Origin of the sequence: Streptomyces sp. Z423-1 (assembly GCF_013009255.1) — a bacterium.
In the GTDB taxonomy this organism is placed as follows: domain Bacteria; phylum Actinomycetota; class Actinomycetes; order Streptomycetales; family Streptomycetaceae; genus Streptomyces; species Streptomyces gossypiisoli.
The window spans coordinates 7,435,001-7,492,671 of sequence record NZ_CP053109.1 but is presented as its reverse complement, the minus strand read 5'-3'; the positions used below and the strand labels follow the sequence as shown (position 1 = coordinate 7,492,671).

Annotated in this window: 49 protein-coding genes and 2 rRNA genes (2 of these 51 running past the window's edge); 15 read left to right on the top strand and 36 right to left on the bottom strand. The window is 71.2% G+C overall.

The window, feature by feature from the left end; genetic code table 11:
* Together HJD23_RS33740 and HJD23_RS33735 are read left to right on the top strand one after the other, a co-directional pair.
* A protein-coding gene (locus HJD23_RS33740) for a mannosyltransferase family protein (protein WP_171115761.1) crosses the window boundary here: on the top strand, positions 1–733 show its 3' portion. It extends 524 nt beyond the left edge of the window; 733 of the gene's 1,257 nt are visible here — the last part of the coding sequence; its start codon lies beyond the left edge, outside the window; it ends in the stop codon at positions 731–733.
* Positions 734–952: 219 nt separating this feature from the next.
* The gene (locus HJD23_RS33735; RefSeq protein WP_171115763.1) at positions 953–1,993 is read left to right on the top strand and encodes a phosphatase PAP2 family protein; all 1,041 of its coding nucleotides are present in this window, start codon (positions 953–955) and stop codon (positions 1,991–1,993) included.
* A 70-nt stretch (positions 1,994–2,063) separates the two neighbouring features.
* On the opposite strand, the gene HJD23_RS33730 is transcribed toward HJD23_RS33735, so the two are convergent.
* Entirely contained in the window at positions 2,064–2,273 is a 210-nt protein-coding gene (locus HJD23_RS33730; protein ID WP_171115765.1) for an I78 family peptidase inhibitor, read from the bottom strand.
* Between the two features lie 428 nt (positions 2,274–2,701).
* Here HJD23_RS33730 and ctaD point away from each other — a divergent pair, with 428 nt between their 5' ends.
* From ctaD to HJD23_RS33715, 3 genes are all read left to right on the top strand, one after another.
* Entirely contained in the window at positions 2,702–4,402 is a 1,701-nt protein-coding gene (ctaD, locus tag HJD23_RS33725; protein ID WP_171134101.1) for a cytochrome c oxidase subunit I, read from the top strand.
* 223 nt (positions 4,403–4,625) lie between these two features.
* On the top strand, positions 4,626–5,435 hold the full coding sequence (locus HJD23_RS33720) for an alpha/beta hydrolase (protein WP_171111997.1): 810 nt from the start codon (positions 4,626–4,628) through the stop codon (positions 5,433–5,435).
* Between the two features lie 272 nt (positions 5,436–5,707).
* Positions 5,708–7,093, top strand: coding sequence for an FAD-binding oxidoreductase (locus HJD23_RS33715; RefSeq protein ID WP_171111995.1), 1,386 nt, complete (start codon positions 5,708–5,710; stop codon positions 7,091–7,093).
* 37 nt (positions 7,094–7,130) lie between these two features.
* On the opposite strand, the gene HJD23_RS33710 is transcribed toward HJD23_RS33715, so the two are convergent.
* From HJD23_RS33710 to HJD23_RS33700, 3 genes are all read right to left on the bottom strand, one after another.
* On the bottom strand, positions 7,131–9,329 hold the full coding sequence (locus HJD23_RS33710; protein WP_232107638.1) for an acyltransferase family protein: 2,199 nt from the start codon (positions 9,327–9,329) through the stop codon (positions 7,131–7,133).
* 126 nt (positions 9,330–9,455) lie between these two features.
* Positions 9,456–10,745, bottom strand: a complete 1,290-nt coding sequence (locus HJD23_RS33705) for an ABC transporter substrate-binding protein (RefSeq protein WP_171111993.1) — start codon at positions 10,743–10,745, stop codon at positions 9,456–9,458.
* Positions 10,720–11,268, bottom strand: a complete 549-nt coding sequence (locus HJD23_RS33700) for a hypothetical protein (protein ID WP_171118512.1) — start codon at positions 11,266–11,268, stop codon at positions 10,720–10,722. Before HJD23_RS33700 ends, HJD23_RS33705 begins: the two co-directional genes overlap by 26 nt.
* Positions 11,269–11,391: 123 nt before the next feature.
* Here HJD23_RS33700 and HJD23_RS33695 point away from each other — a divergent pair, with 123 nt between their 5' ends.
* Genes HJD23_RS33695 through HJD23_RS33685 form a run of 3 tightly spaced genes read left to right on the top strand, consistent with a single transcriptional unit; the run spans position 11,392 to position 15,295 of the window.
* Positions 11,392–11,868, top strand: coding sequence for a hypothetical protein (locus HJD23_RS33695; RefSeq protein WP_171111990.1), 477 nt, complete (start codon positions 11,392–11,394; stop codon positions 11,866–11,868).
* Positions 11,868–14,600 (top strand): ATP-binding cassette domain-containing protein, encoded by a 2,733-nt coding sequence (locus tag HJD23_RS33690; RefSeq protein WP_171111988.1) that lies wholly within the window; start codon positions 11,868–11,870, stop codon positions 14,598–14,600. The genes HJD23_RS33695 and HJD23_RS33690 overlap by 1 nt, the downstream gene beginning before the upstream one ends.
* Positions 14,597–15,295 (top strand): ATP-binding cassette domain-containing protein, encoded by a 699-nt coding sequence (locus tag HJD23_RS33685; RefSeq protein ID WP_171111986.1) that lies wholly within the window; start codon positions 14,597–14,599, stop codon positions 15,293–15,295. The genes HJD23_RS33690 and HJD23_RS33685 overlap by 4 nt, the downstream gene beginning before the upstream one ends.
* Here HJD23_RS33685 and HJD23_RS33680 read toward each other — a convergent pair.
* Together HJD23_RS33680 and HJD23_RS33675 are read right to left on the bottom strand one after the other, a co-directional pair.
* Positions 15,228–15,713: a transglycosylase family protein gene (locus HJD23_RS33680; protein ID WP_171111984.1), complete on the bottom strand. Its 486-nt coding sequence runs from the start codon at positions 15,711–15,713 to the stop codon at positions 15,228–15,230. The two genes, HJD23_RS33685 and HJD23_RS33680, sit on opposite strands and share 68 nt — an antisense overlap.
* 118 nt (positions 15,714–15,831) lie before the next feature.
* Positions 15,832–16,518, bottom strand: a complete 687-nt coding sequence (locus HJD23_RS33675; RefSeq protein WP_171111982.1) for a transglycosylase family protein — start codon at positions 16,516–16,518, stop codon at positions 15,832–15,834.
* Between the two features lie 535 nt (positions 16,519–17,053).
* Between HJD23_RS33675 and HJD23_RS33670 the strand changes: the two genes are divergently transcribed.
* On the top strand, positions 17,054–17,836 hold the full coding sequence (locus HJD23_RS33670; RefSeq protein WP_141311287.1) for a hypothetical protein: 783 nt from the start codon (positions 17,054–17,056) through the stop codon (positions 17,834–17,836).
* Between the two features lie 85 nt (positions 17,837–17,921).
* Positions 17,922–18,296, top strand: a complete 375-nt coding sequence (locus HJD23_RS33665; RefSeq protein WP_171111980.1) for a hypothetical protein — start codon at positions 17,922–17,924, stop codon at positions 18,294–18,296.
* A gap of 32 nt (positions 18,297–18,328) precedes the next feature.
* On the opposite strand, the gene der is transcribed toward HJD23_RS33665, so the two are convergent.
* The 16 genes from der to HJD23_RS33585 all read right to left on the bottom strand — a co-directional run bounded on the left by der (position 18,329) and on the right by HJD23_RS33585 (position 35,583).
* Entirely contained in the window at positions 18,329–19,813 is a 1,485-nt protein-coding gene (gene der / locus HJD23_RS33660) for a ribosome biogenesis GTPase Der (RefSeq protein WP_171111978.1), read from the bottom strand.
* Positions 19,814–19,889: 76 nt separating this feature from the next.
* Positions 19,890–20,537 (bottom strand): lysophospholipid acyltransferase family protein, encoded by a 648-nt coding sequence (locus HJD23_RS33655; RefSeq protein ID WP_171111976.1) that lies wholly within the window; start codon positions 20,535–20,537, stop codon positions 19,890–19,892.
* Positions 20,534–21,214 (bottom strand): (d)CMP kinase, encoded by a 681-nt coding sequence (gene cmk, locus HJD23_RS33650; protein ID WP_171111974.1) that lies wholly within the window; start codon positions 21,212–21,214, stop codon positions 20,534–20,536. The genes HJD23_RS33655 and cmk overlap by 4 nt, the downstream gene beginning before the upstream one ends.
* A 103-nt stretch (positions 21,215–21,317) precedes the next feature.
* Positions 21,318–22,403 (bottom strand): prephenate dehydrogenase, encoded by a 1,086-nt coding sequence (locus HJD23_RS33645; RefSeq protein ID WP_141311282.1) that lies wholly within the window; start codon positions 22,401–22,403, stop codon positions 21,318–21,320.
* The gene (aroH, locus tag HJD23_RS33640; RefSeq protein WP_171111972.1) at positions 22,400–22,762 is read right to left on the bottom strand and encodes a chorismate mutase; all 363 of its coding nucleotides are present in this window, start codon (positions 22,760–22,762) and stop codon (positions 22,400–22,402) included. The genes HJD23_RS33645 and aroH overlap by 4 nt, the downstream gene beginning before the upstream one ends.
* Before the next feature lie 110 nt (positions 22,763–22,872).
* Positions 22,873–23,895 (bottom strand): ADP-ribosylglycohydrolase family protein, encoded by a 1,023-nt coding sequence (locus HJD23_RS33635; RefSeq protein WP_171111970.1) that lies wholly within the window; start codon positions 23,893–23,895, stop codon positions 22,873–22,875.
* Positions 23,892–24,611, bottom strand: coding sequence for an NUDIX domain-containing protein (locus tag HJD23_RS33630; RefSeq protein ID WP_171111968.1), 720 nt, complete (start codon positions 24,609–24,611; stop codon positions 23,892–23,894). The genes HJD23_RS33635 and HJD23_RS33630 overlap by 4 nt, the downstream gene beginning before the upstream one ends.
* Positions 24,612–24,702: 91 nt before the next feature.
* Positions 24,703–25,779: a pseudouridine synthase gene (locus HJD23_RS33625; RefSeq protein WP_171111967.1), complete on the bottom strand. Its 1,077-nt coding sequence runs from the start codon at positions 25,777–25,779 to the stop codon at positions 24,703–24,705.
* A complete protein-coding gene (gene scpB / locus HJD23_RS33620) occupies positions 25,779–26,435 on the bottom strand; it encodes an SMC-Scp complex subunit ScpB (RefSeq protein ID WP_171111965.1) in 657 nt (218 codons plus the stop codon). The genes HJD23_RS33625 and scpB overlap by 1 nt, the downstream gene beginning before the upstream one ends.
* Entirely contained in the window at positions 26,432–27,514 is a 1,083-nt protein-coding gene (locus tag HJD23_RS33615; protein WP_171134100.1) for a segregation/condensation protein A, read from the bottom strand. The genes scpB and HJD23_RS33615 overlap by 4 nt, the downstream gene beginning before the upstream one ends.
* 18 nt (positions 27,515–27,532) lie before the next feature.
* Positions 27,533–28,102 carry a hypothetical protein gene (locus tag HJD23_RS33610; protein ID WP_171111961.1) on the bottom strand — a complete coding sequence of 190 codons (570 nt, stop codon included), beginning with the start codon at positions 28,100–28,102 and terminating at the stop codon, positions 27,533–27,535.
* Positions 28,087–29,265, bottom strand: coding sequence for a ParA family protein (locus HJD23_RS33605; protein ID WP_171111959.1), 1,179 nt, complete (start codon positions 29,263–29,265; stop codon positions 28,087–28,089). The genes HJD23_RS33610 and HJD23_RS33605 overlap by 16 nt, the downstream gene beginning before the upstream one ends.
* A 371-nt stretch (positions 29,266–29,636) precedes the next feature.
* Entirely contained in the window at positions 29,637–30,761 is a 1,125-nt protein-coding gene (gene ald, locus HJD23_RS33600; RefSeq protein ID WP_171111956.1) for an alanine dehydrogenase, read from the bottom strand.
* Positions 30,762–30,893: 132 nt separating this feature from the next.
* Complete coding sequence (locus HJD23_RS33595) at positions 30,894–32,957, bottom strand: tetratricopeptide repeat protein (protein WP_171111954.1); 2,064 nt, start codon at positions 32,955–32,957, stop codon at positions 30,894–30,896.
* A 254-nt stretch (positions 32,958–33,211) separates the two neighbouring features.
* Positions 33,212–33,838: an NUDIX hydrolase gene (locus tag HJD23_RS33590; RefSeq protein WP_171111952.1), complete on the bottom strand. Its 627-nt coding sequence runs from the start codon at positions 33,836–33,838 to the stop codon at positions 33,212–33,214.
* Positions 33,839–33,933: 95 nt separating this feature from the next.
* Positions 33,934–35,583 (bottom strand): CTP synthase, encoded by a 1,650-nt coding sequence (locus tag HJD23_RS33585; protein ID WP_171111950.1) that lies wholly within the window; start codon positions 35,581–35,583, stop codon positions 33,934–33,936.
* Positions 35,584–36,088: 505 nt separating this feature from the next.
* Between HJD23_RS33585 and HJD23_RS33580 the strand changes: the two genes are divergently transcribed.
* The 3 genes from HJD23_RS33580 (at position 36,089) to HJD23_RS33570 (ending at position 41,158) form a co-directional block, all read left to right on the top strand.
* Positions 36,089–37,891, top strand: coding sequence for a glycoside hydrolase family 15 protein (locus HJD23_RS33580; protein WP_171111948.1), 1,803 nt, complete (start codon positions 36,089–36,091; stop codon positions 37,889–37,891).
* An 86-nt stretch (positions 37,892–37,977) separates the two neighbouring features.
* Positions 37,978–39,354 (top strand): FAD-binding oxidoreductase, encoded by a 1,377-nt coding sequence (locus HJD23_RS33575; protein ID WP_171111946.1) that lies wholly within the window; start codon positions 37,978–37,980, stop codon positions 39,352–39,354.
* 121 nt (positions 39,355–39,475) lie between these two features.
* Positions 39,476–41,158, top strand: coding sequence for a PucR family transcriptional regulator (locus HJD23_RS33570; RefSeq protein WP_171111945.1), 1,683 nt, complete (start codon positions 39,476–39,478; stop codon positions 41,156–41,158).
* 34 nt (positions 41,159–41,192) lie between these two features.
* Here HJD23_RS33570 and HJD23_RS33565 read toward each other — a convergent pair whose 3' ends face one another.
* The 6 genes from HJD23_RS33565 to HJD23_RS33540 all read right to left on the bottom strand — a co-directional run bounded on the left by HJD23_RS33565 (position 41,193) and on the right by HJD23_RS33540 (position 46,797).
* Positions 41,193–42,338 (bottom strand): glycosyltransferase family 4 protein, encoded by a 1,146-nt coding sequence (locus HJD23_RS33565; RefSeq protein WP_171111943.1) that lies wholly within the window; start codon positions 42,336–42,338, stop codon positions 41,193–41,195.
* A gap of 240 nt (positions 42,339–42,578) precedes the next feature.
* On the bottom strand, positions 42,579–42,812 hold the full coding sequence (locus HJD23_RS33560; protein WP_346770323.1) for a hypothetical protein: 234 nt from the start codon (positions 42,810–42,812) through the stop codon (positions 42,579–42,581).
* Positions 42,813–42,887: 75 nt separating this feature from the next.
* Positions 42,888–44,630, bottom strand: coding sequence for a DNA repair protein RecN (gene recN / locus HJD23_RS33555; RefSeq protein WP_171111941.1), 1,743 nt, complete (start codon positions 44,628–44,630; stop codon positions 42,888–42,890).
* 142 nt (positions 44,631–44,772) lie between these two features.
* Entirely contained in the window at positions 44,773–45,678 is a 906-nt protein-coding gene (locus HJD23_RS33550) for an NAD kinase (protein WP_171111939.1), read from the bottom strand.
* Positions 45,675–46,490 (bottom strand): TlyA family RNA methyltransferase, encoded by an 816-nt coding sequence (locus HJD23_RS33545; protein WP_171111938.1) that lies wholly within the window; start codon positions 46,488–46,490, stop codon positions 45,675–45,677. The genes HJD23_RS33550 and HJD23_RS33545 overlap by 4 nt, the downstream gene beginning before the upstream one ends.
* A gap of 7 nt (positions 46,491–46,497) precedes the next feature.
* A complete protein-coding gene (locus HJD23_RS33540; protein WP_171111936.1) occupies positions 46,498–46,797 on the bottom strand; it encodes a hypothetical protein in 300 nt (99 codons plus the stop codon).
* Positions 46,798–46,839: 42 nt separating this feature from the next.
* On the opposite strand from HJD23_RS33540, the gene HJD23_RS33535 reads away from it, so the two are divergent.
* Positions 46,840–47,187, top strand: coding sequence for a sterol-binding protein (locus tag HJD23_RS33535; protein ID WP_141311264.1), 348 nt, complete (start codon positions 46,840–46,842; stop codon positions 47,185–47,187).
* Here HJD23_RS33535 and HJD23_RS33530 read toward each other — a convergent pair.
* From HJD23_RS33530 to HJD23_RS33515, 4 genes are all read right to left on the bottom strand, one after another.
* Positions 47,171–48,025 carry an ABC transporter ATP-binding protein gene (locus HJD23_RS33530; RefSeq protein WP_171111934.1) on the bottom strand — a complete coding sequence of 285 codons (855 nt, stop codon included), beginning with the start codon at positions 48,023–48,025 and terminating at the stop codon, positions 47,171–47,173. The genes HJD23_RS33535 and HJD23_RS33530 overlap by 17 nt on opposite strands.
* Positions 48,022–49,068: an iron chelate uptake ABC transporter family permease subunit gene (locus tag HJD23_RS33525; protein WP_171111932.1), complete on the bottom strand. Its 1,047-nt coding sequence runs from the start codon at positions 49,066–49,068 to the stop codon at positions 48,022–48,024. Before HJD23_RS33525 ends, HJD23_RS33530 begins: the two co-directional genes overlap by 4 nt.
* Positions 49,065–50,108: an iron chelate uptake ABC transporter family permease subunit gene (locus HJD23_RS33520; RefSeq protein WP_171111930.1), complete on the bottom strand. Its 1,044-nt coding sequence runs from the start codon at positions 50,106–50,108 to the stop codon at positions 49,065–49,067. The genes HJD23_RS33525 and HJD23_RS33520 overlap by 4 nt, the downstream gene beginning before the upstream one ends.
* Positions 50,109–50,189: 81 nt before the next feature.
* On the bottom strand, positions 50,190–51,218 hold the full coding sequence (locus HJD23_RS33515) for an HAD hydrolase-like protein (protein ID WP_171111928.1): 1,029 nt from the start codon (positions 51,216–51,218) through the stop codon (positions 50,190–50,192).
* 82 nt (positions 51,219–51,300) lie between these two features.
* On the opposite strand from HJD23_RS33515, the gene HJD23_RS33510 reads away from it, so the two are divergent.
* A complete protein-coding gene (locus HJD23_RS33510) occupies positions 51,301–52,611 on the top strand; it encodes a DUF1015 domain-containing protein (RefSeq protein ID WP_171111926.1) in 1,311 nt (436 codons plus the stop codon).
* A gap of 82 nt (positions 52,612–52,693) precedes the next feature.
* On the opposite strand, the gene HJD23_RS43125 is transcribed toward HJD23_RS33510, so the two are convergent.
* The 4 genes from HJD23_RS43125 to HJD23_RS33495 all read right to left on the bottom strand — a co-directional run.
* Positions 52,694–53,452 carry a tetratricopeptide repeat protein gene (locus tag HJD23_RS43125; RefSeq protein ID WP_206326339.1) on the bottom strand — a complete coding sequence of 253 codons (759 nt, stop codon included), beginning with the start codon at positions 53,450–53,452 and terminating at the stop codon, positions 52,694–52,696.
* Positions 53,431–54,522 carry a hypothetical protein gene (locus HJD23_RS43120; RefSeq protein WP_206352722.1) on the bottom strand — a complete coding sequence of 364 codons (1,092 nt, stop codon included), beginning with the start codon at positions 54,520–54,522 and terminating at the stop codon, positions 53,431–53,433. The genes HJD23_RS43125 and HJD23_RS43120 overlap by 22 nt, the downstream gene beginning before the upstream one ends.
* 145 nt (positions 54,523–54,667) lie before the next feature.
* Positions 54,668–54,784 (bottom strand): 5S ribosomal RNA (gene rrf / locus HJD23_RS33500).
* Between the two features lie 103 nt (positions 54,785–54,887).
* Positions 54,888–57,671 (bottom strand): 23S ribosomal RNA (locus HJD23_RS33495) (it continues 334 nt past the right edge of the window).

Here is a 57,671-nt window from a genome sequence, read left to right as displayed (position 1 = left end):
GCTCACCGCGGGCACGCTGGCGCTGCTGGCGGGCCTGACCCGGCCCGTGGGGCTCGCGGTGGTCGCGGCGGTGTGGGCGGCCGGCATCACCACCTTCACCGGCATCACCACCTTCATACGGGACCGAAACACTGCTCCATTCGCGCACCACCGCAGCAAGACGCCCACCCCCGGCGCGCGCCCGGCCGAACACGCCCTCTCCCCCACCCGGCCCCTGCCCCATGACGGCGCACCGGTCTGGCGGCGCGCCCTCGGCATGCTCTTCGCGCCCCTCGGCGCCGCCGGCTACGTCCTGTGGGTCGGCCACCACACCGGCCGGGGCCCGCTCGGCTATCTCGACGTCCAGGCGGGCTGGCGCAACGGCTTCGACGGCGGGTACGCCTTCGCCCGCTTCGTCGCCGAAAAGTTCACGTCGTTCCCGTCGGCCCTGGCCGGCCTGGGGCTGGTCGCCGGGGTGGCCCTGGTGATCTGGCTGTACGTCATCTGCGTACGGCAGCGTCAGCCGCTCCCGCTGCTGGTGTACGCGGGGGCCGTCACCGCCCTCGCACTGTGCGCGTCGAGCTACTTCGGCTCGAAACCGCGCCTGCTGCTCCCGGCGTTCCCGCTGCTGCTGCCCCTCGCGATCGCCCTCGCCCGGCTGCGCACCACCACGTCCGCACTGGTCGTCGGCGGGGTCGCGATGGCGTCGGCGGTGTACGGGGCGTTCTGGCTGAACGGCTCCGGTCCGCCGTAAGCCTGCGGGGAATTCCACCGGATGAACGGGTGAACGATTCCTCAAGCGGCCTAAAACACCACCCCTCGAAAGATCAAAGGAATTGAAGGTAAGGGCACCTGCCTATCGCCTGATTCATTGGAAATAAACCCGTTCCTGAGAGCAATCCCACATCACATCGTCATTACAACCCCGGTGATTCGGCGGGTACCTGAGCTCACTCGCTGTAACGTCGATTGCGTGCGTACCGAACCAAAGCTGACCCGGCTCGACCGGATCTTCGCCCGACTGGACCGTGAACCCGAACGGCCGGTCCTCGACGTGCCGCGAATGACGCGGCACCGGGTGGTGCTCTTCGGCGCGACGCTCGCCTTCTACCTCACGATCGTCCTGGCGGTGGTGACCACCTCGTGGCTGGTCCGGTTCGACTGGCAGGCGATGCTCTTCCGGCCGTACCAGCAGTGGCCCGAGATCCACGCCTTCCTGGACTACTGGGTCGTCCTGGGTCAGCGCGGCCCGACCGCCGTGATGGTCGCCGCCTGGCTCGGCTGGCGCTCCTGGCGGCAGCACACCCTGCGGCCGCTGCTGGCCTTCGGCGCGGCACTGCTGTTGCTGAACGTGAGCGTGGGCGCCGTGAAGTACGGCCTGGGCCGCTCGGGCCCGCACTACGCGACCGAGGTCGGCTCCAACGAGATGTGGCACTGGTTCCAAGCCGGCAGTGACATATTTCCTTCGGGACACACCGCGAACGCCGTCGTGACCTGGGGCATCCTCGCCTACCTGGCCACCTCGCCGCGGGCCCGGCGCTGGCTGTCGGCCCTGTCGGCCGTGCTGTCGCTCAGCGTCGGCCTGACCACGGTGTATCTCGGTACGCACTGGCTGAGCGATGTGCTGCTGGGCTGGGCCGCGGGGCTGCTGATCCTGCTGGGGCTGCCGTGGTTCGAGCCGCCGATCGCCCGCGCCGAGGCCTGGCTGCTGGACCTGCGCGACCACTGGCTCGCGGGCGCGAGCCGTACGACGCCGCAGGCCGCGCCGGTACCGGCCGCGACGCCGCTGCCGGTCACGTCGCTGGCGGCCGCCGAGGAGGAGGTGCCGCCGCGCGAGACCGTCTCCCCGTCGGCGGCCCGCGCCCCGCGTGCGCCGGCCTACCTGGCGCCGGGCCCGCACACGACCCGCTCGGAGCGCACGCCGGTCACCCCGGTCGGCAGCCGCCGCCCGCCGTACCCCGAGCGCGCCACCCGCGGCTCGACCCCGGCGGCCCGCCCGCTCACGGGCGGCTGACCAGCACGGACGCACGGCGAAGGCCCCGGTTCCCACATCAGGAACCGGGGCCTTCGCCATGTCTCTTCGGTCAGCCCTTCCAGGCCCGTACCACCGTGCCGTCCTTGACCTCGAAGTTCAGCCGACCCACCCGGTACTCCATCGTGATGATCGTCCCCGGTGCCAGCGAACGCACCGTCGTCCAGCCGTGGCCACGCGCGCGTTCCTCGGCGTCGCCCTGCGGGAGGCCGACGTAGGTCTCGGGATCGTCCTCGGGTTCAGATGTCGAAAACGGTGCCATGCCGCCACGCTAGGCGCTGCGCGGCGGGCGGGGAAGTGGAAGCCGTTCACGGCCGTCACTGATCCCTCTCCGGTCACGCTTCTGTCACAGGATCACGACATGTGTTTCGGCGGAACTCCATCACACGGATGGGCGGTTCCGTACGCCGTACGCATGTATTCGAACGCAATTCCTGTGCGTCGTCGCGGCCCTCCGAATAGCCCACAGGAAACGCCGCGGCGGACTCCCCTTGGAGGCATTTTCTTTCCCCTTCCGAGTGGGCCGGCGCGCTGCCGGAACTGCACAAGAGATACACGCATCCGGCACAGAATCCCCCTACGCCCCCTGTCGTGACCGCGGCCGCGCGAGCATCATGGCGGGAGCTCGCGGGCACCCGTGGCGCGGGCTCGGCGGGCCCGGGACGCGAGAGGCGAAGGGGCGAGCGCGGCATGGGGACGCAGACCGTACCGGCGACAGCACGACCCGTACCGACCCGGCGGCACGGCCGGGTGATCGTCGACTGGCTGACCACCACCGACCACAAGAAGATCGGCCATCTCTACCTGATCACGTCGTTCGCGTTCTTCCTGATCGGCGGGGCGATGGCGCTGGTGATGCGCGCCGAGCTGGCCCGGCCGGGACTGCAGATCGTGAGCAACAACGAGTTCAACCAGCTGTTCACGATGCACGGCACGATCATGCTGCTGCTGTTCGCGACGCCGAGCTTCGCGGGCTTCGCCAACGAGCTGATGCCGTTGCAGATCGGCGCCCCCGACGTGGCGTTCCCGCGGCTGAACATGCTCTCGTACTGGCTGTTCCTGTTCGGCGGGCTGATCGTGCTGGGCTCGTTGATCGTGCCGGGCGGGCCCGCCGGTTTCGGCTGGTTCGCCTACGCGCCGCTCAACAGCCTGGAACGCTCACCGGGCGTCGGCCCCGACCTGTGGATCATGGGGCTGGCGCTGTCCGGGTTCGGGACGATCCTCGGCGCGGTCAACTTCATCACCACGATCATCGGGATGCGCGCCCCCGGCATGACCATGTTCCGGATGCCGATCTTCACCTGGAACACGCTGTTCACGTCGATCCTGATCCTGCTGGCGTTCCCGGTGCTGGCGGCGGCGTTGCTGGTGCTGGAGGCGGACCGGCGGTTCGGCAGCCAGGTCTTCGACGCGGCGAACGGCGGCGCCCTGCTGTGGCAGCACCTGTTCTGGTTCTTCGGCCATCCCGAGGTCTACATCATCGCGCTGCCGTTCTTCGGGATCGTCACCGAGATCATCCCGGTGTTCAGCCGGAAGCCGATCTTCGGCTACACCACGCTGGTCGGCGCGACCATGGCGATCACCGGGCTGTCGATCGTGGTGTGGGCGCACCACATGTTCGCCACCGGGGCGGTGCTGCTGCCGTTCTTCTCCTTCATGAGCTTCCTGATCGCCGTGCCGACCGGCGTGAAGTTCTTCAACTGGACCGGGACCATGCTCAAGGGCTCGCTGTCCTTCGAGACGCCGATGCTGTGGTCGGTGGGCTTCCTGGTGACGTTCCTCTTCGGCGGTCTGACCGGGGTGATCCTGGCGTCGCCGCCGATGGACTTCCACGTCACGGACACGTACTTCGTCGTCGCCCACTTCCACTACGTGGTGTTCGGCACCGTCGTCTTCGCGATCTTCGCGGGCTTCTTCTTCTGGTGGCCCAAGTTCACCGGCAAGATGCTCGACGAACGGCTCGGCAAGATCCAGTTCTGGACGCTGTTCGTCGGCTTCCACACCACGTTCCTGGTGCAGCACTGGCTGGGCGCGGAGGGCATGCCCCGCCGCTACTCCGACTACCTCGCCGCCGACGGCTTCACCGCCCTCAACACGGTCTCGACAATCGGCGCGTTCCTGCTCGGCCTGTCGACGCTGCCGTTCCTCTACAACGTCTGGAAGACCGCCAAGTACGGCAGGAAGGTCGACGTCGACGACCCCTGGGGCTACGGCCGCTCCCTGGAATGGGCGACCTCCTGCCCACCACCCCGCCACAACTTCACCACACTGCCGAGAATCCGCTCGGACTCCCCGGCGTTCGACCTGCACCACCCGGAGTACGCCGAGCGCCACGTCGTTCAGGAGCCCGACGTTCCAGAGCCCGGCGCGGACGCCCCCGGGCGAACGTGATCACCTCGGTCAGCTCGACCGCCTCCTGTGGGACGCTGGGAGTGCGGCCCGCCATCCGGTGCCGCCGCGGCACTCGGCCGAGCCGGTCCGCTTCGACACCGAAGGCGGGGGCGGCTCCCGCCCGTCGACCATGCCGAGGAGTCGGCGGCCCCGACGCGCCGCAGCGGCACCGCGAGGCCGCCCAGGGTTCTCTTGGCGGGATCAGTCATCCAGGAGGCCGAGGATGGGCGAAATGATCAACGTCAACGGCGTCGAGTTCTGGGTCGAGCGTCGGGGCCAGGGACCCGACGTCCTGCTCATCGCGGGGCTCGGCGATCCCGCCGAAGTGTGGCAGGCACAGCTCGACGGGCTCTCCGACCGCTACCGGATCACCGCCTTCGACAACCGCGGCGCCGGGCGCACGCCGCTGCCCAAGGGGCCGCTGTCGGTGCCCGGGATGGCCGACGACGCCGCCGCGCTGCTGCGCGCGCTCGACATCCCCTCCGCCCACATCGCCGGTTTCTCGGGCGGCAGCGTCATCGCCCAAGAGCTTGCGCTGGGCCATCCCGGGCTCGTCCGCAGCCTCGTCCTCATGAGCACATGGGCTCGCTCCGACGCCTACTTCCGCACCATGACGGGCTTCTGGCACTGGATGGCCGAGCGCGCCCCGAGCGAGCGCGCCATGCTCGATGCGTTCTACTTGTGGATCTACACGCCGCGTGCACACGCCGACGGCACGGTCGACCGGTTCATCGAGGAGACGCTGGCCTTCCCCCACCCGCAGTCCACCGAAGCCTTCCAGCGCCAGCTCGAAGCGTTCAGAACCCACGACACGCTCGACCGCCTGGCCCAGATCACCGCGCCCGCCCTCGTCCTGGCCGGCGAACTCGACCGCGTCGCGCCACCGCGCCTCGGTCGCGTGGTCGCCGAAGGGATCCCGGAGGCCCGGTTCGAAGTACTGCCCGGAGAGGCCCATCAGCCCTTCCAGGAGGTACCGGACGTGTTCAACGCACGCGTCGACGCCTTCTGGCGTGAGGTGGAGGCACGAGGCTGAGGGGCGCCCGGACCAGTACCCAGCGCGCCGCAGGCCCCCAGCCCTCGATCGCGTTGCGTGGGCGGAGGGTCGATGGAAGGCTGAAGTTGTCGGCCCTCAGTCAGTTGTGGCGGTTGCGGGCCCCGAGGAGGCGTCGTGGCGGCTGCCGACGGGCCCTGACGACGACGCGCCGCCGAAGGGGGGCCGGCGGGGCGCGCCCATGTGATCCAGAGTGCGGCCGGCAGGCGGAAAGCCGGGGTGGTGCCGGGCGCGGGCCCTGCAGAGGAGTTCCCATGGACAGCGCGACTCTCGATGCGCTGCGCGAGACGCTGCGCGGACCGGTGATCGGTCCGCAGGACGACGCGTACGACGAAACCCGCGCGATCTACAACGCGATGATCGACAGACGCCCCGCGGCGTTCGCGCGGTGTGTGGATGCGACGGACGTCATCCGGACAGTCCGGTTCGCCCGCGAGCGCGGCCTGGATCTCGCAGTCCGCGGCGGGGGACACAGCGGCCCCGGCCTCTGCGTGGTGGACGACGCGCTGACTCTCGACCTGTCCCTGATGCGCTGGGTGCGGGTGGACCCGGTGACCCGCACCGCCTGGGTCGGCGCCGGCAGTCAGCTCGGCGACCTGGACCACGCCGCCCACGGATTCGGCCTCGGGACGCCCTCGGGCATCAATTCCACCACCGGTGTCGGCGGACTGACCCTCGGTGGCGGCCACGGCTACCTGACCCGCAGGTACGGCCTGACGGCGGACAACCTGCTGGGCGCGGACGTAGTGCTCGCCGATGGCACCTTCGTCACGGTGAGCGAGGACGAACGGCCCGACCTGTTCTGGGCGTTGCGCGGTGGTGGTGGGAACTTCGGGGTCGTCACCTCCTTCACCTACCGGCTGCACCCGGTGGACACGATCGGGTTCGGCGTGACCGTGTGGCCGGTCGAGCGGACCCGTGAGGTGCTGGAGTGGTACCGCGACTTCCTCCCGGGTGCGGCCGAGGACGTCTACGGTTTCTTCGCCCTGTTCGCCGTGCCGCCGGGACCGCCGTTCCCGGAGGAGATCCACGGGCAGAAGGTGTGCGGCGTGGTGTGGTGCCTCACGGGCGACCTGGGTCGAACGGATGAGATCTTCGCTGCTGTGGATCAGCCGGGCCCGCCGGCGTTTCATTTCGCGACGCCGATGCCGTATCCCGCGCTGCAGAGCATGTTCGACGAGCTGTATCGAAAAGGGTTGCAGTGGTACTGGCGGGGCGCCTTCTTCGACCGGATCGACGACGACGCGATCGACGTTCATCTCACGTACGGGCAGAACCTGCCGACCTCTCTGTCGACGATGCACCTGTACCCGGTCGACGGGGCCGCGCACCGGGTGAGCCCGGACGAGACGGCCTGGGGCTACCGCGACGCCGTCTGGTCCGGTGTCATCGCCGGCGTCGATCCCGACCCGGCCAACGCCGAACTCGTCAAGGAGTGGAGCCGCGACTACAGCAGCGCGCTGCACCCATACTCCATGGGCGGGTCCTACGTGAACTTCATGGGCGCCGACGAGGGCCGGGACCGTGTACTGGCCACGTACCGCCGCAGCTACGAGCGGCTCGCGGAGATCAAGCGGGCCTACGACCCGGACAACTTCTTCCACGCGAACCAGAACATCAAGCCCACCGGATCGCCCTGAGCACGCCGACCCGCGAGGCAGCCGGTCCGGCCGAGTATCACCTACCGGGACGCCGGCTCAGGTCCGCGCCGAAGTGCCGCAGCAGTTCGTGCTCCACCACCGGGGTGAGCGCCTCGACGAAGCCGTCCGCCAGGTGACCGTAGTCCCGGTAGACCATGGTGTTCCCCACCACGACCGGGCAGGTGCCGGACGGGGCGCAGACCCATTCGTAGGGGTCGATGGTCGTCACGTTCTCGGCGGCCGCCGCCGCCCGGATCGCCTCGGTGACCTCGGGCTTGGGGTCGGCGTCCGAACGGTGGCGGGCGCAGGAGCTGAGGCTGTCGGGGTGCGCCACCGCGCAGTCCACCGCGTTGTTCTTCGGCCAGGGGGTGTCCAGCAGGGTGAGCACCTGGGTGCGGCCCTGCTGAAGCATCCGGTACGTCTCGGCCTGCCCCTTCTCCCAGGCCTCGCCCATGTCGCCGCCCCCGTACAGCTTCGCCGAGTTGGAACTCGACGTGATGACGAGTTCGGGCTCCAGCTTCAGGATCTTGTCGAGGGTCACCGCCCTCCAGTCGTCACAGGTCGAGTACGGGCCGCCGTTGTACTCGATGGTGATCTGGGCGACTTTGCACGCGTTCTTGGTGAACGAGTAGAGCCGCCAGTGGTGCTCACGGGCGATCGAGTCGAGCGCCGGGAACCACTGCGCGACGTGCGAGTCGCCGAAGAGGACCACGGCGCGGTCGGCGGTGGTGTCGCCGTACAGACAGGGCTGCGTCTGCACCTCGTCGCTCATGGTGAGGGCGCAGTCGTCGGTGTAGACAGCGGACCTCTTGTAGGCCGTGTCCCGCATGCTCGGCTCAAGGTTGGACGGGAGTTTCTCCACCCGCTGCTGAAGCAGCTCGGTCAGTGCGGCACGGGGGTCGGACGCGGCCGCGATCGTCTCCTTGGTGTTCTGCCGCGCCACGCCCGAGTCCAGGACCGGCGGGAACTGCGCGGCGAACACCGCGGCCGCGGCCGCGACGGCCGACAGACCGAGCCCGAGCGAGAGCCCGCGACGGGCATGGGCCTTGAACGCGCGGTGGAAGCGCATCGGATTCTCGACCAGATGAAGCGTCAGCCAGGCGAGACCGATGCCGCCCAGTGCGGCGATCAGCCGCAGCGGCCCGTCGTGCTCGCCGAATCCGGCGGCGGCCGGAACGATGAGGATGAGCGGCCAGTGCCAGAGGTACCAGGCGTAGGAGATCCCACCGATCCAGACGGCGGGGCGCAGCGACAGGACCGCGCCCGCGCCGTAGCGGCCGGCCGCCGCGCCTCCGGCGAGGACGGCGGCGGCGCCGAGGACCGGGACCAGGGCGTTGTGGCCGGGGAAGCGGGTGCTCTCGTCGAAGGCCACGGCCGCGTAGCCGATGGCGGCCAGACCGGCCCAGCTCAGGGCCGCCGCCGCGAGGCGCGGGATGGTGTGGAGGCGGTGCGCCGCCAGCGCCAGCAGGGCGCCCACCGCCAGCTCCCAGATGCGCCCCTGCGACCCGAAGTAGGCCCAGGACGGGGAGGATTCGGTGAGGTGGAGGTTCAGGGCGAAGGAGGCGGCGGCCAGGGCGAGCAGCGGAAGCGCCAGCAGGACCCGGCGCCGGAAGAGCTTGAGGGCGACGATCAGGACGATCGGCCAGATCAGATAGAACTGCTCCTCGACCGCCAATGACCAGAAGTGCTGGAACGGCGAGGGCGGCACGTCCGTGTTGAAGTAGTCGGTCCCGGCCTCGGCCAGCCGGAAGTTGACGACATACCAGGCGGAGGCGATGGCGTCCTTGGCGTAGTCGGCGAAGCGCAGCGGCCCCAGGAAGAGCCAGGAGCCCGCCAGCGTCGCCAGGACGACGAGCGTGGAGGCGGGCAGCAGGCGCAGCGCCCGGCGGGCGTAGAAGCGGCCCAGTGCGATCCGGCCCTCGCGGCTCCATTCGCGGAGCATCAGCGAGGTGATGAGAAACCCGGATATCACGAAGAAGACGTCCACGCCGACGTATCCACCGGCCACGTAGGGCACGCCCGAGTGGGAGAGCACCACGAGCGAGACGGCCACCGCGCGCAGGCCCTGGATGTCCAGCCTCAGTCCCCCACCGCCCGTCGCCGCAGCGGACCGTGTCCCGGATCGCTCCCCCGGAGCGCCGTCCCGCGGTTTCGGAACGGATGGCATGGCATCGGACGTGGGCCGCAGGGGGTAGGCGAGACGGCGGACGGGCACCGTGAAGATCTCCTTGCTCATCGGAACCGGACCATCGAACTAACCCTCGATCCGGCCCGCGCTTGATGACACCATCATGACTTCGCCATAACGTGCAAGTGGACCTTGCCCGAAGTCAAGGTGACATGGATCGCCCCAGAACCCTGGCTAGGGCTCGTAGGCGAGGTGGGGCACGTCGAAGCAGTTCCTCGTCATCTCCCCCTGCGTCACCCAGCCCTTTCCGTCCTGCCAGCGCGCCACCGACAGACAGTTCCGGCGGGTCTTCGGCGGCTCGGACAGCGGCTCGAAGGTGACGGGGAGCAGCAGCCCGTCGGCGGTGTAGCCGTCGCTGCGGCGCACGAAGTCGTCGACGCACGCGCGCGTGATGCCGCTGTCGGCGCAGGCCCGCGCCGCGTCCGTGAACCACTTCGCGGCCGCCCAGCCCTCCAGCTGCCACTGCGAGTGCGCCGGCAGCCCTTCGGTGGCGTCCCGGAACTCCCGTACGGCCGCGTGGCCGGTGTCCTCGTAGTTGCGGCTCGCCCCGGTCGCCCACAGGGCGTTGCGGCAGCGCGGGGCGTCCCGGTAGTCGTCGGGGACGGTGGACGTCCAGTTCTGTACGTTCGTCACCTTGGCGACGACCTCGGCGCCGACGTCGTCCATCGCCTGGCAGAGCCGGGCGTTGCCGTGCGTGTCGATGGCGTCGAAGACGAGGTCGGCGCCCTGCTGCCGCAGATCGGCGGCCACGGCACGGAAGTTGGGCAGCGCGAAGTCGACCTGCTCGCTGACGACTTTGTACCCCTCGGCCTTCAGTCCCCGCTCCACGAGCCGCGCGTAGGCGGCGGAGGCGGCCTGGTTGTAGGAGACGACGGCGGCCGTACGGGCCCCGTGCGCGCGCTTGAAGTAGCGGTAGACCTCCGTGCCGCCGTACATCTTCCCGCCCCAGCCCGGGGTGCCGTCGCGGGGTGCCTGGCTGCCGTATATGCCGTACAAATGCGGATAGGTGTCGTAGGCGGCGCCGATGGGCTGGCCGCCGATGTCGGGCACGCGCGCGTGGGAGACGCGCGCGGCACCGGCGTAGTCCAGGGCGGTGGTGGCGACGAGGGCGACGACCCGGTCCTCGTCGATCAGCTTGCGCACGCACTCGTTGTTGCCGACGCCGCTGCCGCCGTCGTCGCACAGCCGTACCTCGACGCGGCGGCCGTCGATGCCCCCGCGCGCGTTGAGACGCTCGAAGTAGGCCCGGGCGCCGTCGCGCGGGCCGGTGAAGGCGTCGCCGCCGACGGGGCTGGTGGCGCTGGTGATGATGCCGACCCGCACCGGCGCGGCGGCGCCCGGTGGCGCGGCCGTACGTCCGCCGTGCTCGAAGTCGCTCTCCGGGAGGCGGCTGCCGCAGGCCGTGCCCAGGAGGGTCAGCAGCACCGCGGCGGCGGCCTCAGCAGCCCGGCAGCGGCGTCGCATCGCCGGTCTGGTTCAGCGCGACCAGGCCGCACAGGGTCTTGACGGACACCTTCCAGGCGCCGTCCTGCTCGACCGCCGTCCCGGCGGCGTCCGGCAGCGCGGTGGCGCCCTTGAGGGTCAGGGTGTACGTCACGTTCGCCTCGGTCGGTGAGGTGAACTCGACCTTGTCCACCCTGGCCCCGACCTGCGATCCGCGTTCGTCGCCGCTGAACGCCTGGAGCACCGGGGCCATCCGGTCGCCGTTCTCCAGGTACTTCTGCTTGTCCCGCAGGGAGGTGGCCGGGTCGAAGAACTCCTCCCAGTTCTGCCGGACTTCCCGCTCGGCCGCCGCCCGGTCGGCGGGTGCCGTGGCCGCCGGGCCCGTGGTCTCCTCCACGGTCGGCGTGGGCGGCGGACTGTCGCCGCCACCGCCGGCGTCGTCGCCGCACGCGGCGAGTGCCGGGGCGAGGAAGAGCAGCAGGGCGGCCGCAAGTGCCGTACCCCGTCCCGTGTTCCTGCGCCCGAGGTCGCTCCCGAGAACCATCTGGCTCACCACCGGATGTCGGTCCGGGCGGTGCGCGCCCGGAGCTTTCAGGGTCGGCTTGCAGAAGGCATAGTGCAAGCCATCGGCTGACACAGCCAGACGCACGACCTGTGGGAGCCATCGATGCGGACATCCCGACTGCGATCCGTGCACCCCGTCCTGTGGGCCGGCTGGGCCGCGCTCGCGGCGGGCGCGGTGCTGTGCGTGCTCGGCTGGTACGGCGTCTCCGGCGAGCGGTTCGCCGAGCGGCAGTTGCCCTACCTCGCCTCCTGCACGGTCCCCGGCGCCGCGCTGATCGTCGCCGGCGCGGTACTGCTCACCCACGGCCGCACCACCGTCGCCGCCGCGCGCGCGGAGGAGCTGTACGGGCTGCTGGTGGCCGCCGAGCCCGCCGACGCGGACGAGCCGGGGCAGGCGGCGGCCGTGCCGGTCGCGGTCAGCGGGACGTTGCTGATGGTGCCGGGCGGGACGCTGCTGCACCGCGCCGACTGCCCGCTGGTGACCGGCAAGGCGGAGGCGGTGCCGGTGGACGCGAAGCTGCTGGCGGGCGGCGAGTTGGGACCGTGCCCGATCTGCGAGCCCGCCGAAGCTGCCCCCTGATGTCCTCGCTCACCTACGACCTGACGCTCGCCGGGCTGTCGGTGGGCAGCGCCGCCGCGCTCACCGGGATCGGGCTGATCGTGACGTACCGCGCGACCGGCGTGCTCAACTTCGCGCACGGGGCGATCGCGATGGTGTGCGCGTACGGGCTGCGGCAGTGCGTGGTCGAGTGGGGCTGGCCATTGTGGCTGGGGGCCGTGGTGACGCTGGTCGTCGTCGCTCCGGCCCTCGGTGTGGCGCTGGAACGGTGGGTGTTCCGGCCGCTGTCGGTGCTGGGCGGAGATCCCGCGCAGACGCTGGTGGCGTCCATCGGTGTGTTCGTGCTGCTGGTGGGCGGGGCGGCCCTGCTGTGGGGGCAGGGGGCGCGGGACGACGCGCCGGTGCTGGTGCCGGACGAGCCGTGGGGGCAGTTGGCCGTCGTGGTCGTGCTGGCGGCCGGGGTCGCCGCAGTACTGCGTCCTTCCGGGGGACACCCCCGGACCCCCTGGTGGACGCGGTTCGGGCGGGAGCTGCGCGCGGTCGTGGACGACCGTCAGCTGGCCGTGCTGGGCGGGATCGACGCGGACCGGGTGGCGGCGGCGGGGTGGGCGTTCGGGGCGTTCACGGCGGGCCTGACGGGCGTGCTGCTGGCGCCGTACGTGCGCCTGGACCCGTACGGCATGCCGCTGCTGGTCATGGAGGTGGTGGCGGTCGCGGTGGCCGCACGGATGCGCGGTCTGCCGGTCGCCGTCGTGGTGGCGGTGGGCATCGGGGTGGCGCAGGCGCAGCTGACGCGGCTTCATCCGGGGGGCTGGGCCGAGCCGTTGCTGCAGGCGGTCGGCGCCAACCTGTTCGTGGTGGCGCTGCTGGTCGCGGCACTGGTGCTGCCCGGCGTCGGTACCCGGGACGCGCTGCCGCGCACGGCCACCGCGCGCGTGCCGACGCCGCCGGGCGCCTGGATCGTGGCCGGCGTGCTGTTCCTGCTGCCGCTGGGCTTCGCGGGCCGGGACCTGCATACGTCGGTGCAGGTCCCGGCGTTGGGCGTGGTGCTGCTCTCCCTGGTCGTCGTCACCGGGCGCGGCGGCCAGATCTCGCTGGGGCAGGCGGCGTACGCGGGCCTGGGCGCCCTGTTCACGGCCCTGCTCGCGGCCGGCCGCTTCCCGGGCCTGCCCCGGCTGCCGGAACTGGCCGCGCTGGCGGTCGCCGTCCTGCTGGTCGCCCCGCTCGGCCTGCTGACCGGCTGGCCCGCGATCGGCCGCCAGGGGCTGGCTCTCGCGCTGGCGACGTTCGCGGTGGGAGTCGGAGTGAGCCGCTTCGTCTTCGCCCAGCCGTACGCCACCTCGGGCCTCGCCCTGGGCCGCCCCGCGGGCTTCGAGGGCGACCGCGCCTACTACCTCCTGGAACTGGCCCTCCTGGCCGCCGCCCTGCTGGCGACGCACGCACTGCGCCGGGGCCGTACCGGCCGGGCGCTCGCGGCCATGCGGGACCACCAGTCGGGCGCGCAGGCCGCCGGGGTCCGCGTGCCCTCCCTGAAGCTGTTCGCGTTCGTCGCGGGCGCGGCGCTGGCCGCCCTCGGTGGCGGCATGCTCGGCATGGGGCTGCGCGCCTTCGACCCCGCCGCCTACGACCCCGTCCGCGGGCTGCTGTGGTTCGCCGCGATCGTCGTGCTCGGCGCCGACAGCACCCTCGGCGCACTCGCCGCCGCGGCCCTCCTGGTCGGCCTCGACGCGGGCACCCGCGGCGGCGTCGCGGCCGCCCTCGTCGGCCTGCTGGCCGTCCTCGTCGGCCGCTTCCCCGGCGGCCCGTACGAGGCCCTGCGCACGGCGGCGACCAGGCTGCGGCTGCGACGCGGGGGGACGCTCACGCCGCTGGGGGTGCGGGTGCGGAGGAGGGTGCGGCGGGTGGAGGCGGTGCGGAAGACGGTGGGGCCGGCGGGGCGGGCGCGGAAGAAGGTCCGGCCGGTGGAGCCGGAGGCCTCGCAAGTGACAGCTGCCCGGCCCCAGTCCCCAGTCCCCTCCCCCCAACCTCCCCCGATGCCCACACGCCCCGCCACACCACCCACCCTCCGCGCACGCGCCCTGCACGCCCGCTACGGCGGCTTCACCGCCCTCGACGGCGTCGACCTCGACCTCCCGCCCGGCCGGGTCACCGCGGTCGTCGGCCCCAACGGCGCAGGGAAGAGCACCCTCTTCCACTGCCTCGCCGGAACCCTGCGCCCCGCGCACGGGCGTGTCCTGCTCGGCGGACGGGACATCACCCGGCTGCCCGCCCACGCCCGTACCCGGCTCGGCATCGCGCGGACCTTCCAGCAGCTGGCCGTGTTCCCCTCGCTGACCGTCGCCGACAACGTGCGCGTCGGTGCCGAGCAGGGGCGGGTCGCCGATCCGGGGGCCGTGGAGCGGGCGCTGCGGCTGTTCGGGCTGGACGGGCCGGTCCGGGCGCTGCCCGCCGCCGGGCTGCCCACCGGCACCCTGCGCCGCGTCGAACTGGCCCGGGCCTTCGCGGGCGCCCCGCGCGTGCTGCTGCTCGACGAGCCCGCCGCCGGTCTGGACAGCGCCGAAGTGGCCGCACTGGCCCGCGTGCTGAGGGCGCTCGCCGCCGACGGCACCGCCCTGCTCGTGGTCGAGCACGACCTCGACCTGGTCGCCGACCTCGCCGACGTCGTGCACGTGATGACGGCCGGACGGATCATCGCCTCCGGCCCGCCCCGCCACGTCCTCGACACCCTCGGCACGCGGGAGGCCACCTCGTGACCATCGCCCTGCGCCACGCGCGCGTGCGCTACGGCCCCCTGGAAGCCCTGCACGGCATCACCCTCGCCGCCCCCTCCCCCGGCCTGACCGTCCTGCTCGGCCGCAACGGCTCCGGCCGTACGACGGCCCTGCGCGCACTCGCCGGAACGGTGCCGCTGGCGGGCGGCGCGGTGGTGTGGGACGGCGCCGACGTCACCCGTATGCCCGCCTTCGAGCGCGCCCGCCGCGGACTGTGCCTCATACCCGAACGGCAGGCCGTGTTCGGCTCGCTCACCGTGCGGGAGAACCTGGAACTCGCCGCGCCCTCCTACGACACCGCCCTCGCCGCCTACCCCCGGCTGGAGGCCCTGCTCGCGCGCCGCGCCGGCACGCTCTCCGGCGGCGAGCAGCGGATGCTGGCCCTCGCCCGGGCGCTGCCGGCACGCGTGCGCGTGCTGCTCGTCGACGAACCCGCGCAGGGCATGTCCCCGGCGGTCGCGACCCGGACGTACGAGGTGCTGGCGGCGCTGGACGCGTGCGTGGTGGTCGCCGAGCAGCGGCTGCCGCCCGCCCTGCGCGACCGACCGGCACTGGTGTACGAGTTGCGCCGTGGTGCCGTCGTCTTCGGCGGCGAGGCGGGCGAGCTGCTCAGACGCGAAGCGGCAGGCCGAGCATCGCGGGGGCGTCCTGCACACGGGCCGCATCCCCCGGGATGACCGGCGTCATGTGCCGCTTCGAGGGGGACGAGCGGCCCTTGAGGCCGTAGCGCTTCGCACAGACCGGCCAGGCCTGCCATCCCTGCACGGCGACGACCTCGCGGGCGACCGTGATCTGCTGCTTGCGGGTGGCGAGGTCCGCGCGCGGGGCGTACTTCAGGCCGCCGAACGCCTGCCAGGTGGACTGCGAGAACTGCAGGCCTCCGTAGTGGCCGTTCCCGGTGTTGAGGTGCCAGCGCCCGCCGCTCTCGCACTTGGCGACGCACCCCCAGGGCCACTGGTCGTCGGAGCACGAGGAGGGCGCGTGCCGGGCGGACGGTCCGGACGCCGGGGGCGGAGGCGCCGCGTGGGCGGCGACGGGGGCGAGGACGGTGAGCAGGGCGGTGGCGAGGGCGAGCATGAGGGGCGTACGGTTCATCGGCTCACGCTAGGCAGCGTGCCGTGCGGACCGGTCGAGCCGCGCCCGGTACGGCCGGGGCCCCACCCGGTCGGCGGACCGGGCGGAGCCCCCGTGCTGCTTACAAGGAGGGAGCGGCTCAGAGGTCGAGGCGCTGCCCGGGCACGATCATGTCGGGGTCACCGCCGATGACGGCCTTGTTGGCGGCGTAGAGCCGCTGCCAGGTGGTGCCGTTGCGGGCCGCGATGCCGCTCAGCGTGTCGCCCTGGCGGACGGTGTAGTCACCGCGGGACGCGTCGCGGTCGGTGCGCCCCGACTCGCGCGCCGGCGCCTGCGCGGGCTGCGACGACCGGGACGGGGACGGGGACGACTGGGACTGGGACCGCTGGGACTGGGACGACTGCGTCGGGGCCCAGTTCCCGGCGGACGCGTCGGGTGCGGCCGGTGCGCTGCCGTACGCCCCGGCACGCGCGGAACAGGTCGGCCAGGCGCCCCAGCCCTGGACGCGCTGGACCTTGGTGGCGACGGCGATCTGCTGCTCCCGGGAGGCCTGGTCGGCGGTCGGGGCGTAGGCCGTGCCGCCGAACGCACGCCAGGTGCCGGCGGAGAACTGGAGTCCGCCGTAGTAGCCGTTGCCGGTGTTGATGTGCCAGTTGCCGCCGCTCTCGCATTGGGCGATGCGGTCCCACACTCCGCCGTCCGCTGCCGCGGCGTTGCCGCTCACGGCCAGCAGCCCGAGCGGGGCGAGCAGGGCCGCCCCGGCGAGAACCGCCGTCGTACGGGTCTTACGGACGTTGTAGCGAGTGGTATCGGCACAATCGGACATGTAGTTCCCTCTCCACGGACCCGGGGTCCCCGGACGAGGCGCGCTCTCCGCGCATGGGCGCGGTCGGCGTGCTCCGTCCCGTCCGCCGAGGGGCTTGCTGCGGTGCTGGCTGATGCGGCGGCGGACGTACCCGAGCGGTGCTCGTTGCACACGGCGGAGGAATGTACGGAGCATGACGAGCCGGGATCAACCAACTGCCCGTCCTTCCGGGCCAGTTCGCGGTTACCTGAGGTAGCGACGAATTTCGGCCACCCATTTCATTCGCCGATTTCAGGATTTGTCGACCACTCCTCCCGCCGTTCTGTGACTCACCTCACCGGCTCAAGTCCCTTGTGTGCACGCCGACTTGACGGAGAGTGGCCGATTCAGCGACGGGCGTGACCGTGTGCGGTGGATGGGTCGATTCCGTTCGCCGTGCAGCGTGACTACCGCCACAGCTCGCCCGTTGTCTTCTTCATGAGCCGGGGACCCACCCCGGACCACAGGCCGGGAGCCACCCGGCCTCGCCACGCACCGCATCCCGAGGGAGCCACCCGTGCCGCGCATGCTCGACGTCAGCGACGAGGTTCGCGCCGAGATCGGCGACGAAGAAGCCGACCGGCTGCTCGCCGGAGACACCGCCCCGGGCAGTTACGACTGCACGTCCTGCCGCACCCCGGGCGACTCCGAGCGCGAGCGCACCAGCACCGTGCTGTTCATCGGCGACGAGACCGCCGTGCTCGCCTTCGCCCACGCCGGCTGCCTGCCCTCACAGGTCGTCCAGGTCACCGAGGAACAGCTCCAGGGCGCCGTGAAGTCCATCAGCGGCAACACCGTCGACCTGGACCCCGACAAGGTCGTGCCCGAGCAGGCCGTACTCGGGGTCACCAGCGGACTCGTCCTGATCGCCGGGGAGTTGCACCCGGCCCTGGTCGTGGAACCCACGGGCCCCATCGTGCGCCCCGGCTCCACCGCCGCCGGGGACGACTTCCTGCCGCTGCTGATCGAGCAGGGCTTCATGCCGGTGACCGAGCTGAACTCCGTACCGCCGGTGCTGCACGGCTGGTCGGTGCTGCTGGCCATGGGGCAGCTGCACGCGGTGCTCCAGCCGGGGGTGAACGGCGGGCAGCCGGTGGCCTGGTGGCAGGCGCACCAGCCGTTGCAGGTGACCGACGGGTGGCGGGCGGCCGCGAACAAGCACCAGCAGGTGCTGATGTTCGCGGCGCCGGTGGGGTCCATCGGGCGCCAGCCCCGGGAGGACCTGCTGCGGGATGCGCTGGACAAGGCCGCGGCAAACGGCAAGCTGGTGGCGAGTGTGCTGCCGCTCGCGGGGACGTGAGCGCGGGACCCCCTGCACCGCCCGGCGCCCCCCAAGGGGCGCTGCCCGACCGCATCTCTTCCCGTCCGGGGTCGTTTGGACATACGTGCACGCATACGACGTTCCCCGCCGCCAGTCCCTGCAGCCGATTCCGTCCGCTCGCTCGGGTCAGGATCATTCCGGCGGGCCATCGGCCACGCCGATCTACGACGCGCTCTACGCCGAGTACGTCCAGTCCTTCCGTGCGCTGCCGGGTGACCGGCGCGGTGAGGAGAACCTGCAGTTCATCGCCTTCGGATACCTCAGGCACGGCTCGGGATCGCAGAGCGGCTCGTACAGCGCCTACAGCGTGGGCGCGCAGAGCACCCGGCACGGCGGTGGGCAGCAGCCGACGTGGCAGCGGGTCGGCACGATCGGGCAGCACTCCACCGGGACGCACCACGTCCCCGCGCTGCCACCCGGCCCCCGCCGGGGCATCTGAAAAGGGCGGCCCCCGCCGGGGCCGCCCTCCAGTCACTTCTTCTTGGCGCCGCGCTTCTCGCGCACCCGCACCGAGATATGGATCGGCGTCCCCTCGAAGCCGAACTCCTCGCGCAGCCGACGCTCGATGAAGCGCCGGTAGCCCGCCTCGATGAAGCCGGAGGCGAAGAGCACGAACCGCGGGGGCTTCGTGCCGGCCTGGGTGCCGAACAGGATGCGCGGCTGCTTGCCGCCCCGGACCGGATGCGGATGGGCGGAGACCAGCTCGCCCAGGAAGGCGTTCAGCCGGCCCGTCGGAACGCGCGTCTCCCAGCCCGCCAGGGCCGTCTCGATCGCCGGGACCAGCTTCTCCATGTGCCGCCCGGTCTGCGCCGAGACGTTCACGCGGGGCGCCCAGGAGACCTGACCCATCTCGGTCTCGATCTCCCGCTCCAGGTAGTAGCGGCGCTCCTCGTCGAGGGTGTCCCACTTGTTGTACGCGACGACGAGCGCGCGGCCCGCCTCCACGGCCATGGTGATGATCCGCTGGTCCTGCACCGAGATGGACTCGGCGGCGTCGATCAGGACGACGGCCACCTCGGCCTTCTCGACGGCGGCGGCGGTGCGCAGCGACGCGTAGTAGTCGGCGCCCTGCTGGAGGTGGACGCGCTTGCGGATGCCCGCCGTGTCGACGAACTTCCAGGTCTTGCCGCCGAGTTCGATCAGCTCGTCGACCGGGTCGCGGGTGGTGCCGGCGAGTTCGTTGACGACGACGCGCTCCTCGCCCGCCACCTTGTTCAGCAGCGAGGACTTGCCGACGTTCGGGCGGCCGATCAGGGCGACGCGGCGCGGGCCGCCGACGCCGGTACCGCCGAACGCCTCGCGCGGCGCGTCGGGCAGCGCCTGAAGGACCGCGTCCAGCATGTCGCCGGTGCCGCGGCCGTGCAGCGCGGACACGGGGTACGGCTCGCCGAGGCCGAGGGACCACAGGTAGGCCGCGTCGGCCTCGCCGCTCGGGCCGTCCACCTTGTTGGCGCACAGCACGACGGGCTTGCCGGCCTTGCGCAGCAGTCGTACCACCGCCTCGTCGGTGTCGGTGGCGCCCACCTTGGCGTCGACCACGAAGACGACCGCGTCGGCCGCCTCGATGGCGAACTCGGCCTGGGCGGCCACGGAGGCGTCGATGCCGAAGACGTCCTGCTCCCAGCCGCCGGTGTCGACGACCTTGAAGCGGCGGCCCGCCCACTCGGCCTCGTAGGTGACACGGTCGCGGGTGACGCCCGGCTTGTCCTCGACGACGGCCTCGCGGCGGCCGATGATGCGGTTCACGAGAGTCGACTTGCCGACATTGGGGCGGCCGACCACGGCGAGGACGGGCAGCGGTCCGTGCCCGGCCGCCTCGATGGCGCCCTCGACCTCCTCCAGGTCGAAGCCCTCTTCGGCGGCGAGCTCCATGAACTCCGCGTACTCGACGTCGCCGAGCGCCCCGTGATCGTGCTCGAACGCGTCCGAGCCGTCGGGCTGGATCTGGTCGTTCATGAAGTCCGTACCTCGTCGTTCATCGTGGTGATCGGTGGAGTACCCCGGTTCGGGGTGATCCACTACTCAGTGTCGCCTAGCGCCCGGTAAGGCGCCTGGCGTTTTCCAGGTGCTCGGTGAGCTGCTTCTGGATGCGCTCGGTCGCCTCGTCCAGCGCCGTGCGGGTACGCCGCCCGCTGCCGTCGCCCGCCTCGAACGGTTCGCCGAAGACGACGTCGATGCGGTGCCGCAGCGGAGGCAGCCCCTTTATCAACCGTCCCCGCCGCTCGGAACTTCCCAGCACGGCGACCGGGACGATCGGCGCGCCGCTGCGCACGGCGAAGTACGCGAGCCCGGCGCGCAGCGAGGCGAAGTCGCCCTCACCCCGGGTGCCCTCCGGGAATATCCCCAGCACACCGCCGGCCGACAGCACGTCCAGCGCCCGCGTGACGGCCGTACGGTCGGTGCTCTGCCGGTCCACCTTCACCTGGCCGATCCTGGTCAAGAAGGGGTCGAGCGGGCCGACGAACGCCTCTTTCTTGATCAGGAAGTGCACCGGCCGGGGCGCGACGCCCATCACCATGGGGCCGTCGACGTTGTGCGAGTGGTTGACGGCGAGGATGACCGGGCCGGTCGCCGGGACCTTCCAGGCGCCCAGCACCCGGGGCCGCCACAGCGCGTGCATCAGCGAGAGGCCGATGCGCCGGCCGGCCTCCGCGCCCCGCCGGGACGGTGCCTCGGTCACTTCGCCGCCCGCTTCTCCTCGACGAGGGTGACGACGCACTCGATGACCTGCGGCAGCGTCAGGTCGGTGGTGTCCACCTCGACCGCGTCGTCCGCCTTGGCGAGCGGCGAGGTCTTCCGGTTGGAGTCGGCGGCGTCCCGCTTGATCAGGGCCTCGCGGGTGGCGTTGATGTCCGTGCCCTTCAGCTCACCATTGCGGCGGGCGGCGCGGGCCTCCGGGGAGGCGGTGAGGAAGATCTTCAGGTCGGCGTCCGGCAGCACCGTCGTACCGATGTCGCGGCCCTCGACGACGATGCCGTTCTCCGCGGCGGCCGCGATCGAGCGCTGCAGCTCGGTGATCCGGGCGCGCACCTCGGGCACCGCGCTGACCGCGCTGACCTTGGCGGTGACCTCCTGGGTGCGGATCGGACCGGCGACGTCCACACCGTCGACCGTGATCGTCGGGCCCGCCGGGTCGGTACCGGAGACGATGTCCGGCTTGCCGGCCACGGCGGCGATCTCCGACGGGTCGTCGACGTCGATCCCGTTGGTCACCATCCACCAGGTGATCGCCCGGTACTGGGCACCGGTGTCCAGGTAGCTCAGACCGAGCTGCGCCGCCACTGCCTTCGACGTGCTCGACTTGCCCGTGCCGGAGGGGCCGTCGATGGCGACAATCACTGCCGGGGCGCTTTCCACTGTGGGGACCTTCCTGGGCCAGGGTGGTGGTGTGGGGCGTGACGGTGCCCCGCACAAGGTTACTGGGTGCGGGTCACTCGTCCGGCCGCACGCACGCCTGCCGCTACTGCCGGATCGCCCACCCTCGCTCCCGCAGGGCCGCCGTCAGTACTGGCGCCGCCTTCGGCTCCACCATCAGCTGCACGAGACCGGCCTGCTGCCCGGTCGCGTGCTCGATGCGCACGTCCTCGATGTTGACCCCGGCCTGCCCCGCGTCCGCGAAGATGCGGGCCAGCTGGCCGGGCTGGTCGTCGATGAGCACCGCGACGACCTCGTACGCCCGCGGCGCCGACCCGTGCTTGCCGGGCACGCGGACCTGCCCGGCGTTGCCCCGCCGCAGCACGTCCTCGATGCCCACGGTCCCCTCCCGGCGCTTGGCCTCGTCGGAGGACTGCAGGGCACGCAGGGCCTGGACGGTCTCGCCGAGGTCGGCGGCGACATCGCTGAGCAGGTCGGCGACCGGGCCGGGGTTCGCGGAGAGGATGTCGATCCACATCCCCGGGTCGGAGGCGGCGATCCGGGTCACGTCCCGGATGCCCTGCCCGCACAGCCGTACGGCCGCCTCCTCGGCGTTCTCCAGACGGGCGGCGACCATGCTGGAGACCAGGTGGGGCATGTGCGAGACCAGCGCCACGGCCCGGTCGTGGGCGTCGGCGTCCATGACGACCGGCACGGCACGGCAGTGCGAGACCAGCTCCAGGGCGAGGTTCAGCACCTCGGTGTCGGTGTCCCGGGTGGGCGTGAGCACCCAGGGGCGGCCCTCGAAGAGGTCGCCGGTCGCGGCCAGCGGGCCGGACTTCTCCCGGCCGGACATGGGGTGCGTGCCGAGGTACCAGGTCAGGTCCAGCCCGAGCGCCTCCAGCTCCCGGCGCGGGCCGCCCTTGACGCTGGCCACGTCGATGTACCCGCGCGCGACCCCGCGCCGCATGGCGTCGGCGAGCACCGCGGCGACGTGCGCGGGCGGGGCGGCGACGATCGCGAGGTCGACGGGCCCCTCGGGCGCCTCGTCCGTGCCGGCGCCGAGCGCGGCCGCCGTACGGGCCTGCTCGGGATCGTGGTCGGCGAGGTGGACGACGACGCCGCGCTGGGCGAGGGCCAGGGCGGCGGAGGTGCCGATGAGCCCGGTGCCGATGACGAGTGCGGTTCTCACTGGGCGATGTCCTTGCGCAGAGCGGCGGCGGCGCCGAGGTAGACGTGGTTGATGTCGGCGCGCGGCTTGTCGGAGTCGATGTGCGCGAGCACACGGACGACCCGGGGCATGGCGCCCTCGATGTCCAGTTCCTGGGCGCAGATCAGCGGCACGTCGAGGATGCCGAGCTTGCGGGCGGCGGCGGCCGGGAAGTCACTGTGCAGGTCGGGCGTGGCCGTGAACCAGATGCTGATCAGGTCCTCGGAGGTCAGCCCGTTCCGCTCCAGGATGGCGGTGAGCAGGGCCCCGACCTGCTCGTCCATGTGGCCGGCCTCGTCCCGCTGAAGTTGGACGGCGCCCCGGACCGCTCGTACCGCCACGGCGATGCTCCTTGCTGCTTGCTCTGCGAATCGGCTCTACGTCCATCAAGCCTAGTCAGCCCGCTACGCACAGGTGCGGGGCGCTCGCCCCCTGAGACGGAGCAGACGCCTCAGAGGTCCCAGAGCGCGCCCAGCGTCACCAGCTCCCCCCGGTACTCGATCCGGTCCGCCCACTCCGTCGGCCAGGCCTCGGCGCCGAGGTACGCACCCGCGAAGGCGCCGGCGAGGCAGGCGATGGAGTCGGAGTCGCCGGCGGTGCACGCGGCCCGGCGCAGGGCCGTCAGCGGCTCGTCCACGAACAGCAGGAAGCACAGCAGCCCGGTGGCCAGCGCCTCCTCGGCGATCCAGCCCTCCCCCGTGGCGAGGCACGGGTCGGTCTCCGGCGAGATCGTCCGTACGGCGTCCCGCAGCCGGTCGAGCACCCCCAGGCACTCGTCCCACCCGCGCGCGATGAACTGCTCCGGCGTGGCGTCCTCCGCCCGCGTCCACAGATCGCCCAGCCAGCGCTCGTGGTAGTGGTTGCGGTTCTCGTAGGCGTACGACCGCAGCAGCCCGACCAGTCCGGCCGGCTCGGCACCCTGCGCCAGCAGCCGTACGGCGTGCGCGGTGAGGTCGGACGCGGCGAGGGCCGTCGGATGCCCGTGCGTGAGGGCGGCCTGCAACTGGGCGGCGCCCGCGCGCTGTTCGTCGCTCAGCCCGGGGACGAGGCCGATCGGCGCGACGCGCATGTTGGCGCCGCAGCCCTTGGAGTGGATCTGGCTGGCGTCCTGCCAGGGCCGGTCCGGCTGCTCCAGCAGGACACAGGCCCTGATGCAGGTGTTGCCGGGAGCCCGGTTGTTCTCCGGGGAGCGGTTCCACGCGATGAACTCCTGCCGCACGGGCTCGGCCAGCTCGGCGGGCCCGAGCACCCCCCGGTCCATCGCCGTCCGCAGCCCGCGCCCCAGAGCCAGCGTCATCTGTGTGTCGTCGGTGACGATCGCGGGCGTGGGCAGTTCCATCTGCCGCCAGGGCCCGAACTTGGCGAGGATCGAGGGGACGTTGTTGAACTCGGTCGGGAAGCCGAGCGCGTCCCCGAGGGCGAGGCCGAGCAGGGAGCCGGTGGCGGCGCGCTTGCGGACGGTGGTCGTGGTCATGCGGGGCGTCCTTCCCGGGACGGTCGGAGGAGGGGCGGGTGCAGGGCGGCGGCGCCGCCCGCGCGGTAGAGGGCGGCGGGTTTGCCGCGGCCACCGGTCAGGCGCGCGGCGCCGGGGACCGGTTCGACGAAGCCGGGGGTGGCGAGCACCTTGCGCCGGAAGTTGGGCCGGTCGAGCGGGGTGCCCCACACGGTCTCGTAGACCTGCTGGAGCTCGCCGAGCGTGAACTCGGGCGGGCAGAAGGCGGTGGCGAGGCCGGTGTACTCCAGCTTGCCGCCGACCCGTTCGTGCGCGTCGGCCAGGATCCGGTCGTGGTCGAAGGCCAGCGGCCGGGCCGTGTCGTACGGCACCCAGCGGGCCTGCGCGGCATCGCCGCCGCCGTGCGGCTCGGGAGGGTCGGGCAGCAGCGCGGTGAAGGCGACGGACACGACCCGCATGCGGGGGTCGCGGTCCGGCTCGCTGTAGGTCCGCAACTGCTCCAGATGCAGCCCGGAGACGTCGGACAGGCCGGTCTCCTCGCCGAGTTCACGCCGGGCCGCCGTCTCGGCGGACTCGTCCGGCAGCACGAAGCCACCGGGCAACGCCCAGCGGCCGGCGTACGGCTCCTGTCCGCGCTCGACGAGCAGGACGTGCAGCGCGCCGGCGCGGAGGGTGAGGACGGCGAGGTCGACGGTGACGGCGAAGGGTTCGTACGCGTGCTTGTCGTAGCCCTGCATGCACCACCACCCCCTTAATAGTCGTACTGACTATAAAGGGGGTGGCCGTCACCCACAAGGGGGGACCAGCAAGGGGCGGACTAGAGGCCGACTAGAGGTCGACTTCCTTCATCAGCATCCCGACCTCGGTGTTGGACAGCCGTCGCAGCCAGCCCGACTTCTGGTCGCCCAGCGTGATCGGGCCGAAGGCCGTGCGGACCAGCTTGTCGACGGGGAAGCCCGCCTCCGCCAGCATCCGCCGCACGATGTGCTTGCGGCCCTCGTGCAGGGTGACCTCGACGAGGTAGTTCTTGCCGGTCTGCTCGACGACCCGGAAGTGGTCCGCGCGCGCGTACCCGTCCTCCAGCTGGATGCCGTCCTTCAGCCGCTTGCCCAGGTCGCGCGGGATCGGGCCGACGATGTGCGCGAGGTAGGTCTTCTTCACGCCGTACTTGGGGTGGGTCAGCCGGTGGGCCAGCTCGCCGTGGTTGGTGAGCAGGATGACGCCCTCGGTCTCGGTGTCGAGCCGGCCGACGTGGAAGAGCCGGGTCTCGCGGTTGGTGACGTAGTCGCCGAGGCACTGACGTCCCTCGGGGTCCTCCATCGTGGAGACGACACCGGCGGGCTTGTTGAGCGAGAAGAACTGGTACGACTGCGTGGCGACCGTCAGGCCGTCGACCTTGATCTCGTCCTTCTCCGGGTCGACCCGCAGGCCCTGCTCGGTGACGATCTCGCCGTTGACCTCGACCCGGGCCTCGTCGATCAGCTCCTCGCAGGCGCGCCGGGAGCCGTAGCCCGCGCGCGCGAGCACCTTCTGGAGGCGCTCGCCCTCCTGCTCGGCGCCGGGGAAGGTCTTGGGCAGCTTGACGTCCTTCTTGCCCGCGTACCGCTCCCGGTTGCGTTCCTCGACCCGCGTCTCGTACTCGCGCGAGCGCGCGGGTGCGGGTGCCGTACGCCCGCCCTGCTGGGCCTTCTTGGGGCCGCCCTTGGCGCCGCCGCGGGCCGCGCCGCCGCGTCCCGCCTTCGGGCCGTCCTTGGTCGCCCCTGGCCCCACGTCGTAGCGGCGCTCCTCGGGGCGGGGCTTGCGGGGGCGGCCCTGCCCCTGCTTCTGGTCCCTGTTGTTACCGGCACCGCGGTAGTTACCGCGCCCGCCGGTCCCGCCACTCTTGCCACTGCCGCTGCTTCGCATCAAAGTTCCGTCGTCTTGTCGTCTGCGTCCTCGGAATCCGGAGCGTCCGGATCGAACGACGGCACGCCTTCCTGCGTCTCGGCCTCGATCGCCGCCGCCTCGGGGAGGAAGGGCGCGAGTTCCGGAAGCTCGTCCAGGCCGCGCAGGCCCATCCGCTCCAGGAAGTAGTTCGTCGTCGTGTACAGGATCGCACCTGTTTCGGGTTCCGTGCCCGCCTCCTGGACCAGCCCGCGCTGCAGGAGGGTGCGCATGACCCCGTCGCAGTTCACTCCGCGCACGGCGGAGACGCGGCTGCGGCTGACCGGCTGGCGGTAGGCCACCACCGCGAGCGTCTCCAGCGCCGCCTGGGTGAGCCGGGCGGTCTGGCCTTCCAGGGCGAGCCGCTCGACGGCGGGGGCGTACTCGGGGCGGGTGTAGAAACGCCAGCCGCCCGCGACGTGCCGCAGCTCGAAGCCGCGCCCCTGCGCGGTGTACTCGTCGGCCAGCTCCCGCAGCGCCTTGGTGATCTGCCGCTTGGGCCGCTCCAGTATCTTCGCGAGGTGCTCCACGGTCGCGGGCTCGTCCACGACCATCAGGACGGCCTCCAGGGCAGGCTTCAGCTCCAGATCGGCGACGGCACGCAGCCCGGCCGGCAGCTCGGTGGTCTCCTCGCTCACTCCTTCTCCTCCTGCTCCTGCTCCTGCTCCCGGGACGGGGACGGGGACGGGGACTGCTCGGGCTGCTCCGGCGGTCGGTCGAACTCGTCGGTCACCATCGGCGCGGCATCCCCCTCACCGCCGGTCCAGCGCACCAGCAGCTCCCCGAGGGCGGTCTCCTGCTCCAGCGCCACGGCCTTCTCGCGGTACAGCTCCAGCAGCGCCAGGAACCTCGCGACGACGGTGAGGGTGTCGTCGGTGTCCTCGACGAGCGTGCGGAAGCTGGCCTCGCCGAGTTCCTTCAGCCGCGCGACGACGATCCCGGCCTGCTCCTGCACACTCACCAGCGGCGCGTGGATGTGGTCGACGTACACCTGCGGCTTGGGCTTCGGCTGCATCGCCTTGACCGCGAGCTTCGCGAACCCTTCCGGGCCGATGCTGATGACGACCTCGGGGAGCAGCTCGGCGTGCTGCGGTTCGAGGCCGACGGTGCGCGGGTGGCGGAGGGCCTCGTCGTCGAGGCGGCGGCTGAAGATGTCGGCGACCTGTTTGTACGCGCGGTACTGCAGCAGCCGCGCGAACAACAGGTCACGGGCCTCCAGCAGGGCCAGGTCGGCCTCGTCCTCCACCTCGGCGGCGGGCAGCAGCCGCGCCGCCTTCAGGTCGAGCAGGGTGGCGGCGACGACCAGGAACTCGGTCGTCTCGTCCAGGTCCCAGTCCGGCCCCATCGCCCGGATGTGCGCCATGAACTCGTCGGTCACCTTGGACAGGGCGACTTCGGTGACGTCGAGCTTGTGCTTGGAGATCAGCTGGAGCAGCAGGTCGAAGGGGCCCTCGAAGTTCGAGAGCCGCACCTTGAAGCCGCCGGTGTCGCCCTCCGCGGACTTCGTGGACTCAGCGGGTTCCGCGGGTTGCGGCTCGGGGTCCGGTACGACGGCCTCGGGGACCTCGGGTTCCGGCTCCACGGCAGCGACCGGCGGCGGCGCCTGCACTGGAACCGGCGCTTCCACAGGCACCGCCGGAGCCCCCGGCCCCCTCCCCAGCGCACGCCGACGACCGGCTGGGCCGGAGGGGGGGACTGGGGAACCGTTCGAGGTCATAGCCCCCGCAGGCTATCGCTACCGTCCACGGAGCCGTCGTACGAGGATGCTGGCGTCCCCCCGGGTCTCCAGGTCGGCCAGCACCACGGCGACCGCCTCGCGCACGATGCGCCCCCGGTCGACGGCCAGCCCGTGCTCGCCGCGGAGCACGAGTCGCGCGTGCTCCAGATCCATGAGCTCCTCGGCGGACACGTACACCGTGATCTTCTCGTCGTGCCGCTCACGCCCACTGGGACGCCGCGTGGCCGCCCGTCCGCGCTTGCGCGGCGTCGCCGTGGCAGAACCTTCCTGCGCCGCCGTCTGCCCCTGGCGTCGTGAGGAGCGCTCCGCGCCCCGGCTGCGCGACTCGGCGTCGGCCGGTTCCGCGTCGGCCGCGACATGCTCCGCGCCGTCGCCGTCCCCGTCCTGCGCGGGCACGGCCTGCGGTGCGTCCTCCGTGGCGGCGGCCGCGGCGTCGCCCTCCCCCGCGGGGGGCGGCACCCGGGCCTCGCCGTTGGCGCCGCGCCGGGGAGTGGATGCCTGGAGCGCCATTCCCCCTGTCGTACGGAACAGTTCGTCGGCCCCCGGCAGACTCACTCGGCGTGACACCGGGCGAGCACCTCCCTGGCGAGCTGGCGGTAGGCGGCGGCACCGACGGAGTTGGAGGCGTACGTGGTGATCGGCTCACCCGCGACCGTGGTCTCCGGGAAGCGGACCGTGCGCCCGATGACGGTGTGGTAGACGTGGTCGTCGAACGCCTCGACGACCCGTGCGAGCACCTCACGGCTGTGCACCGTGCGCGAGTCGTACATCGTGGCGAGGATGCCGTCGAGCTCCAGCTCCGGGTTGAGCCGCTCCTGGACCTTCTCGATGGTCTCGGTCAGCAGCGCCACACCGCGCAGGGCGAAGAACTCGCACTCCAGCGGGACGATCACCTTGTGAGCGGCCGTCAGGGCGTTCACGGTGAGCAGGCCGAGCGAGGGCTGACAGTCGATCACGATGTAGTCGTAGTCCGGCAGCAGCGGCTTCAGCGCGCGCTGCAGCGACGACTCGCGGGCCACCTCGGAGACCAGCTGGACCTCGGCCGCCGACAGGTCGATGTTGCTGGGCAGCAGGTCCATGTTGGGGACCGCGGTCTTCAGCAGCACCTCGTCGGCCGACAGGCCCCGCTCCATGAGCAGGTTGTAGACGGTGAGGTCGAGCTCCATCGGATTGACGCCGAGGCCGACCGACAGCGCGCCCTGCGGGTCGAAGTCCACGAGCAGCACCCGGCGTCCGTACTCCGCGAGCGCGGCCCCCAGATTGATGGTGGACGTCGTCTTGCCGACGCCGCCCTTCTGGTTGCACATCGCGATGATCGTCGCGGGCCCGTGGTCGGTCAGCGGGCCCGGGATCGGGAAGTACGGCAGCGGGCGTCCGGTCGGGCCGACGCGCTCACGGCGCTGGCGGGCCGCGTCGGGCGCGAGCGTGGCCGCGTACTCCGGGTCGGGCTCGTACTCGGCGTCCGGGTCGTAGAAGTGCCCGTCGGGCATTTCCTCGTAGTCGGCGAAGTGGTTGTGGGGCGCGCCACTTCCGTCGCCGGCCATGGCGTTCACGTGATGGCCATCCATGCTCTGGTGTGCTGGCTGAGTCACCCCTGACTTGTGGTGACTCTGGTGGGCTGCGAAGGTGCGCACCGCGACGGAGCCGACAGCCTCGAACCCCGCGGGAGCCTGGCCCCGCGCAGGGCTTCCTGGTTGACCACCCCCGGGAGAAAATGTCGACTCATTCACAAGTCGTCTTACCTCCTTGGTGACCAGGAAACTTCTAGACAGGTCAGCGTGGCACCATGCCGACGTTTGGCGACTCTATGGCGTGTCGGGCGTCCGCAGCAACACAATCCGCCGGACCCGGCAGGATGTGTCGGCAATGAAACATCCCTCTGTCAAGGGCGTACGACCGTCGCACGGCAGGTTTCACCGGTGTGCGAATCGGTTCAAGGGTTACGTTCGAGGCGAGTTGACCGAGCGTCGCAAAGTGACCATACACACATCCGGCCGGACCTTGTCGGGCAAGGTCCGGCCGGGTGCTGGCGGTTGACGACCGGTGTTGACGTATCGCCTTTACGAAAAGGTGACTTAGGGCCTGTCCGGCGGATCAGGCCCTAGCCGAGCAGGGACTCCAGCTCCACGTGGTCCAGCCCGTGCGCCTCGGCGACCTGGCGGTAAACCACCTTGCCGTCATGCGTGTTGAGGCCCTTGGCCAGCGCCGGGTCGCGGCGCAGCGCCTCGACCCAGCCGCGGTTGGCCAGCTCCACGATGTAGGGGAGCGTGGCGTTGGTGAGGGCGTTCGTGGAGGTGTTCGGCACCGCGCCGGGCATGTTGGCGACGCAGTAGAAGACCGACTCGTGGACCCGGAAGGTCGGCTCGGCGTGCGTGGTGGGGCGGGAGTCCTCGAAGCAGCCACCCTGGTCGATCGCGATGTCGACAAGGACACTTCCCGGCTTCATCCGGGAGACCAGCTCGTTGGTGACGAGCTTCGGGGCCTTGGCGCCGGGGATGAGCACCGCGCCGATGACGAGGTCGGCGTCGAGGACGGCCTTCTCCAGCTCGAAGGAGTTGGACATGATCGCCTTGACCTTCGTACCGAAGATCCGGTCGGCCTCGCGCAGCTTGTTGATGTCGCGGTCCAGCAGGGTCACGTCGAAGCCCATGCCGACGGCGATCTGGGTGGCGTTCCAGCCGGAGACGCCACCGCCGATGACGACGGCCTTGGCCGGGGTCACGCCCGGCACGCCGCCCGGCAGCACACCGCGGCCGCCCGCCGCGCGCATCAGGTGGTAGGCACCGACCTGCGGGGCGAGGCGGCCCGCGACCTCGGACATCGGGGCGAGCAGCGGCAGCGCGCGGCTGGGCAGCTCGACGGTCTCGTAGGCGATGGCGGTGGTACCGGACTCCAGCAGGGCGTCCGTGCACTCCTTGGAGGCGGCCAGGTGCAGGTAGGTGAAGAGCGTCTGGTCCTTGCGGAGGCGGTGGTACTCCTCGGCGATGGGCTCCTTCACCTTCAGCAGCAGGTCGGCGGAGGCCCACACCTCGTCGGCCGTCTCCAGGATCTGCGCGCCGGCGGCCACGTACTCGGCGTCCGTGATCGAGGAGCCGAGACCGGCGCCGCGCTCGATGACGACCTGGTGGCCGTTGCGCACCAGCTCGTGCACGCCGGCGGGGGTGATGGCCACCCGGAACTCGTTGTTCTTGACCTCGCGGGGAATGCCGACCTTCACGTCGATCACGGTCCTTGGCTCAGAGGGGGGTGTATTGCACGACATACCCGGATGCAGGGGGCACACCGGGAGACACCGCAGGAGAACGTGCGGCAGAGCCAGTCTAATGAAGGTGTTCCCGCTGTCTAGCCTTTCATTGCATCAATCTTCTGCGGGTGTACTACGGATTTCGCAGGCGTTAGCGTCTTGTTCCGTGGCTGAATCTGGCGTTTCGGCCTCCTGGATCTCCTCCCCCAGCATGCGCTCGGCGGCGCTGCGGTGCAGCAGGGCGGCCGCGGGATCACCGAGATGCTCCAACGTGTCGGCCAGCCGCAGATGCAGCGCGGCCAGCAGGCGCACGTCCTCCGCGCGCCGCGCCCACTCCACGGCTTCCTGGCAGGTACGCAACGACTCCTCGGGCCGCCCCGCGTACTCCTGGACCCGCGCCAGCTCGCTCAACGCCCGGGCGTGGGCGGCCACATCGCCCAGCTTGCGGTACCCGGCGATGGCGGCCCGCCAGTTGCGCTGCGCCTCGCCGTAGTGGCCCGCGTAGGTGTGCGCGGTCGCGATCCGGCCGTACAGCCGGGCGGCCTCCTCGCGCTCCCCCCGGGCCAGCCGCTCGGCCAGGGCCCGGCCGAACCAGTCGGCGGCCCGGTCGTGATCCCCGAGCTCCTGGTGCGCGCCCCCTACGGATTCCATCGCGCGACCGGTCGCATACGGGTCGTTCGCCCGGCGCCCGGCGTCCAGCGCGGCCCGGTAGCGGGCCAGGGCGTCGGCCGTCCGGCCGGTACTGGCGTCCAGATCGCCCAGATTCAGCAGCGCCGCCGCCTGCTCCCGGGGCAGGTCCCGGCGCTCGGCCACGTCGAGGACGAGCCGGTGGATGCCGTACAGGTCGGGCGCGGCGGCCTGCATCCCGAAGTGCGCCACCATCGCCCGCACCAGCTGGGACATCAGCCGCCGGGCCAGCGTGTCCAGCTCCCCGTCGGCGACGGCGAGCCGGGCCGAGGCGAGCAGGGCCGGGCGGCGCAGGCGCAGCCACTCGGCGGCCGCCCCGGGACTGGGAAAGCGCAGGGCGCGCGGGGTGCCGGCCAGCTTCTCGCGGGCCTGCGGATTGTCGGTCTCGGTGATCGCCCGGCAGGACTGCAGCAGCCGTACCGTCCGCTCCAGCAGCCGGGCGCGGGCCAGCTGCAGCTCGCCGGGACGGTCCTCGGCCTCGGAGACGGCACGCAGCAGCGGGTGCAGACAGCCGGGCACCTCGTACTCCGGCAGCGGCGAGCCGCTGCTGCGCAGCAGGCCCAGGGCGACGAAGTCCTCCAGGGTGTGCCGGGCGCCGTTGACCGAGCAGCCGGCGAGCGCGGAGGCGGTGTGCGGGTCGATGCAGCCGGCGGGGGCGAGGGAGAGCAGGCGCAGGATCCGGGCGGCGGAGCCGGGCAGCGCGGCGTAGGCCAGCCGGAAGATCCGGCTGAGCGCCGTGCCGTCGTCGCCCTGGGCGTGCAGGTGCTTGGTGAGGTCGGCGACGGCCGCCTGGGGGCGGGTGGCGAGCCAGCCGCCGGCCATCATCAGCGCGGCGGGCTGGGCCTGGCACGCCTCGACGAGTCCCTCCGCCGCCCGCGGGTCGACGGTGATCCGGACGGAGCCGGTGTGCCGGGACAGCAGCTCGACGGCGGACTTGGTGTCGAGGCCGCCGAGGGTGCACGGGCGGACGTCCGGGATGCCGGTCAGCGGGCCCCGGGCGACGGCGACGACCAGGCAGTCCGGGGTGTCCGGCAGCAGCGCGTCGACCTGCTCGGCGTCGGCCGCGTCGTCCAGCAGGAGCAGGACCCGGCGGCCGGTCAGGCCCTCGCGGAGCGCCGCCGTGAGGTCGTCCTCGGCGGCGCCGGGCGGGGTCGGCAGGCCCAGGGCGGTGAGCAGGTCGCCCGCGGTGCGGGTCATCGGCACGGGGGTGCCGTCGGGTTCGCTGAGCCGGGCGCGCAGCACCCCGTCGGGATAACGGCCGGCGACCTGTCGTACCAGTTCCTCGGCGAGGGCCGTACGGCCGGAGCCCGGTCGGCCCGCGATCAGCAGCACGCGCGCGCGTGGGGCCTTGCGGCCGGAGAGGGTGTCCAGTCCCGCACGCTCGATGTCGGCGCGCAGTTCCTTCAACTCCCGTGTGCGGCCCAGGAACTGGCTCTGCGCAGAGGTGACCGACACCTGCACGCCGTCTGGCTCCACCGCCTGATCCGCCACGGGCCACACTCCCGTCCAACCGCACGCGCGAAGGCCCGCCGGGACTCCGGGTTCGGGCGCTTCAAGAGCCTAGTTCACGCTCTGCGACGATCCGGGGAGAGCGGGGCGTTGCCGGTGAGGACTCCCCTGATCGGATCAACGGATCGTACGACCGACAGTCCGGCAACGCCGACTGAAGAGTGGGGGAGCGACCAGCCACAACGGCGCCGCAGCCGAACGACGGCGTATCGCGGCGCGGCATGTCCCGCGGAGCGCTACGCCTCGAAGGGGCGCGCCGGCCACGGCGCCTGAGCCGGGCGCAGCGCGTCGAGCCCGTCGCCCTGCTGGGCGGCGACCAGGGAAAGGACGCCGACAACCAGGCAGTTGTTGTGCAGCTCACCGGCCAGGATGCCGCGTACCAGCTCCTGGAGGGGGACCCGCGCGAGCTCCAGGTCGATCTCCTCGTGCTCGGCCTCGAAGCGCTCGCCGTCGGCGTCGGACAGGCCACGGGCGAGGAAGATGCGCACGGCCTCGTCACAGCCGCCGGGCGTGGTGTAGACGTCGGTCAGCACCCGCCAGTCCTCGGCCTTGACGTGCGCCTCCTCGTACAGCTCGCGCTGCGCGGCGTGCAGCGGATTCTCGCCGGGCACGTCGAGCAGCCCCGCCGGGATCTCCCACAGCTTCTGGCGCACCGGGTGCCGGTACTGGCGCAGCACCAGCACCCGGCCGGCGTCGTCGAGGGCGAGGACCGCCACCGAGCCGGGGTGGACCTGGTAGTCGCGGCGCACGACCGTGCCGTCGGGCATGACCACGTCGTCCGTGCGGACCGAGGTCTTGTTGCCCACGAAGGGGGTGTCCGTCGCCCGGATCTCCCACTCCTCGCGGGTGTCCTTGATCGTCATGCCCTGCCCTTCCAGACGTACTACCGGACGTGCACAAACAAGCCGGGGTGCTCACCTTTGAAGATATGCACCCCGGCCACCGTACAACTGGTGTGTTACTTCGAGTTCTTCCGCTCGACCGCGGCCTTCACCAGCCCGGCGAACAGCGGGTGCGGACGCGTGGGCCGGGAGCGCAGCTCCGGGTGCGCCTGGGTGGCGACCAGGTACGGGTGGACGTCGCGCGGGTACTCCACGTACTCGACGAGCTTGCCGTCCGGGGAGGTGCCCGAGAAGAGGATGCCGGCCTTCTTCTCCAGCTCCGAGCGGTAGGCGTTGTTCACCTCGTAGCGGTGCCGGTGCCGCTCCTCGACGTACTCCTTGCCGTCGTACACCTCGCGCACGATGGAGCCCTCGGCCAGCTTGGCCGGGTACATGCCCAGGCGCATCGTGCCGCCCATGTCGCCCTCGCCCGCGACGATGTCGAGCTGCTCGGCCATGGTGGAGATGACCGGGTGGGCGGTGGCCGGGTCGAACTCGGTGGAGTTGGCGTCGCCGATGCCGGCCAGGTTGCGCGCGGCCTCGATCACGATGCACTGCAGGCCGAGGCAGAGGCCGAGCAGCGGGATCCTGTTCTCGCGGGCGTACTGGATGGCGCCGACCTTGCCGGAGACGCCGCGGTCGCCGAAGCCGCCCGGGATGCAGATGGCGTCCACATCGGACAGCTGTGCCTCGGCGCCGGCCGGGGTCCGGCAGTCGTCGGAGGTGACCCACTTGATCTTCACGCGGGTCTTGTTGGCGAAGCCGCCCGCGCGCAGCGCCTCGGTGACCGAGAGGTAGGCGTCGGGCAGGTCGATGTACTTGCCGACGAGCGCGAGACTGATCTCGTGCTGCGGGCGGTGCACCCGGTCCAGCAGGTCGTCCCAGGTCGTCCAGTCCACGTCGCGGAACGGCAGGTCGAGGCGGCGGACGGCGTAGGCGTCCAGGCCCTCGGAGTGCACGACCTTGGGGATGTCGTAGATCGACGGCGCGTCCGGGCAGGCCACGACGGCGGCCTCGTCGACGTCGCACATCAGCGAGATCTTGCGCTTGATGGCGGTCGGCACCTCGCGGTCGCAGCGCAGCACGATGGCGTCCGGCTGGATACCGATGTTGCGCAGGGCGGCAACCGAGTGCTGGGTGGGCTTCGTCTTCAGCTCTCCCGAGGGGCCGATGTACGGCAGGAGCGAGATATGGACGACGAAGACGTTGTCGCGGCCGACCTCGTGACGGACCTGGCGGACGGTCTCCAGGAACGGCAGCGACTCGATGTCACCGACCGTGCCGCCGACCTCGGTGATCACGACGTCCACCTCGTCCGTCGCCATGCGGCGGATGCGGTGCTTGATCTCGTTGGTGATGTGCGGGATGACCTGCACGGTGTCGCCCAGGTACTCGCCGCGCCGCTCCTTGGCGATCACCGTCGAGTAGACCTGCCCGGTGGTGACGTTGGCGGAGCCGTCCAGATCGCGGTCGAGGAAGCGCTCGTAGTGGCCGATGTCCAGGTCGGTCTCGGCGCCGTCGTTGGTGACGAACACCTCACCGTGCTGGAAGGGGTTCATCGTGCCCGGGTCGACGTTGATGTACGGGTCGAGCTTCTGCATCACGACGCGCAGACCCCGGGCCTTGAGGAGCATGCCCAGGCTGGAGGCGGTCAGGCCCTTGCCGAGAGAGGAGGCGACACCCCCGGTGACGAAGATGTGCTTGGTCGTCGAAGATTTGGGCGGCATGGCCAAGAGGAGGCTCCCGTGGTCTCGGTCTGGGGGTGCGGTGCGGCTGCCGTGCCGGGCGTCGCCGGGGGTGCCGTCGCTGCGGTTCCGGGGTCTCGTGCCCACCGGTCCACGGGCTACCAGGGTATCAGCGCGACGGCCCGATGGCTCCCGCCCACGCTCCGCGCACGGCCCGCCACGTACGCGTATCGCTCACCTGTTTCTCACCCGGTGCTCACTCGTTCGGCGCAGGCGCGTTGCCCGGAGCGGCACGCAGATCATCTACGTGCGTCGTATCCTGCTCGGACACTCGCTGCCGAGCCGGCCGGCAACACGGCACCACCCCAGCCCGTAAGCACCGGAACAACACGAGCTCGTCAGATCGTTGAGCGACGACGGTCGTTTTGCCTCAGGGCAGCACGACAGTTTTACTTCACTGCTCAACGACGCATTACAACCACCACCCCCTGACCGCACTAGCGAAAGCCCCCCATGGGGCTACGTGGCCGTTCGACTGGAGTTGCACGTGGCCGGGCGCATCGAAGACTACGCACTCATCGGAGACATGCAGACCGCTGCCCTGGTCTGCCGGGACGGCACAGTCGACTGGCTGTGCCTGCCCCGCTTCGACTCGCATGCCATCTTCGCCGGTCTGCTGGGCACCGAGGAGCACGGTTTCTGGCGGATCGGCCCCGCGCACGCGGCCGACGCCGAGCCGCCGACCGCCGCGCGCCGGGGCTACCGCGGCGACTCGCTGATCCTGGAATCCGAGTGGGACACCCCGCGCGGCACGGTCCGAGTGATCGACTTCATGCCGCCGCGTGACGGGGCCCCGCAGCTGATCCGGATCGTGGAGGGCGTCTCGGGCCGGGTGCCGATGCGGTCGGCGCTGCGGATGCGTTTCTCGTACGGCCGGATCGTGCCGTGGGTGCACAAGCACGAGGGGCGGACGGTGGCCGTCGCCGGCCCGGACTCTGTGTGGTTCGACACATCCACCGACACCTACGGCAAGGCGCTGACCACGTACGCGGACTTCACGGTCGCGCCCGGCGACCGGATCGCGTTCACCATCTCCTGGCAGCCCTCGCACAAGCAGCCGCCGCCGCTGCCGGAGCCGGAGCAGTCGCTGGAGGCGACGGAGGACTTCTGGCGCGAGTGGGTCGAGCACTGTACGTACCACGGCCCGTACCGCGAGGCGGTGATCCGCTCGCTGATCACGCTGAAGGCGCTGACGTACGCGCCCACCGGCGGCATCGTGGCGGCCCCCACGACCTCGCTCCCCGAGGAGATCGGGGGCGTGCGCAACTGGGACTACCGCTACACCTGGCTCCGGGACGCCGCGATCACCCTGTCCTCGCTGCTGCGCACCGGCTACCGCGAGGAGGCCCGCGCCTGGCGCGAGTGGCTGCTGCGCGCGGTCGCCGGCGACCCGGAGAACCTGCAGATCATGTACGGCATCGCGGGCGAGCGCGAGTTGGGCGAGGCCGAGCTGGACTGGCTGCCCGGGTACGAGGACTCCGCGCCGGTCCGCGTCGGCAACGGCGCCGCCCACCAGCTTCAGCTCGACGTCTACGGCGAGGTCACCGAGGCCCTGCACCTGGCCCACATGACCGGCCTGGCCCGCAGCGACTACGCCTCGCTGCTCCAGCTCAAGCTGATCCGCTACCTGGAGGACCACTGGCAGGAGCCGGACGAGGGCATCTGGGAGGTGCGCGGCCCGCGCCGCCACTTCGTGCACTCCAAGGTCATGGCCTGGGTCGCCGTCGACCGCACGATCAAGCTGCTGGAGTCCGGCGACGCGGACGGCCCGCTGGAGCGCTGGCGGGAGCTGCGCGACGACATCCACCGGGACGTGTGCGAGAAGGGCTACGACAAGGAGCGCAACACCTTCACGCAGTCCTACGGCTCGAAGGAGCTGGACGCCTCGCTGCTGCTGATTCCGCAGATGGGCTTCCTGCCGCCGGACGACAAGCGGGTCATCGGCACCATCGAGGCCATCCAGCGCGAGCTGTCCACGCCGGACGGCTTCATCCTGCGCTACCCGACCTCCGGCGAGGACGCCGGCGTCGACGGCCTCCCCGGGGACGAGGGCGCATTCCTCGCCTGCTCGTTCTGGATGGCCGACGACCTGGCGATGATCGGCCGCGTCGACGAGGCCCGCCGGCTGTTCGAGAAGCTGCTGTCGCTGCGCAACGACCTCGGCCTGCTCGCCGAGGAGTGGGACCCGCGCCTGCAACGCCAGGTCGGCAACTTCCCGCAGGCCTTCAGCCACGTCCCCCTGATCGACACGGCCCTGCGCCTGACGGCGTCCGGGGCGTACGGCGGCTGAGCGGGCCGACGCCCGCCGAGCAGGCCGTTCGGGGTGGGCCCGCCTAGGCTGGAACCGCACCTGCCCTTCCCGGGAAGGGGGCGGTCATGTCCTCCAAGGCACACACAGCCCTCGTCGAGCTCCGTGAGGATCTCGACGGCGATGTGTTCGCCCCGTGGGATCCGGGCTACGATGCGGCCCGGGCCGTCTTCAACGCCATGATCGACCGGCGGCCCGCCGTGATCGCGCAGTGCGCGCACGAGGCCGACGTCGTCCGGGCGGTGCGGTTCGCCCGGGAGCTGGACCTCAACATCGCGGTGCGCGGTGGCGGGCACAGCGTCGCGGGCATGGGGACGAACGACGCCGGTCTGGTCGTCGATCTGCGCCGGATGCACGACGTGACCGTCGACCCCGCCGCCGAGGCGGTCCGCATCGGTGGCGGCGCCACGATGAGCCACCTGGACCGCGCCACCCAGCCGTACGGCCTCGCCACCACCGGCGGGCGGGCCTCCACCACCGGCGTCGGCGGCTTCGTGCTCGGCGGCGGCACCGGTTGGCTGGACCGCTGCTGCGGCCTGGCCGTCGACAACCTGCTCGGCGTCGAGCTGGTCACGGCCGCCGGCGAGCGGGTGCACGCCAACGCCGACGAGAACCCGGAGCTGTTCTGGGCCCTGCACGGCGGCGGCGGGAACTTCGGCATCGCCACGCACCTCACCCTGAAGCTGCACGAGCTGCCCGAGTTCTCCGTCGCGCTGCTGCTGTTCACGCCGGAGTTCGGCCGCGAGGCCGTGCGCACCTTCTGCGACATGATCGAGGCCGGCCCCGACGAGCTGAGCGGCGCCGTCCTGTACCTCACCGGCCCGCCCGAGGAGTTCGTGCCGCCGCACCTGGTCGGCGCCCTGGTGTGCCTGACTTTGGTCACCTACGCGGGGGCCGAGGCGGACCTGCGCAAGCTCACCGAGCCGCTGCTGGCACTGCCGCACGAGGCGGAGATCGTCTCGGCGATGCCGTACACCGACGTGCAGTGCATGATCGACGATCCGCCCGGCATGCGGCACTACTGGTCGGCGGAGGACGTGACGGGCGCCCCCGACGACCTGGTGGACGCGTTCTGCGCCCGCTCGGAGGCCGTGCCCGTGCCGACCGGCACCCAGAGCGCGCTGATCGCGCAGGGCGGCGCGGTCGCCGCCGGACCCACCGAGTTCCCGGTGCCGTACCGGGACGCCCCCTGGGCGGTGCACCCGTACGGCATGTGGTGGGACCCGGCTGACGACGAGCGGTGCCGGCAGTGGGTCCGGGACATGCGCGCCGCCGTCCGGCCATGGAGCACCGGCGCCGTCTACCTCAACTTCATCGGGGACGAGGGACGCGACCGGGTTCGCGCCGGCCTCGGTCCGCAGAACATGTGGCGGCTGGGCACGTTGAAGCGGCGGTACGACCCGGACAACGTCTTCCGCTTCAACCACAACATCAAGCCGCTGTAGGCAGCATGGCAAGCGCCTGATCGTCATGGCAGGCGCCTGATCGTCTCCGTGTTCCACCGGGAACTGTCACCGCTCCACCCGGAACTGTCACCGAGACGTCCGCGCAGGTAGCGTCCGCTGCATGGACAGCCGATTCGACAGCACGGGCGCCGGGATCACCGTTCAACGGGCGCTGGAGCTGCCCGGGCTGCGCAGCGGTCTCCCCGAGGTGCTCGCGGGCGCGGAGCGGCTGCAGCGGACCGTGCGCTGGGTGCACGCGGGCGAGGTGCCGAACATCGCCTCGCTGCTGAAGGGCGGCGAACTGCTGCTGACCACGGGGTACGGCCTCGGCACCCGCCCGGCGGAGCAGCGCGCGTTCGTCCGCACCCTGGCCGAGCGCGGCATCGCGGCCCTGGTCGTCGAGCTCGGCCCCCGCTTCACCCGGCTGCCCGCTGCCCTGGTCGAGACGGCCCGCACGGCCGGACTCCCGCTGGTCCAGCTCCACCGCGAGGTGCCGTTCGTGACGGTCACCGAGGAGATCCACACCGAGATCGTCAACGGCCACTACGCGCTGCTCCAGCGCGCCGAGGAGGTGCACCGCCGCTGTACCGAAGCCCTGCTGGGCGGCGGCGGCATCCCGCAGGTCCTCGGCATCCTGGCCGACTTCAGCGGCAACCCGGTGTTCCTGGAGACCACCGACGGCCAGCTGCTGTACGCCGCCGGGGCCGGGCCGGAGGGGGCGGAACCGCTCCAGGTGTGGGAAGGGCTGCGCGGCCAGCACAAGGACGCCCCGCCGGCCGGGTCGGTGCTGGTGGACGTGCCGGGCGGCGGCCCGGGGACGGGCACGGGGGCGGGCACGGGGACAGGCCCCGGCACGGGCTCGGTGCGGGCGAGGCTGGTGCTGCTGCCGGTGCGCGCGCCGCTGGCGCCGGTGCACCGGATCGCCGCCGAGCGGACCGCGGGCATCCTGGCCGTGGTGCTGATGCAGGCCCGCCAGGAGGAGGAGCTGGCCGCGCGCGGGCGCGGCGACTTCCTGACCGACCTCGCCGAGGGCCGGATCACCGCCGAGGACGCCCCGGCGCAGGCGCGCGTGCTGGGCTTCAAGCCGGGCGGCAGCCCGCTGCTGCCGGTGGTCATGCGGCTGGGCGACGCGCTTTCTCCCGGCGGCGGCTGGGCGGTGCTGGCGCGTGCGGTGTCGGAGGAGCTGGCCTTGGTGGGCGTGCCGGTCCTGCTCGGCGTACGGCCGGTGGAGGGCCGGGTCCTGGTGCTGCTCGGCCTGCGTTCGGAGTCGGAGCGCTCGGCGGTCGCCGACCGGGTCGCGGCGGCGCTGCGGGCCGGAGTGGAGCGGGCCGGGATGCAGCGTCCGGGGGCGCAGCCGCCGGTCGTGGTCGTCGGGGTGGCGGGCGGCTGGGCGGCGGCGTCTGCGGGGCTGCGGCACGCGGCGGAGACGGCGACCGCCGCGCAGGGGCTCACGGACCGGCCCTGGTACGACGCCCGCCGGCTCGACATCGACCTGTTGCTGTGGCGGTTGCGGGACCATCCCGACCTGGCGGCCTTCGTTGACCGGGCGATCGGGCCGGTCCGGGACCACGACAGCCGGGCCAGGCCGCCGCTGCTGCCCACCCTGGAGACCTATCTCGCGCACGCCGGACGCAAGGCGGAGACGGCCCGCGAGCTGCACCTCAACCGGCAGACGCTGTACAACCGCCTCGCCCGCATCGGTGAGTTGCTGGGCACCGACCTCGACGACCCGCAGACGGTGCTGGCGTTGAGCCTCGCACTGCGGGCCCGTCGGCACGTCGGTCAGGGCAGCGGCACCGGCTAGATCAGCGACATCGGGTCAGATCAGCGGTATCGGGTCAGATCAGCGGCCGGGGCTGCGTCAACTCGTCGTACACGCTGAGCACTTGGGCCACCGTCTCGTCCTCGGTCGGCCAGGTCGCCGCCTGCCGCAGCCCCTGCTCCGCCAGCAGCTCCCGCCGCTCGGGATCGCCGAGCAGCCGTACGACGGCGTCGGCGAACGCCTCCGCGTCACCGGGCGGGACGAGTTCGGCCGCGTCGCCGACGAGTTCGGGCACACCGCCGACGGCGGTGGCGACCAGCGGCACGCGCGCGTGCAGGGCCTCCTGGGCCAGCACGGACCGCGACTCCCACCGGCTCGGCAGCAGCGCCAGATCGGCGGCGGCGAGCAGCTCACCCACGTCGTCGCGGCGGCCGATGAGCCGCACCGGCAGCCCCTCCTCCTCGATCCGGCGCTGCAACGCCGTGCGCAACGGGCCCTCGCCCGCGATGGCGACCAGCGGCATGGGATCGAGCCCACGCCACGCGCGGGCGGCGTCGAGCAGGACGTCGTAGCCGCGCTGCGGGTCGAGGGAGCCGACGGCCATCAGCAACGGGCGTCCGATGGCCCCGAGTTCGGCCCGGATCTTGGGGCGCGCGAGATCGGGTCCGTCGGGCTCGGCGGGCTCGGCGGACGTGCGGCGTCCGGGCAGGGCGACGGCGGCGAGCCGTGCGTCGCGCGCGCCCGCCCTCCGCGCCCGGTCGACGAGATCGGAGGTGGTGCCGAGCACCACGGCGGCCGCCCGCACCACCCGGCGCTCCAGCAGACGCAGAAAGTGGGCGCGCGCCCCCTCCACGTGGGCGCGGCTGTGCCAGGTGACGATCAGCGGGGTGCTCCGTCCGGCCAGGGCGAGCGCCGCCCGGAACGAGGCGTGCAGCCCGTGCGCGTGCACCAGGTCGGCGCCCGTGCAGGCGGCCCGCAGCGCCGCCACCGACCCCGGGTCGCTGCTGCGCGGCACGTGCACGTGCTCCGCGCCGGCCCCGCTGAAGTCGTAGATGCGATCGGCCTCGACGGGGGCGCACACCGTGACCCGCACGCCCCGCGCGACGAGCCCCGCCGCCAGCGAGCGCACGTGCGCGCTGCTGCCGGCGTTGCCTCCGCCCAGCACCTGCACGGTGCGCAGCGTCGACTGGCCGTGCGGAGAGTGGCTGCTCACGGGGGTCACGTGGCCGGGGCTCCTGGGTTCGGCGGTTCGGCGTCGGACAGTGACGACGGTTCACGACGGTCACGGAGAAACGTACAGAAGGATGCGGCGGAGGGGGTGCACCGCGCGACGCCCTCCGCGCACCCGCCCAAGGATGCCAGGAGGTACGGCCGTTCCGGCAACGCCGGAGATCACACACTCCCGCACGCCGGGGCAACGCGCCGCCCGGCGTCACCCACCCGAGTGAACTCGCAAGCCCACTCACCCGGTCCCCGCACACCGCCGCGACCACGACACCGGCCCCATGCGCGACCGGCCCGCCCCGCCGTTGGCCGCGACGACAGCCGCCCCGAGCGCGGCACCCAGCGCATGCGCGCCGGTGTCCCCGACCATCACGCGCTCCCCGAGATCGCCGCGCCGGTGATCCCCGGCCACGTCGTCGTACGCCCCGCAGGCGCCGACGGCGACCAGGGCGACCCCGGCGAGCGGGCTCACCCGTCCGACGCCGACGGCGGTGGCGAGGGCGGTGGCCGGACCGGCGTACAGCTCGACGGTCCGTCCGGCGACCTGCTACCCGTCCGCCCGAGCGGTCTCCAGCAGCTCCTCCGCATGCGCCCGCGCCGTCTGCGAGTCCTCCTGACCGGCCAGCATCCGGGACAGCTCCCGGATCCGGTCCTCGCCCTCCAGCACCTTCACGCCGGATCGCGTCACCGACCCGTCGTTCGTCTTCTCGACCAGCAACTGCCGGTCGGCGAAGGCCGCCACCTGCGGCAGGTGCGTCACCACGACGACCTGCGCGGTCTTCGCCAGCCGGGCCAGCCGCCGCCCGATCTCCACCGCGGCCTTGCCACCCACACCGGCGTCCACCTCGTCGAAGAGGTACGTCGGCACCGGATCCGTCCCCGCGAACACGACCTCCACGGCCAGCATCACGCGCGACAGCTCACCACCGGACGCGCCCTTGGCGATGGGCCGCGGCGGCGCACCCGGGTGGGGCGCCAGCAGCAGCTCGACCTCGTCGGCACCCGACGGCCCGTACGCCACCGGACGGCCGCCGACCTCGACGCCCTCCGGGTCCTCGGTCTGCCGGATGGCGAACGACACGCGCGCGTGCGGCATGGCGAGCGACGCCAGCTCGGCGGTCACGGCGGCCGCGAACCGCTCGGCCGCCTCCGTCCGCGCGTCCGTCAGCGCCTGCGCCAGCCCGCCCAGTTCGGCCCGCAGCGCGTCCCGCTCGGCGGTCAGCTCCCCGATCCGCTCGTCGTCGCCGTCGAGTTCGGTGAGTCGCGCGGCGCCCTGCTCGGCCCAGGCGAGCACGGCGTTGATGTCCTCGCCGTACTTCCGGGTCAGCGCGGTCAGCGCGGCCCGCCGCTCCTCGACCGCCGCCAGCCGCAGCGGATCGGCGTCCAGATCGTCGGCGTACCCCGCCAACTCGCCCGCCACATCGCCCAGCAGGATCCCGACCTCACCGATCCGGTCGGCGAGCGCGGCCAGCGCCGGGTCGTGCGACCGTACGGCCTCCAGCGCCCGATGCGCCCCCGCGACGAGCGTCGAGGCGTCGACGCCCTCGGGATCCTCCGGATTGCCCGCGAGCGCCACATGAGCGGCCGTGGCGGCGGACGCCAGCGCCTCCGCGTGCCCCAGCCGCTCGGCCTCCTCGGCGAGCTCCGCGTCCTCCCCGGCCCGCGGCTCGACGGCGGCGATCTCGTCGAGCCCGTACCGCAGCATGTCGGCTTCCTGAGCCCGCTCACGCGCGCGCGTGGTGATCTCTTCGAGCTCGGCGGAGACGGCCCGCAGCCGCCGGTAGGCCTCGGCGTACTTGGCCAGCGGCCCGGCCACCGCGTCACCGGCGTACCGGTCGAGCGCCTGCCGCTGCCGGGACAGCTTCAGCAGCCCCTGCTGGTCGGTCTGCCCGTGCACGGCCACCAGCTCGTCGGCGAGCTCGGCCAGCACCCCCACGGGCACGGACCGCCCTCCGACATGCGCCCGGGACCGCCCCTCGGCGGAAACGGTACGGCTGATCAGCAGGGCCCCGTCGTCGAGCTCGGCGCCGGCCTCCTCGGCCCGTACGGCGACCGAGGCGTCCGCGGGCACGGTGATCCGCCCCTCCACGACCGCCTTGCCGGCCCCCATCCGCACGAGCGCCGGATCCGCCCGCCCACCCAGCAACAGCCCCAGGCTGGTGACCACCATGGTCTTGCCCGCACCCGTCTCACCGGTGACAGCGGTGAACCCCGGCGACAGCTCGACGACGGCATCGTCGATGACTCCGAGCGACCGTATCCGCATCTCCTCCAACACGGACACGACCATACGAGGTCCGGGAGCAGAAGTGCACGCGGGCCACCCATGTCACCCACGCGAGTGCACGCCGGGTGAGGGGCGCGGGGAACTGCGCGACAAGCCACAACGAACCCGTTGCCGCCGACGCTCGGAAACCACACCCCACAGATGGCTAGTGCGGCGCTCCCCGCCACCCAGAAACAGGCAACGCAAACTTGGCCACCAGCCGATCCGTGAACGAAGCATGATGCAGCCGAGCCAACCGCACCGGCACAGCCCCCCGCCGCACCTCAACCCGCGCCCCGGGCGGCAACTCCACAGTCCGCCGCCCGTCACACCACAGCACACCCGGCGGAATATGCGGCAAAACCTCCACCGCAAGCACCGAATCGGGCGACGTCACCAACGGCTTCGCGAACAACGCATGCGCACTGATCGGCACCATCAACAACGCCTCCACCTCGGGCCACACCACAGGCCCACCCGCGGAAAAGGCATACGCCGTAGACCCCGTAGGCGTCGACAGAACGATCCCGTCACACCCGAACCCGGTCACCGGCCGCCCGTCGATCTCAAGGACGACCTCCAGCAACTTCTCGGCGCCGGCCTTCTGCACCGCCGCCTCGTTCAGCGCCCAGTCGGTGTGCACGATGTCGCCGTTGCTGTGCACGACGACATCGACCGTCATCCGCTCCTCGACCTCGTACGCCCGCGTCACCACCCGGTCGACGACCTTGTCCAGGTCGTCCCGCTCGGCCTCGGCGAGGAACCCCACCCGCCCGAGGTTGACGCCGAGCATCGGCACCCCGGACGCCCGCGCGAACTCCGCGCCCCGCAGCAGCGTCCCGTCACCGCCGAGCACTATCAACAGCTCGCACCCGTCGAGGCACTGCGGAGTCGCCTCCTTGACCAGCTGCACCTCGTCCGGCAGCGGCAGATCAAGCGCCTCGGCCTCCAGCACCCGCACGCCGATCCCGGACCGCAACAGGCCCTTGACCACCAGCTCGGCGCTGCGCACGGCCGCGGGCCGTCCGGTGTGGGCGAGCAGAAAAACAGTACGAGCTCGGTTCGTTGTCAACGCGGCCCCTCCGCAACTGCACGGTCGACGTCGGCCGGGTCCAGTCGGGGAGCCCCGGCCCGCAGCCACAGAAAGTACTCGACATTCCCCGAGGGCCCGGGCAACGGACTGGCCGTCACGCCCTTCACCCCGAGCCCCAGCTCCCAGGCCCGCTCGGCCACCCTGCACACGGCCTCGGCCCGCAGCTGGGGACTCCGTACCACTCCCCCGCTGCCCAGCCGTTCCTTGCCCACCTCGAACTGCGGCTTGACCATCATCACCAGGTCGGCGTCCGGCCGTACACAGCGCACGAGGGCGGGCAGGACCAGCCCGAGCGGGATGAAGGAAAGATCCCCCACGACAAGATCCACAGGTTCCCCATCGATCGCTTCAAGCGTCAACTCCCGTACGTTCGTACGGTCCTTGACGGTGACGCGTTCATCGCTCTGCAGAGTCCAGGCGAGTTGTCCGTATCCGACGTCCACGGCGACGACATGCGCGGCCCCCGCCCGCAGCAGCACATCGGTGAAGCCGCCGGTGGAGGCCCCGGCGTCCAGCGCCCGCCGCCCCTCGACGACCAGCCCCTGCGGTACGAAGACGGCCAGTGCGCCCGCGAGCTTGTGGCCGCCCCGGGAGACGTAATCGGGATCGCTGTCGTCGGCCGCGACGACGATCGCCGCGGCGGTCTCGACCTGCGTGGCGGGCTTGGTCGCGACCGTCTTGCCGACGCTGACCCGGCCGGCGGCGATCAGCTGGCCGGCGTGTTCGCGCGAGCGCGCGAGCTTCCGGCGGACCAGCTCCGCGTCGAGACGGCGGCGTGCGACTCCTGCCACGTTCGGTTCAGCTCCTATGTCCGTACGACGGTGAGGGCGCCGGAGGTCCCGGGCGGGCGTCGAGCGCGGTGAGCGCGTCGCGCAGCCCCCGATGTACATCCTCGTACACCTCGACGTGTCCGTCGGTGGCCAGGTGGTCGGCGTCGGCCAGCCGCTCCAGCTGGGCGTCCACCTCGGGGTTGCCGGTGGGGGTGCGGGGCACGCCGAGCGGGGCGGGCGCGGCGGGGTCGTACTCGGGCACGGCCCCGGCCCCGGGCTCGTCCTCCGCCGCTGCTGGGATACCGGCTTCCGGCACTGCGTCGCTCATGCCCCGACGCTACCCCGTAGCACTGCGGTACGGTCGACCGCGATGGCCACGATCGAGGAGTGCCGCGCCGCACTCGAAAAGCTCTCGGACAACATGCAGAGCGCCGAAGGGGACGTACGCGAGGCGGCGGCCCTGGACCGCTCGGTGAGCTGCCACATCAAGGACCTGGACGTCACCTTCGCCGGCCGGATGACCGGGGGCCGGATCGTGGTGCACGACACACTTGAGGGTCCGCCCCGGGAGAGGGCGCAGATCCGGCTCGCGCTGACCGGCGACGACCTGGTGGCGCTGGTGGACGGCGAGCTGAACTTCGCCAAGGCCTGGGGGTCGGGCCGGGTCCGGTTCGAGGCGGGCCTGCGTGATCTGTTCCGCCTCAGGAAGCTTCTTTAGCCGCCACCCGCGCGCGTGCCCTGCGTGCCGCCGGCACCACCAGCGGCGTCCCCGTCTCCGGATCGTCGATGACCTGGCAGCGCAGCCCGAAGACCTCCTCCACCAGCTCGGCGGTGACGATGTCGTTCGGCGCGCCCTCGGCGACCACCTCGCCGCCGCGCAGCGCGACGAGGTGCGTGGCGTACCGGGCGGCGTGATTGAGGTCGTGCAGCACGGCGACGAGGGTCCGCCCCTGCTCCTCGTGCAGCTCCGCGCACAGATCGAGCACGTCGATCTGGTGCTGGATGTCCAGATACGTCGTCGGCTCGTCCAGCAGCAGCAGCGGCGTCTGCTGGGCCAGCGCCATCGCGATCCACACCCGTTGCCGCTGACCGCCGGACAACTCGTCGACATAGCGATCGGCGAGCTCGGCGACCCCGGTCTGCACCATGGACTGCTGCACCACCCGCTCGTCCTCGGTCGACCACTGCCGCAGGATCCCCTGGTGCGGATACCGTCCGCGGCCCACCAGGTCGGCGACCGTGATCCCGTCCGGCGCGATCGACGACTGGGGCAGCAGACCGAGCGTCCGGGCGACCTTCTTCGCCGGCATCGACTGGATGACCTGCCCGTCCAGCAGCACCCGGCCCTGGCTAGGCTTGAGCATCCGCGACAGCGCGCGCAGCAGCGTGGACTTGCCGCAGGCGTTCGGGCCGACGATCACGGTGAACGAGTGGTCGGGGATCTCCACCGACAACCGCTCGGCGATGACGCGCTGGTCGTAGGCGAGGGTGACGTTCTCGGCGGACAGGCGGTTCACGGTGCTCCTTTGGATGTTCTGGTGCGCGGGGCCGCTCATATCCGCCCCGCCCTGCGCTCGGTGACCAGCAGCCACAGCAGGTAGAGGCCACCGAGCACGCCGGTGACCACGCCCACGGGCAGCTGGTCGGCGCCGAACACGCGCTGCGAGACCCAGTCGGCGGTGACCAGCAGGGCGGCGCCCATGCACAGCGAGGGCAGCAGGTTCGGGCCGGGCGAGCGGGTCAGCCGGCGGGCCAGCTGCGGCGCGGTGAGCGCCACGAAGCTGACGGGACCGGCGGCAGCGGTGGCGGAGGCGGTCAGCAGCACCGCGGCCACCAGCAGCAGCATCCGTACCCGTTCGACGCGCACCCCGAGGGAGTACGACACGTCGTCGCCCATCTCCAGCATCCGCAGCCCGCGCGCGTTGGCGAGGACGAGCGGTACGAGGACGGCGCACAGCGCGAGCAGCGGCCAGACCTGCGCCCAGTCACGGCCGCTGAGCGACCCGGTCATCCAGACGACGGCCCGGGCCGCGTCGACGAGGTCGGCCTTGGTCAGCAGATAGCCGTTGACCGCGGTGACGATGGCGGAGACACCGATACCGACCAGCACCAGCCGGTACCCGTGCACACCCTGCTTCCACGCCAGCGCGTAGATGGCGAGCCCGGTCCCCAGGCCGCCCACCAGGGCCCCGAGCGTGACCGCGCCCGCGCTGCCGGAGAACAGCACGATCACCACGAGCGCCCCGGCCGTAGCGCCCTGCCCGAGGCCGAGTACGTCCGGACTGCCCAGCGGATTGCGCGAGATGGACTGGAAGAGCGCACCGCCCAGCCCGAGCGAGGCGCCGACCAGCAGCCCGACCAGGACCCGCGGCAACCGCAGCTCGTTGACGATGAACTCCTGTCCGGCGTCCCCGTTGCCGACCAGTGTCTTCAGCACGTCGGCGGCGGGGATCGGGAAGTCGCCGGTGCCAATCAGCACCACACTCGCGGCGAGCGCGGCGAGCAGCAGCAGGACGACGACGGTGAGGGCCCGGACGTCCAGGCGCACGGACAGCCCGCCCGGCGTCCGTACGGCACGGTTGGCACGGTTGGTGGTCACAGCTGGGCCGTCCTCCGCCGTCGTACGAGAAAGATGAAGACCGGGCCGCCGATGATCGCGGTCACGATGCCGACCTGGAGTTCCGCGGGCCGCGCGACGATCCGGCCGAGCACGTCGGCGCCGAGCAGCAGCACCGGCGACAGAATGGCCGCGTACGGCAGGATCCAGCGCAGGTCGGGCCCGGTGAAGGACCGTACGACGTGCGGCACCATCAGGCCGACGAACACGATCGGCCCGCACGCGGCGGTCGCCGCCCCGCACAGCACGGTGGCGGCGAGCATGGACAGCGCCCGGGTGCGGTTGAGGTTGGCGCCGAGGGCCTTGGCGGTGTCGTCGCCCATGGCCATCGCGTTCAGCGGGCGTGCCAGGGCGAGCGCGAGGACGGAACCGGCCACCAGGAACGGCAGCACCTGCGTGATGGTGTCGTCGGTCGCCGCGCTCAGCGAACCGACCGTCCAGAAGCGCATCCGGTCCAGCGCCGCCTCGTCCAGGATCATCAGGGCCTGGAGGTAGCCGTAGAGGGCGGCACTGATCGCCGTGCCCGCGAGCGCGAGCCGCACCGGCGTGGCGCCCCGGCTGCCACCCAGGAACCACACCAGCGCCCCGACCGCGGCCGCACCGCAGAACGCGAACCACACATAGCCGCTGAGGCTGGTGACGCCGAAGAAGGTGATGGCGGTGACGACCGCCGCGGACGCGCCCGCGTTGATGCCGAGCAGCCCGGGGTCGGCCAGCGGATTGCGGGTGAGCGCCTGCAACACGGCCCCCGACAGACCGAGCGCGGCACCGGCGAGCAGACCGAGCAGGGTCCGGGACAGCCGCTCGCCGACCACGACGTCGCCGTACGTCCCCGAATCCTGGAACAGACCGTGCCAAACCTGCCCAAGCGTCAGCTCCTTCGCGCCGACAGCGATGCTCGCCAACGCGACCAGCACCATGATCAGCACGGCGAGGAGCAGCCCAAAGGCGCGTATCGCCCGGCGGGTTGGGGGCGCGGAGGTGACTTCCGCGCGCTGTTCGGGGGGACTCTCAACCAACACGCAGTTAGGTTAGCCTACCCTCGCATTGGACCGAGATCCCGATCGGATCCAAACCCCGCCCGACGCCGGGCCCTCAGACCTCTACAACGCCAACCGCGCCAACGCCTTCCCCCCGTCCAGCTCACACACCCCTTCCCCGGCCGACGTCCAGGCAGCCGCGCACAGTGCCCGCAACCCGTCCAGCGCCTCCCCCTCACCGTCCAGCTCCAGCCGCCCGTCCCCGGCCGTCGCCGTCCAGCCCCCGCACCGGAAGCCCGCACGGGCCTCGGCGACCTCCGGCTGCCCGGTGAGCATCCCCCGCAGATCCGCGTCGACGTACGTCGGCCGGTGCTGCGGTGGCGCGGCGAGCAGCTGCGGCCCGTCGGTCACGCCGGTCAGCACGAGCAGCGAGTCGACGCCCCCGTTGAACGCGCCCTCGATGTCCGTGTCCAGCCGGTCCCCCACGACCAGCGGCCGCCGCGCGCCCGTCCGCAGGATCGTCTCCCGGTGCATCGGCGGCAGCGGCTTGCCCGCCACCTGCGGTTCGGCACCGGTCGCTATCCGCACCACGGCCACCGCCGCCCCGTTCCCCGGCGCGATCCCGCGCGCGCTCGGGATCGTCAGGTCCGTGTTCGACGCGAACCACGGCACCCCGCGCGCGATGGCGTAACACGCCTCGGCGAACCGCCCCCACGGCAACGCCGGCCCGCCGTACCCCTGGACGACCGCCACCGGATCGTCATCCGCCGACTCGACTGGCACGAGCCCCCGCTCCCGCAACGCCACCCGCAGCCCCTCGCCACCGACCACCAGCACCCGCGCCCCCGCGGGCACCTGCTCGGCGATCAGCCGCGCGACCGCCTGCGCCGAGGTGATGACGTCACCGGCCTCCGCCGGTATCCCCAGCTCCGTCAGGTGCGCGGCCACGGCATCCGGCGTCCGCAGCGCGTTGTTCGTGACGTACGCCAGATGCATCCCGCCCGCCCGCGCGGCCCCCAGCGAGTCGACGGCGTGCGCGATCGCCTCCCCGCCCGCGTACACCACCCCGTCCAGGTCGAGCAGCGCCGTGTCGTACGCCTCGCTCAGCGCCCGCCCGCTGCCCTCGGGCCTGGTCCTGACCTGCTGGCTCATTCCCCACCGCTCCTCGGTCCACCTGCTTTCTCCCGATCATGCCCTACGCCACTGACACACGCGGCACACGTACGATGCCGGGATGAACACAGCAGGTCACCCGGAAGCAACGACGCGCCGAGACCTCGAACTCACCCCGTTCCGAGGCCTTGAACTCACCCCGTTCCGAGGTCTTCGCTACGACCCCGACCGGGTCGGCAGCCTGGCGGCCGTGACGTCCCCGCCGTACGACGTCGTCGTGCGCCCCGACGGCGTGCACTACCTGCAGTCGGCAGACCCGCACAACATCGTCCGGCTGATCCTCCCCGAGGCCGACACCCCTACCGCGCGCAACGCCCAGGCCGCCGACACCCTGCACCGCTGGCTCACCGAGGGCGTCCTGACCGCCGACCCCGAACCCGGCCTCTACGTCTACGAACAGCGCGACGGCAACGGCATGCTCCAGCGCGGGATCATCGGCGCCCTGCGCGTGTCCGATCCGGCGGAAGGCGTGGTCCTGCCGCACGAGGACGTCATGCCGCACATCGTCGCCGACCGCGCCGATCTGATGCGCGCCACCTCCGCGAACCTCGAACCCCTCCTGCTGACCTACCGCGGCAACGACGGCGCGGCGAGCGAGGTCGTCGAACGAACCGCCGAGAAGCCTCCGCTCCTCGCCACCACCACCGAGGACGGCTTCAGCCACCGCCTCTGGTCCATCACCGACCCCGCCGACCTGGCCCGCGTCCGGTCCGACCTCGCCCACCATCAGGCCCTCATCGCCGACGGCCACCACCGCTGGGCCACCTACCGCCGCCTGCGCGCCGAGAACCCTTCCCCCAGCCCTTGGGACTACGGCCTGGTCCTCCTGGTCGACACCGCCCGCTATCCCCTGCGCGTCCGCGCCATCCACCGCCTCCTGCACGGCCTGCCGGTGCCCGACGCCCTGTCCGCCCTCCAGGGCCACTTCCGCGTACGCCGCGTGGACGCACCGCTCCCCGAGGCCCTCACGTCCCTCGCCGAAGCCGCGGCCTCGGGCAACGCCTTCCTGCTCGCCGGCGACGGCACGTTCCACCTGGTCGACCGCCCCGACCCGGACCTGCTGACCCGCACGGTCCCCGCCGACCGCCCCGAGGCCTGGCGCACCCTCGACGCCGCGGTCCTGCACGCCACCCTCCTCGACCACATCTGGCACGTCCCCGAGGACTCCCCCGCCCACATCGCCTACATCCACGACGCGGCCGCCACGGTCCGCAAGGCGGAACGCGACGGCAGTACGGCGGTCCTGATGCACCCGGTCCACGAGGACGTCGTACGAGAACTGGCCCGCCAGGGCGTCACCATGCCCCGCAAGTCGACGTCGTTCGGCCCCAAACCGGCGTCGGGCCTGGTGCTCCGCGCGCTGAACATCTGACGCGCGGGCGCCGCACACACGAGCTCATACGAAGGGGGCGGGACCCCGAACCAGGGATCCCGCCCCCTCTCACACCCGCACGTCAGTCCAGGTCGCCGTCCCCGGCGGAGTCCGAGGCGTCCTTGGCCTCACCCTCGTCGCCCTGGTCGTCCTCCTGGCTGTCGTCGAGGGCGTCGACGAACTCCACCCCGTCCAGCTCGGCCAGCCGGTCCGAGGCATCCGTGCTGCCGTCCCGGTCCGCCTCCACGGCCTTCGCGAACCACTCCCGCGCCTCACGCTCCCGCCCGGCCGCGAGCAGCGCGTCGGCGTACGCGTACCGCAGCCGCGCGGTCCACGGCTGTACGGAGCTGGAGGCCAGCTCCGGGCTCTGCAGCGTCACGATGGCCGCGTCGAGCTGCCCCATGTCACGCCGGGCGCCGGCCGCGACGAGCCGCATCTCCACCTGGCCGGCCTTGTCGAGCTTCTGCACCTCGGGCGCCCCGGCCATGTCCAGCGCCTTCTCCGGCCGCCCGAGCCCACGCTCGCAGTCGGCCATGACAGGCCACAGATCCACGGAGCCGGTCATCCGCCGCGCCGCACGGAACTCGGCCAGCGCCTCCGCGTACTTCTGGTTCGCATACGCCGCGAACCCGGCCGCCTCTCGTACGGCGGCAACGCGCGACGCCAGCCGCAGGGCAACCCTGGAGTAGCCGTACGCTCCCTCGGGGTCCTCGTCGATCAGCCGCGCGACCATGACGAGGTTCTTGGCGACGTCCTCCGCGAGCGTCTTCGGCAGACTCTGCAGCTCCTGCCGTACGTCCTTGTCGATCTCGTCGCCGGTCACGTCCTCCGGGATCGGCAGCCGCTTGATGGGCTCGCGGTCCCGCTCCCGCTCCTCACGGAACCGACCGCCACCGCCGCCGCGCCGGTCATCACGCCCACGGAAGCCACCGGGCCGACCGCCACGGTCGTCCCGACGGGGACCACGTCCACGGTCGTCCCGCCCCCGGCCCCCGCCACGCTCACCCCGGTCGTCAAGCCGACCGTAGCCACCACGGTCCCCACGATCGTCCCGCCGGAAGCCACGGTCACGGTCGTCACGCCGGTCATCCCGGCGATCGTCCCGACGGTCGTCACGGCGGCCGTATCCGCCTCGGTCACTGTCACGCCGGTCATCGCGGCGGTCGTCACGCCTGTCATCACGCCGGTCGTCGCGGCGGAAGCCACCACGGTCATCACCACGGCGATCGTCGCGACGGAAGCCGCCACGGTCATCGCCGCGCCGGTCATCACGGCGGAAGCCGTCACGGTCGTCACTACGGCGGTCATCACGGCGGTCGTCACGGCGGTCATCACGGCGGAACCCACCACGGTCATCACCACGCCGATCGTCACGGCGGAACCCACCACGGTCATCACCACGGCGGTCATCGCGACGGAACCCACCACGGTCATCACCACGGCGGTCATCGCGACGGAACCCACCACGGTCATCACCACGGCGGTCATCGCGACGGAACCCACCACGGTCATCACCACGGCGGTCATCACGGCGGAACCCACCACGGTCATCACCACGGCGGTCATCGCGACGGAACCCACCACGGTCATCACCACGGCGGTCATCGCGACGCTCGCCGCGCTCGCCGCGGTCGTCGCGGCGGAAGGCCGGGCGGTCACCTCGGTCGTCCCTGCGGAAACTACCGGGTCGACCGCCCCTGTCGTCCCTGCGCGGACCGTGATCACGGTCGTCACGTCGATCATCACGTCGGCCGTACCCACCGCGGTCGCCGCCCCGGTCGCCGTCCCGACGGCCGTATCCGCCACGGTCGTTGTCCCGCCGGAACCCGCCCCGGTCACCCCGGTCGCTTCGGTCACCACGGTCGCGTCGGAAGCCGCCGCGGTCGCCACGGTCGCCGCTCTGCCCCCCATCCCCTCGCCGCTGGTCGCGCTCCGGTCGGTCGTCGGGAGAGTTGGTGGACATCGGTGACTCCTGTCTTTGGTACCGCAAGCATTGTAAAAACAAAAGGACCCCTGGTCCCAGCTGAACGCTGGGACCAGGGGTCCTCCAAAGATTGTTCGGCGGCGTCCTACTCTCCCACAGGGTCCCCCCTGCAGTACCATCGGCGCTGTAAGGCTTAGCTTCCGGGTTCGGAATGTAACCGGGCGTTTCCCTCACGCTATGACCACCGAAACCCTATTGGTTTCGAGCGAACAAGCACACTCTTCAATTGTCTGTTCTGCTCAAAGCCGACAACTGTTCGTTGCCTCAGAACTGACAGTGGACGCGAGCAACTGAGGACAAGCCCTCGGCCTATTAGTACCGGTCAACTCCACACGTTACCGTGCTTCCATATCCGGCCTATCAACCCAGTCGTCTACTGGGAGCCTTACCCTCTTAAAGAGGTGGGAGTCCTCATCTCGAAGCAGGCTTCCCGCTTAGATGCTTTCAGCGGTTATCCCTCCCGAACGTAGCCAACCAGCCATGCCCTTGGCAGAACAACTGGCACACCAGAGGTTCGTCCGTCCCGGTCCTCTCGTACTAGGGACAGCCCTTCTCAAGACTCCTACGCGCACAGCGGATAGGGACCGAACTGTCTCACGACGTTCTAAACCCAGCTCGCGTACCGCTTTAATGGGCGAACAGCCCAACCCTTGGGACCGACTCCAGCCCCAGGATGCGACGAGCCGACATCGAGGTGCCAAACCATCCCGTCGATATGGACTCTTGGGGAAGATCAGCCTGTTATCCCCGGGGTACCTTTTATCCGTTGAGCGACGGCGCTTCCACAAGCCACCGCCGGATCACTAGTCCCGACTTTCGTCCCTGCTCGACCCGTCGGTCTCACAGTCAAGCTCCCTTGTGCACTTACACTCAACACCTGATTGCCAACCAGGCTGAGGGAACCTTTGGGCGCCTCCGTTACCCTTTAGGAGGCAACCGCCCCAGTTAAACTACCCATCAGACACTGTCCCTGATCCGGATCACGGACCCAGGTTAGACATCCAGCACGACCAGACTGGTATTTCAACGACGACTCCCACCATACTGGCGTATGGCTTTCACAGTCTCCCAGCTATCCTACACAAGCCGAACCGAACACCAATATCAAACTGTAGTAAAGGTCCCGGGGTCTTTCCGTCCTGCTGCGCGAAACGAGCATCTTTACTCGTAGTGCAATTTCACCGGGCCTATGGTTGAGACAGTCGAGAAGTCGTTACGCCATTCGTGCAGGTCGGAACTTACCCGACAAGGAATTTCGCTACCTTAGGATGGTTATAGTTACCACCGCCGTTTACTGGCGCTTAAGTTCTCAGCTTCGCCCCACCGAAATGGAGCTAACCGGTCCCCTTAACGTTCCAGCACCGGGCAGGCGTCAGTCCGTATACATCGCCTTACGGCTTCGCACGGACCTGTGTTTTTAGTAAACAGTCGCTTCTCGCTGGTCTCTGCGGCCACCCCAGCTCAAGCAGCAAGTGCTCTCACCGGATGTGGCCCCCTTCTCCCGAAGTTACGGGGGCATTTTGCCGAGTTCCTTAACCATAGTTCACCCGAACGCCTCGGTATTCTCTACCTGACCACCTGAGTCGGTTTAGGGTACGGGCCGCCATGAAACTCGCTAGAGGCTTTTCTCGACAGCATAGGATCATCCACTTCACCACAATCGGCTCGGCATCAGGTCTCAGCCACAAGTGCGACGGATTTACCTATCGCACGGCCTACACCCTTACCCCGGGACAACCACCGCCCGGGATGGACTACCTTCCTGCGTCACCCCATCACTCACCTACTACCAGCTCGGGTCACCGGCTCCACCACTCCGTGCTTGTCCGAAGACGCACACGACGGCTTCACGGGCTTAGCATCACTGGATTCATGTTTGACGCTTCACAGCGGGTACCGGAATATCAACCGGTTATCCATCGACTACGCCTGTCGGCCTCGCCTTAGGTCCCGACTTACCCTGGGCAGATCAGCTTGACCCAGGAACCCTTAGTCAATCGGCGCAAACGTTTCTCACGTTTGTATCGCTACTCATGCCTGCATTCTCACTCGTCAACCGTCCACAACTACCTTCCGGTGCTGCTTCACCCGGCAGACGACGCTCCCCTACCCATCCATACGGTCGTTGGACCTCATGTATGAATGACACGACTTCGGCGGTACGCTTGAGCCCCGCTACATTGTCGGCGCGGAATCACTTGACCAGTGAGCTATTACGCACTCTTTCAAGGGTGGCTGCTTCTAAGCCAACCTCCTGGTTGTCTGTGCGACTCCACATCCTTTCCCACTTAGCGTACGCTTAGGGGCCTTAGTCGATGCTCTGGGCTGTTTCCCTCTCGACCATGGAGCTTATCCCCCACAGTCTCACTGCCGCGCTCTCACTTACCGGCATTCGGAGTTTGGCTAAGGTCAGTAACCCGGTAGGGCCCATCGCCTATCCAGTGCTCTACCTCCGGCAAGAAACACACGACGCTGCACCTAAATGCATTTCGGGAGAACCAGCTATCACGGAGTTTGATTGGCCTTTCACCCCTAACCACAGGTCATCCCCCAGGTTTTCAACCCTGGTGGGTTCGGTCCTCCACGAAGTCTTACCTCCGCTTCAACCTGCCCATGGCTAGATCACTCCGCTTCGGGTCTTGAGCGTGCTACTAAAACGCCCTCTTCGGACTCGCTTTCGCTACGGCTACCCCACCCGGGTTAACCTCGCAACACACCGCAAACTCGCAGGCTCATTCTTCAAAAGGCACGCAGTCACGACACACAAGCAAGCTTGCATGCGACGCTCCCACGGCTTGTAGGCACACGGTTTCAGGTACTATTTCACTCCCCTCCCGGGGTACTTTTCACCATTCCCTCACGGTACTATCCGCTATCGGTCACCAGGGAATATTTAGGCTTAGCGGGTGGTCCCGCCAGATTCACACGGGATTTCTCGGGCCCCGTGCTACTTGGGTGTCTCTCAAACGAGCCGCTGACGTTTCGACTACGGGGGTCTTACCCTCTACGCCGGACCTTTCGCATGTCCTTCGCCTACATCAACGGTTTCTGACTCGTCCCACGGCCGGCAGACCGT

What these genes read in the sequence shown, in the direction of transcription:
- HJD23_RS33570 (WP_171111945.1), top strand. Translation starts at nt 39,476, where the DNA reads ATGGACAGCCGATTCGACAGCACGGGCGCCGGGATCACCGTTCAACGG.
- HJD23_RS33715 (WP_171111995.1), top strand. Translation starts at nt 5,708, where the DNA reads ATGGACAGCGCGACTCTCGATGCGCTGCGCGAGACGCTGCGCGGACCG.
- HJD23_RS43120 (WP_206352722.1), bottom strand. Translation starts at nt 54,522, where the DNA reads ATGGGGGGCAGAGCGGCGACCGTGGCGACCGCGGCGGCTTCCGACGCG.
- HJD23_RS33680 (WP_171111984.1), bottom strand. Translation starts at nt 15,713, where the DNA reads ATGAACCGTACGCCCCTCATGCTCGCCCTCGCCACCGCCCTGCTCACC.
- HJD23_RS33530 (WP_171111934.1), bottom strand. Translation starts at nt 48,025, where the DNA reads ATGAGCGGCCCCGCGCACCAGAACATCCAAAGGAGCACCGTGAACCGC.
- HJD23_RS33590 (WP_171111952.1), bottom strand. Translation starts at nt 33,838, where the DNA reads ATGACGATCAAGGACACCCGCGAGGAGTGGGAGATCCGGGCGACGGAC.
- HJD23_RS33700 (WP_171118512.1), bottom strand. Translation starts at nt 11,268, where the DNA reads ATGGTTCTCGGGAGCGACCTCGGGCGCAGGAACACGGGACGGGGTACG.
- HJD23_RS33630 (WP_171111968.1), bottom strand. Translation starts at nt 24,611, where the DNA reads ATGCAGGGCTACGACAAGCACGCGTACGAACCCTTCGCCGTCACCGTC.
- HJD23_RS33615 (WP_171134100.1), bottom strand. Translation starts at nt 27,514, where the DNA reads ATGACCTCGAACGGTTCCCCAGTCCCCCCCTCCGGCCCAGCCGGTCGT.
- HJD23_RS33625 (WP_171111967.1), bottom strand. Translation starts at nt 25,779, where the DNA reads ATGCGAAGCAGCGGCAGTGGCAAGAGTGGCGGGACCGGCGGGCGCGGT.
- HJD23_RS33705 (WP_171111993.1), bottom strand. Translation starts at nt 10,745, where the DNA reads ATGCGACGCCGCTGCCGGGCTGCTGAGGCCGCCGCCGCGGTGCTGCTG.
- HJD23_RS33535 (WP_141311264.1), top strand. Translation starts at nt 46,840, where the DNA reads ATGGCCACGATCGAGGAGTGCCGCGCCGCACTCGAAAAGCTCTCGGAC.
- HJD23_RS33510 (WP_171111926.1), top strand. Translation starts at nt 51,301, where the DNA reads ATGAACACAGCAGGTCACCCGGAAGCAACGACGCGCCGAGACCTCGAA.
- ctaD (WP_171134101.1), top strand. Translation starts at nt 2,702, where the DNA reads ATGGGGACGCAGACCGTACCGGCGACAGCACGACCCGTACCGACCCGG.
- HJD23_RS33690 (WP_171111988.1), top strand. Translation starts at nt 11,868, where the DNA reads ATGTCCTCGCTCACCTACGACCTGACGCTCGCCGGGCTGTCGGTGGGC.
- HJD23_RS33515 (WP_171111928.1), bottom strand. Translation starts at nt 51,218, where the DNA reads ATGAGCCAGCAGGTCAGGACCAGGCCCGAGGGCAGCGGGCGGGCGCTG.
- HJD23_RS33585 (WP_171111950.1), bottom strand. Translation starts at nt 35,583, where the DNA reads ATGCCGCCCAAATCTTCGACGACCAAGCACATCTTCGTCACCGGGGGT.
- HJD23_RS33635 (WP_171111970.1), bottom strand. Translation starts at nt 23,895, where the DNA reads ATGACCACGACCACCGTCCGCAAGCGCGCCGCCACCGGCTCCCTGCTC.
- HJD23_RS33710 (WP_232107638.1), bottom strand. Translation starts at nt 9,329, where the DNA reads ATGAGCAAGGAGATCTTCACGGTGCCCGTCCGCCGTCTCGCCTACCCC.
- HJD23_RS33695 (WP_171111990.1), top strand. Translation starts at nt 11,392, where the DNA reads ATGCGGACATCCCGACTGCGATCCGTGCACCCCGTCCTGTGGGCCGGC.
- HJD23_RS33540 (WP_171111936.1), bottom strand. Translation starts at nt 46,797, where the DNA reads ATGAGCGACGCAGTGCCGGAAGCCGGTATCCCAGCAGCGGCGGAGGAC.
- HJD23_RS33720 (WP_171111997.1), top strand. Translation starts at nt 4,626, where the DNA reads ATGGGCGAAATGATCAACGTCAACGGCGTCGAGTTCTGGGTCGAGCGT.
- HJD23_RS33675 (WP_171111982.1), bottom strand. Translation starts at nt 16,518, where the DNA reads ATGTCCGATTGTGCCGATACCACTCGCTACAACGTCCGTAAGACCCGT.
- HJD23_RS33575 (WP_171111946.1), top strand. Translation starts at nt 37,978, where the DNA reads ATGTCCTCCAAGGCACACACAGCCCTCGTCGAGCTCCGTGAGGATCTC.
- HJD23_RS33730 (WP_171115765.1), bottom strand. Translation starts at nt 2,273, where the DNA reads ATGGCACCGTTTTCGACATCTGAACCCGAGGACGATCCCGAGACCTAC.
- der (WP_171111978.1), bottom strand. Translation starts at nt 19,813, where the DNA reads ATGAACGACCAGATCCAGCCCGACGGCTCGGACGCGTTCGAGCACGAT.
- recN (WP_171111941.1), bottom strand. Translation starts at nt 44,630, where the DNA reads ATGGTCGTGTCCGTGTTGGAGGAGATGCGGATACGGTCGCTCGGAGTC.